The organism is Nocardia jiangxiensis NBRC 101359 (assembly GCF_000308615.1).
Taxonomy (GTDB): domain Bacteria; phylum Actinomycetota; class Actinomycetes; order Mycobacteriales; family Mycobacteriaceae; genus Nocardia; species Nocardia jiangxiensis.
The window spans coordinates 114,034-171,704 of sequence record NZ_BAGB01000173.1 but is presented as its reverse complement, the minus strand read 5'-3'; the positions used below and the strand labels follow the sequence as shown (position 1 = coordinate 171,704).

The 57,671-nt window shown below is 67.2% G+C and carries 44 protein-coding genes and 1 pseudogene (2 of these 45 only partly in view); 20 read left to right on the top strand and 25 right to left on the bottom strand.

Annotated elements, in window-relative coordinates; all coding sequences use genetic code 11:
* On the top strand, positions 1 to 478 hold the 3' portion of the coding sequence (locus ON40_RS46250) for an SDR family NAD(P)-dependent oxidoreductase (RefSeq protein ID WP_040832293.1). The gene continues 341 nt to the left of window position 1, outside the view; the window shows 478 of its 819 coding nt (coding positions 342-819); its start codon lies beyond the left edge, outside the window; the stop codon is at positions 476 to 478.
* A 14-nt stretch (positions 479 to 492) separates the two neighbouring features.
* Here ON40_RS46250 and ON40_RS46245 read toward each other — a convergent pair whose 3' ends face one another.
* The 7 genes from ON40_RS46245 to ON40_RS46215 all read right to left on the bottom strand — a co-directional run bounded on the left by ON40_RS46245 (position 493) and on the right by ON40_RS46215 (position 19,376).
* The gene (locus ON40_RS46245; protein WP_218009007.1) at positions 493 to 1,116 is read right to left on the bottom strand and encodes a response regulator; all 624 of its coding nucleotides are present in this window, start codon (positions 1,114 to 1,116) and stop codon (positions 493 to 495) included.
* 50 nt (positions 1,117 to 1,166) lie between these two features.
* Complete coding sequence (locus ON40_RS46240) at positions 1,167 to 2,495, bottom strand: sensor histidine kinase (RefSeq protein WP_040832377.1); 1,329 nt, start codon at positions 2,493 to 2,495, stop codon at positions 1,167 to 1,169.
* 85 nt (positions 2,496 to 2,580) lie between these two features.
* Positions 2,581 to 3,426, bottom strand: coding sequence for an ABC-2 transporter permease family protein (locus ON40_RS46235; RefSeq protein WP_040832289.1), 846 nt, complete (start codon positions 3,424 to 3,426; stop codon positions 2,581 to 2,583).
* Positions 3,423 to 4,358, bottom strand: a complete 936-nt coding sequence (locus ON40_RS46230; protein ID WP_040832288.1) for an ABC transporter ATP-binding protein — start codon at positions 4,356 to 4,358, stop codon at positions 3,423 to 3,425. Before ON40_RS46230 ends, ON40_RS46235 begins: the two co-directional genes overlap by 4 nt.
* Before the next feature lie 348 nt (positions 4,359 to 4,706).
* Positions 4,707 to 17,894 carry a WXG100-like domain-containing protein gene (locus ON40_RS46225; RefSeq protein WP_040832287.1) on the bottom strand — a complete coding sequence of 4,396 codons (13,188 nt, stop codon included), beginning with the start codon at positions 17,892 to 17,894 and terminating at the stop codon, positions 4,707 to 4,709.
* A 3-nt stretch (positions 17,895 to 17,897) separates the two neighbouring features.
* Positions 17,898 to 18,110: a hypothetical protein gene (locus tag ON40_RS53650; RefSeq protein ID WP_040832286.1), complete on the bottom strand. Its 213-nt coding sequence runs from the start codon at positions 18,108 to 18,110 to the stop codon at positions 17,898 to 17,900.
* Positions 18,111 to 18,428: 318 nt separating this feature from the next.
* The gene (locus ON40_RS46215; RefSeq protein ID WP_051194609.1) at positions 18,429 to 19,376 is read right to left on the bottom strand and encodes a LysR family transcriptional regulator; all 948 of its coding nucleotides are present in this window, start codon (positions 19,374 to 19,376) and stop codon (positions 18,429 to 18,431) included.
* Between the two features lie 93 nt (positions 19,377 to 19,469).
* Between ON40_RS46215 and ON40_RS46210 the strand changes: the two genes are divergently transcribed.
* The 5 genes from ON40_RS46210 (at position 19,470) to ON40_RS46190 (ending at position 23,591) form a co-directional block, all read left to right on the top strand.
* Positions 19,470 to 20,225: an amino acid ABC transporter ATP-binding protein gene (locus ON40_RS46210; RefSeq protein WP_040832284.1), complete on the top strand. Its 756-nt coding sequence runs from the start codon at positions 19,470 to 19,472 to the stop codon at positions 20,223 to 20,225.
* A gap of 87 nt (positions 20,226 to 20,312) precedes the next feature.
* Positions 20,313 to 21,260, top strand: coding sequence for a glutamate ABC transporter substrate-binding protein (locus ON40_RS46205; RefSeq protein ID WP_040832283.1), 948 nt, complete (start codon positions 20,313 to 20,315; stop codon positions 21,258 to 21,260).
* Positions 21,261 to 21,319: 59 nt separating this feature from the next.
* Entirely contained in the window at positions 21,320 to 21,949 is a 630-nt protein-coding gene (locus tag ON40_RS46200; protein ID WP_051194608.1) for an amino acid ABC transporter permease, read from the top strand.
* On the top strand, positions 21,946 to 22,782 hold the full coding sequence (locus ON40_RS46195; protein ID WP_040832282.1) for an amino acid ABC transporter permease: 837 nt from the start codon (positions 21,946 to 21,948) through the stop codon (positions 22,780 to 22,782). Before ON40_RS46200 ends, ON40_RS46195 begins: the two co-directional genes overlap by 4 nt.
* A 53-nt stretch (positions 22,783 to 22,835) precedes the next feature.
* Positions 22,836 to 23,591, top strand: a complete 756-nt coding sequence (locus ON40_RS46190) for a class II glutamine amidotransferase (protein WP_040832281.1) — start codon at positions 22,836 to 22,838, stop codon at positions 23,589 to 23,591.
* Positions 23,592 to 23,643: 52 nt separating this feature from the next.
* Here the strand turns inward: ON40_RS46190 and ON40_RS46185 are convergent, their stop codons facing one another.
* Positions 23,644 to 24,528, bottom strand: coding sequence for an alpha/beta fold hydrolase (locus ON40_RS46185; protein ID WP_040832280.1), 885 nt, complete (start codon positions 24,526 to 24,528; stop codon positions 23,644 to 23,646).
* A 118-nt stretch (positions 24,529 to 24,646) separates the two neighbouring features.
* Between ON40_RS46185 and ON40_RS51020 the strand changes: the two are divergent.
* Positions 24,647 to 24,784: pseudogene (locus ON40_RS51020) on the top strand (VOC family protein); the annotation flags it as partial.
* A 135-nt stretch (positions 24,785 to 24,919) separates the two neighbouring features.
* Here the strand turns inward: ON40_RS51020 and ON40_RS46180 are convergent.
* From ON40_RS46180 to ON40_RS46155, 6 genes are all read right to left on the bottom strand, one after another.
* Positions 24,920 to 25,654, bottom strand: coding sequence for a GntR family transcriptional regulator (locus ON40_RS46180; RefSeq protein WP_245568287.1), 735 nt, complete (start codon positions 25,652 to 25,654; stop codon positions 24,920 to 24,922).
* 168 nt (positions 25,655 to 25,822) lie between these two features.
* Positions 25,823 to 26,866: an LLM class flavin-dependent oxidoreductase gene (locus ON40_RS46175; RefSeq protein WP_040832279.1), complete on the bottom strand. Its 1,044-nt coding sequence runs from the start codon at positions 26,864 to 26,866 to the stop codon at positions 25,823 to 25,825.
* Positions 26,867 to 26,878: 12 nt separating this feature from the next.
* Positions 26,879 to 28,366 carry an aldehyde dehydrogenase gene (locus tag ON40_RS46170; RefSeq protein WP_040832278.1) on the bottom strand — a complete coding sequence of 496 codons (1,488 nt, stop codon included), beginning with the start codon at positions 28,364 to 28,366 and terminating at the stop codon, positions 26,879 to 26,881.
* Positions 28,359 to 29,090, bottom strand: a complete 732-nt coding sequence (locus ON40_RS46165) for an alpha/beta fold hydrolase (RefSeq protein ID WP_040832277.1) — start codon at positions 29,088 to 29,090, stop codon at positions 28,359 to 28,361. Before ON40_RS46165 ends, ON40_RS46170 begins: the two co-directional genes overlap by 8 nt.
* Before the next feature lie 2 nt (positions 29,091 to 29,092).
* Positions 29,093 to 29,644, bottom strand: a complete 552-nt coding sequence (locus tag ON40_RS46160) for an amino acid synthesis family protein (protein ID WP_040832276.1) — start codon at positions 29,642 to 29,644, stop codon at positions 29,093 to 29,095.
* Positions 29,641 to 30,264 carry an amino acid synthesis family protein gene (locus ON40_RS46155; RefSeq protein WP_040832275.1) on the bottom strand — a complete coding sequence of 208 codons (624 nt, stop codon included), beginning with the start codon at positions 30,262 to 30,264 and terminating at the stop codon, positions 29,641 to 29,643. The genes ON40_RS46160 and ON40_RS46155 overlap by 4 nt, the downstream gene beginning before the upstream one ends.
* Before the next feature lie 375 nt (positions 30,265 to 30,639).
* Between ON40_RS46155 and ON40_RS46150 the strand changes: the two genes are divergently transcribed.
* The 5 genes from ON40_RS46150 to ON40_RS46130 all read left to right on the top strand — a co-directional run bounded on the left by ON40_RS46150 (position 30,640) and on the right by ON40_RS46130 (position 34,744).
* Entirely contained in the window at positions 30,640 to 31,065 is a 426-nt protein-coding gene (locus tag ON40_RS46150) for an ester cyclase (RefSeq protein ID WP_040832274.1), read from the top strand.
* Between the two features lie 29 nt (positions 31,066 to 31,094).
* On the top strand, positions 31,095 to 31,601 hold the full coding sequence (locus tag ON40_RS46145; protein WP_040832273.1) for a flavin reductase family protein: 507 nt from the start codon (positions 31,095 to 31,097) through the stop codon (positions 31,599 to 31,601).
* Positions 31,602 to 31,675: 74 nt separating this feature from the next.
* Positions 31,676 to 33,148: a purine-cytosine permease family protein gene (locus tag ON40_RS46140; RefSeq protein WP_051194607.1), complete on the top strand. Its 1,473-nt coding sequence runs from the start codon at positions 31,676 to 31,678 to the stop codon at positions 33,146 to 33,148.
* Positions 33,145 to 34,410, top strand: a complete 1,266-nt coding sequence (locus tag ON40_RS46135; protein WP_245568286.1) for a bifunctional 3,4-dihydroxy-2-butanone-4-phosphate synthase/GTP cyclohydrolase II — start codon at positions 33,145 to 33,147, stop codon at positions 34,408 to 34,410. The genes ON40_RS46140 and ON40_RS46135 overlap by 4 nt, the downstream gene beginning before the upstream one ends.
* 19 nt (positions 34,411 to 34,429) lie before the next feature.
* Positions 34,430 to 34,744, top strand: coding sequence for a hypothetical protein (locus ON40_RS46130; RefSeq protein WP_040832272.1), 315 nt, complete (start codon positions 34,430 to 34,432; stop codon positions 34,742 to 34,744).
* Between the two features lie 368 nt (positions 34,745 to 35,112).
* On the opposite strand, the gene ON40_RS46125 is transcribed toward ON40_RS46130, so the two are convergent.
* Complete coding sequence (locus ON40_RS46125; protein ID WP_083896443.1) at positions 35,113 to 37,170, bottom strand: CocE/NonD family hydrolase; 2,058 nt, start codon at positions 37,168 to 37,170, stop codon at positions 35,113 to 35,115.
* Between the two features lie 283 nt (positions 37,171 to 37,453).
* Positions 37,454 to 38,368 (bottom strand): LysR family transcriptional regulator, encoded by a 915-nt coding sequence (locus tag ON40_RS46120; RefSeq protein WP_174435128.1) that lies wholly within the window; start codon positions 38,366 to 38,368, stop codon positions 37,454 to 37,456.
* A gap of 77 nt (positions 38,369 to 38,445) precedes the next feature.
* Here ON40_RS46120 and ON40_RS46115 point away from each other — a divergent pair, with 77 nt between their 5' ends.
* The gene (locus ON40_RS46115) at positions 38,446 to 39,699 is read left to right on the top strand and encodes an MFS transporter (protein ID WP_040832271.1); all 1,254 of its coding nucleotides are present in this window, start codon (positions 38,446 to 38,448) and stop codon (positions 39,697 to 39,699) included.
* 81 nt (positions 39,700 to 39,780) lie between these two features.
* Here the strand turns inward: ON40_RS46115 and ON40_RS46110 are convergent, their stop codons facing one another.
* The 3 genes from ON40_RS46110 to ON40_RS46100 all read right to left on the bottom strand — a co-directional run bounded on the left by ON40_RS46110 (position 39,781) and on the right by ON40_RS46100 (position 44,046).
* Positions 39,781 to 40,926: an alpha/beta hydrolase gene (locus ON40_RS46110; RefSeq protein ID WP_218009002.1), complete on the bottom strand. Its 1,146-nt coding sequence runs from the start codon at positions 40,924 to 40,926 to the stop codon at positions 39,781 to 39,783.
* Between the two features lie 204 nt (positions 40,927 to 41,130).
* Positions 41,131 to 42,780 carry a fucose isomerase gene (locus ON40_RS46105; RefSeq protein WP_040832270.1) on the bottom strand — a complete coding sequence of 550 codons (1,650 nt, stop codon included), beginning with the start codon at positions 42,778 to 42,780 and terminating at the stop codon, positions 41,131 to 41,133.
* 216 nt (positions 42,781 to 42,996) lie between these two features.
* The gene (locus ON40_RS46100; protein WP_218009001.1) at positions 42,997 to 44,046 is read right to left on the bottom strand and encodes an acyl-CoA dehydrogenase family protein; all 1,050 of its coding nucleotides are present in this window, start codon (positions 44,044 to 44,046) and stop codon (positions 42,997 to 42,999) included.
* A gap of 97 nt (positions 44,047 to 44,143) precedes the next feature.
* On the opposite strand from ON40_RS46100, the gene ON40_RS46095 reads away from it, so the two are divergent.
* Positions 44,144 to 45,058, top strand: coding sequence for an AraC family transcriptional regulator (locus ON40_RS46095; RefSeq protein ID WP_040832269.1), 915 nt, complete (start codon positions 44,144 to 44,146; stop codon positions 45,056 to 45,058).
* Positions 45,059 to 45,111: 53 nt separating this feature from the next.
* On the opposite strand, the gene ON40_RS46090 is transcribed toward ON40_RS46095, so the two are convergent.
* The 4 genes from ON40_RS46090 to ON40_RS46075 are packed head-to-tail and all read right to left on the bottom strand — an operon-like array spanning position 45,112 to position 49,945.
* Positions 45,112 to 46,578: a dihydroorotase gene (locus ON40_RS46090; protein ID WP_040832268.1), complete on the bottom strand. Its 1,467-nt coding sequence runs from the start codon at positions 46,576 to 46,578 to the stop codon at positions 45,112 to 45,114.
* A gap of 3 nt (positions 46,579 to 46,581) precedes the next feature.
* Positions 46,582 to 47,955: an FAD-dependent oxidoreductase gene (locus tag ON40_RS46085; protein WP_040832267.1), complete on the bottom strand. Its 1,374-nt coding sequence runs from the start codon at positions 47,953 to 47,955 to the stop codon at positions 46,582 to 46,584.
* Positions 47,952 to 48,560: a hypothetical protein gene (locus tag ON40_RS46080; RefSeq protein WP_040832266.1), complete on the bottom strand. Its 609-nt coding sequence runs from the start codon at positions 48,558 to 48,560 to the stop codon at positions 47,952 to 47,954. The genes ON40_RS46085 and ON40_RS46080 overlap by 4 nt, the downstream gene beginning before the upstream one ends.
* Positions 48,561 to 48,586: 26 nt before the next feature.
* Complete coding sequence (locus ON40_RS46075) at positions 48,587 to 49,945, bottom strand: MmgE/PrpD family protein (RefSeq protein WP_063713242.1); 1,359 nt, start codon at positions 49,943 to 49,945, stop codon at positions 48,587 to 48,589.
* Between the two features lie 213 nt (positions 49,946 to 50,158).
* On the opposite strand from ON40_RS46075, the gene ON40_RS46070 reads away from it, so the two are divergent.
* The 6 genes from ON40_RS46070 (at position 50,159) to ON40_RS46045 (ending at position 56,624) form a co-directional block, all read left to right on the top strand.
* Entirely contained in the window at positions 50,159 to 50,926 is a 768-nt protein-coding gene (locus tag ON40_RS46070; RefSeq protein WP_040832265.1) for an IclR family transcriptional regulator, read from the top strand.
* A 33-nt stretch (positions 50,927 to 50,959) separates the two neighbouring features.
* Positions 50,960 to 52,141, top strand: coding sequence for a CaiB/BaiF CoA transferase family protein (locus tag ON40_RS46065; protein ID WP_085997917.1), 1,182 nt, complete (start codon positions 50,960 to 50,962; stop codon positions 52,139 to 52,141).
* Positions 52,138 to 52,971 (top strand): HpcH/HpaI aldolase/citrate lyase family protein, encoded by an 834-nt coding sequence (locus ON40_RS46060; protein ID WP_040832263.1) that lies wholly within the window; start codon positions 52,138 to 52,140, stop codon positions 52,969 to 52,971. Before ON40_RS46065 ends, ON40_RS46060 begins: the two co-directional genes overlap by 4 nt.
* Positions 52,968 to 53,792, top strand: a complete 825-nt coding sequence (locus ON40_RS46055; protein WP_040832262.1) for a cyclase family protein — start codon at positions 52,968 to 52,970, stop codon at positions 53,790 to 53,792. Before ON40_RS46060 ends, ON40_RS46055 begins: the two co-directional genes overlap by 4 nt.
* Positions 53,789 to 55,201 carry an MmgE/PrpD family protein gene (locus ON40_RS46050; protein WP_040832261.1) on the top strand — a complete coding sequence of 471 codons (1,413 nt, stop codon included), beginning with the start codon at positions 53,789 to 53,791 and terminating at the stop codon, positions 55,199 to 55,201. The genes ON40_RS46055 and ON40_RS46050 overlap by 4 nt, the downstream gene beginning before the upstream one ends.
* Before the next feature lie 133 nt (positions 55,202 to 55,334).
* The gene (locus ON40_RS46045; protein WP_051194604.1) at positions 55,335 to 56,624 is read left to right on the top strand and encodes an MFS transporter; all 1,290 of its coding nucleotides are present in this window, start codon (positions 55,335 to 55,337) and stop codon (positions 56,622 to 56,624) included.
* Between the two features lie 21 nt (positions 56,625 to 56,645).
* On the opposite strand, the gene ON40_RS46040 is transcribed toward ON40_RS46045, so the two are convergent.
* Together ON40_RS46040 and ON40_RS46035 are read right to left on the bottom strand one after the other, a co-directional pair.
* Positions 56,646 to 57,413 carry an AraC family transcriptional regulator gene (locus ON40_RS46040; RefSeq protein WP_083896442.1) on the bottom strand — a complete coding sequence of 256 codons (768 nt, stop codon included), beginning with the start codon at positions 57,411 to 57,413 and terminating at the stop codon, positions 56,646 to 56,648.
* Positions 57,414 to 57,484: 71 nt separating this feature from the next.
* On the bottom strand, positions 57,485 to 57,671 hold the end of the coding sequence (locus ON40_RS46035) for an MFS transporter (protein WP_040832361.1). It continues 947 nt past the right edge of the window; only the last 187 of its 1,134 coding nucleotides appear in the window; its start codon lies off the right edge, out of view; the stop codon is at positions 57,485 to 57,487.

Below are 57,671 nucleotides of genomic sequence, written 5' to 3'. Positions count from 1 at the left end.
CCGCAACTGCACGGTGCCGATGCAGCTGTGCCACCATTTCGCCGCAGGTATGGTCGACCGCGGCCGCGGCGGGATCGTGCTGTTCGGCTCCGGCGCCGGATTCGCCGGCGCGCCCAACATGGTCGCCTACGGCGCGACCAAAGCCTTCGACATGGTCTTCGCCGAAGCCCTGTGGGCCGAACTGCACGACAAGGGAATCGACGTCCTCGGCCTCATCCTCGGCAAAACCGACACCCCGTCCCTGCGCCGCCTCGAACACGCTCGCGGACAACTGGATTCCGAAGACGACAGCCCATCCGACGCGGCATCGATCAGCGAGGTCATCGAGGAAGCGTTCGCCAACCTCACCAACGGCCCCACCCTCATGGTCGGCGAACAGATGCGCACCGTCTACCGGATGCTGGGCACCCTCACCCGCAACCAGACGGTCGAGATGATGGCTCAGGCCGTCCAAGCGACCATGGGTGACGATCGCTGACCACCGACATGCGCTCAGCTCGGCGAATTGGGTTGGGTCAGACCGAGATCGTAGGCGATGATGACCGCTTGAATACGGTCGCGGGCACCGAGTTTGGACAGCACCCGGCCCACATGGGTCTTGACGGTGGATTCCGACAGCACCAGACGTTCGGCGATCTCGCCGTTGGTCCAGCCGTGGCCGATGGCGACGAGGATCTCGCGCTCGCGGTCGGTGAGGGACAGCCAGCGCGGGTCGTCACCGCCGGGCGGTCCGGGCGGGCCCGCGGGCAGGTGCTGGGCGTAGGTGTCGAGCAGGCGGCGGGTGAGGGTGGGAGCGATGACCGCGTCCCCTCCGGCTACCGCGCGAATTCCGGCCAGAAGTTCCTCGGGGTGCGCATCCTTGAGCAGGAAGCCACTCGCCCCGGCACGCAGTGCGGCATAGGCGTATTCGTCGAGATCGAAGGTGGTCATCACCAGGATGCGCGAGCGTCCCCCGGCGGCCACGATGCGGCGGGTGGCCTCGATACCGTCCATACCGGGCATCCGGATGTCCATGAGTACGACGTCGGGGCGCAGTTCCGCCGCGGCGCGCACGGCCTCGGCCCCGTGCGCGGCCTCGCCGAGCACCTCGGTCTCGGGCGCGGCCTCGAGCAGCATGCGCAGGCCGTATCGCTGCAGCGGCTGGTCGTCGACGATCAGGACGGTGGTCACGGTTGTCCGCCTGCGGAATTCGGGAGCGGGGGGTTGTCGGTGAGGTCGAGAATAGCCTCCACGTCCCAGCCGCCGCCGGAGGTGGGGCCCGCGGTGACGGTGCCGCCGTACAGTGCGGCGCGCTCCCGCATCCCCGCCAGCCCGTGCCCCTCTCCGGGGGAGGCCGATACCGTGGAGCCATCGCGTCGTCCGTTGTCGCGCACGCGGATCCGCAGCTGCCCGGCGTCCGCACCGACCGTGACATCGGCCCGGCTACCGGGGCCGACGTGTTTGAGCGTATTGGTCAGAGCTTCCTGCACGATGCGGTACGCCATCAACTGCATACCCCGATCGAGGCCGTCCAATGCGCCGCCGCTGTGATAGACGACCTCCGTCCCGGCCGCTCGCACCCGGGCGAACAACGTCTCGAGGTCGGCGATGCCGGGTTGCGGTTCGAGTTCGGGGGCCTCGGCGTGTTCGGTGCCGCGCTCCCGCAGAACGCCGAGCATGCGACGCAGTTCGCCCAGCGCCTGACGCCCGGCGTCACCGATCAGCAGCAGCGCCTCCCGGCCTCGCGCCGGATCGGTCTCGGCGGCATAGGCGCCCCCGTCGGCCACGGTGATGATGACCGACAGGTTGTGCCCGATGATGTCGTGCATCTCCCGCGCCACCCGGGTGCGTTCGGTGGCGGCGGCAAGTCTGCTGCGCTGGTCGCGCTCGACTTCCAGTTGAGCGGCACGCTCACGCAACGCGACGAGTTGAGCCCGGCGCGAACGCACGACCAGTCCCAGCGCGACGGCCGCCGTCACGGCACTGAGCAGGAAGAACAGCACCTCCCAGCGCAACGCTCCACTGGCGACCCGGAACGAGAGCGGCACCATGACCGCGGCCGCCGCGACACACGCCCACAACACCCGATCCGGGCGGGCCCGCAGCGCCACGCTGTACAGCGCGATCAACAGTGCGGCATCGGCGCGCAGACCCGCACCCAGCAACCACTGCACCAGAAATACCGCGGCCATCACGCCGAACGCGAGCGTCGGCGCGCGACGTCGCCACAACAGCGGCAGCAGCAACCCGGCCTGAAGTAGCAGACTGACCGGTGCGGGCAGCTGGGTGAGCACGACCTGCGGATCGTGCGGGCCGCCGGAATGCGCGGGCCGCCACAGATCCGGTCCGCCGAACAGCAGGAAGACCACCGCGGTCACGGCGGCGTCGAATATCCACGGATGCGCCCGGTCCACGCGCAGCAGGCGCTGCCGCACTCGGGCGCACCGCTCGATCACCGGCGCGGCGAATCCCGGCAGCGACCGGGCGGCGATCCCGGCTGTCGGGTCGGTGCCCATCGATGTCACCTGCCCATCGTGTCCGATGACCACCCGAATCGCGGCACCGGGACCACGCCCGCTGCCGCGATTCGCCGAGTTGCCCTCACGCGTCGGTACGCGCCAGACGGTATGCGGCGCCGGCCAGCGCCAGGACCGTCCACCCGAGGAAGATCAGCAGTCCGGCCGTCGGCGACAACGTGCTCGCGTCGTGGTGCAGCGCGAACATCGCCTGCCCGGCATTACTGGGCAGATACGGGCTCACGTGGTTCTGCCAGCTGTGCGGCAGCAGCGAAACCAGGCTCGGAATCAGCAGCAGCGCACCGATCAGCACCGCGACACTCCCCGCCACCGACCGCATCAGCACGCCCAGCGCCGCCCCGATGACACCGACGAGTGCGAGATACAGCCCCGCACCCAGCAGGCTGCGCAGCACACCCGCATCCGTGATCGACTGCGCCGCAGGGGTTCCGGCGACGATGCTCCGGCCGATCAAGTAGGTGACGAATGCGCCGACCGTCCCGACGACCAGTGCCACCGCGCCGAAAACGGCTGCCTTGGACCACAATACGGGCAGCCGACGCGGAACCGCGGCGAGCGTGGAGCGGATCATGCCGGTCGAATACTCCCCCGCGACGACCAGCACACCGAGCACCCCCAGCGCCAGTTCCGCGAAATTGATCCCGAACAGCGACAGACTCAACGCGGTCGAACCGACCCACTGCGTATCGAGCGTCTGCCCCGAGTTCACCTTCGACTTGTACTGGACCGCGGCGATCACGCCGAAGCCCACCAGGAACAGCAGCCCCAGCGCCAGCGTGATCCAGGTGGAACGCAGCGACCAGAGTTTCGTCCACTCCGACCGCAGCACCCGCGCCGCGGTGACGCGGTAGACGGGACGGGCGGACCGCGCGGATGTCGGCGCGGGAGCCTGTGTGACGGTCGTGGTCATGCTGCCCTCCCGAGGGTTTCGATATCGGTGTTGCCGTGGTACTCGACCGAGTCCCGGGTCAGGTCCATGAACGCCTGTTCCAGCGAGACGGTCCGCGCGGTCAGTTCGTACAGTGCGATTCCGTGCTCGGCGGCCGTGGATCCGATTGCGCGCGTGGACAATCCGCTCACCTGCAGGGTCTCCGAACCGGATCGTCCGGTGATCCGCACACTCGGCCCGGCCAGCACCTCGCGCAACCGCACCGGATCCGCGCTCGCGACGGTGACCGTATCGCCACCGGCCTGGCGGACCAGATCCGCCACGGTGGTGTCCGCGAGCAGTCTGCCACGGCCGACGATGATGAGATGCTCTGCGACCAAAGCCATCTCGCTCATCAGATGCGAGGATACGAAGACCGTGCGCCCCTCGTCGGCGAGCGTGGTGAGCAGGTTGCGGATCCACAGCACACCTTCGGGATCCAGACCGTTCACCGGCTCGTCGAGCATGACGGTCTCCGGATCGCCCAGCAGCGCCGCGGCGATGCCCAACCGCTGCCCCATGCCGAGCGAGAAACCACCGGCGCGCTTACCGGCCACCGCCTCCAGCCCGGTCAGCTCGATCACCTCCGCCACGCGCCGACGAGATATTCCGTGCGTCTGCGCTTGTGCCAGTAGATGATTGAACGCCGACCGGCCCGGATGGATCGATCGAGCCTCCAGCAATGCGCCGACTTCCTGCAGTGGCGCACGATGTTCCGCGTAGCGGCGGCCGTTCACCGTGACCGTTCCCTCGCTCGGCGCGTCGAGTCCGACGATCATCCGCATCGTGGTGGATTTCCCGGCGCCGTTCGGTCCCAGAAATCCGGTCACCACCCCCGGCCGGACGGTGAAATCCAGTCCGTCCACCGCCGTCTTCTCCCCGTACCTCTTGGTGAGCCGATCTGCCTCGATCATCACTCGTCCCTGTGTTCACGCGGTCCGGCCGATCCGGCTCGCCTCCATATCCCAAGGTAGGAGCGCTGCGACTGCGATCGGTGGTACCGCGGCAGGAATTCCGGGCGGGGCGTGGTACCGCGGTACGACATGGGCTGCACGGGGCCGATGTGCGTCCGGCAGAGCGGATGGGCTCGGCGTTGCACTCGGCTGTGCGGGTATCGCAGTCGCCGATCAGCCGTGGTCGCGGGTCAGCGGATCACCGGTCGATCGTCCTCGCCGATCAGCCGTCGATGGTCGCCGGTCAACCGTGGTCGCAGGGCAATCATGATCGCCGGTCAGCCGTAGTTGCCGGTCAACCGTGGCCGATCAATCGTGATCGTCGGTCAGTCGTGATCGTCGGTCAATCGTGGCCGGGGATCGTTGTGGTCTCTGCCAGTTGTCGTCGTCGATATCGGGGCGCGCGCCGATGCGGGCGTTCCTCGGGAATTCGGGGATGGTTTCGTCGCGCAGGCGCACGGGACGGCTGATGACGCCCTCGCCTGTGTACAGGATGGCGTGGACGCTGGCGGGGGTGCGCTGGCCAGGGAGTGTGTGGGTGTGGTCGGTGGTGTCGTGGACGAAGGTGGTGCCGTTGCGGTCGAACATTCGGTATGCGTATGCGCCGACACCGTTGGCGTCGCCGGTGGGGTGCACGGCGACGACGAGAGCCTGGGCTCCGGGTCCCAGAAGCTCGAGTTGGCGGGAGATTCGGTGGTCGTCCGGGTAGCCGCGGAGTCTGCCGCCCGCGGCTCGCTCCACGTCCCGGCGCGAGCGACCGGTCAAGGGTGCGGGCTGCTTCGGCGGGCGGATGACGGTGCTTCCGGTGTCGCGCTGAATACCGCTGAGCGCGTCGGCGACGGTGTCCGAAGGTGTGCGGATCCGCCGGGTGGTCAGGCTCTCGAAGTTCGTTACCGACGTGCGCGGAGTTGCGCCGTCACCCTGCGTGGTGCCGGTGGAAGTCGTTGTGCGGCTACGGAACCGACTCAGCGGGCGACGGAAAATGTCACGCAGATGCCGGTGCGGTGCGTGCCCGACCGAACGAGGGTCCACCCCGGCGGTCGTGTCGCCGGAGGTTTCGCGGCCGTGCAGTCGGGAAACGAGGCGTCGAAGGCGCTGCAAGGGTGTGCGCGAGTTCGAGGCCCGCTTCGGCGAGCCGCTGGCGTGTAGTGCTCCGTCCGTCCGAGCTGTTGCGTGGGAGCGCAACGATGCGTCGTCAGTGTGCAGGAATCTGCCATCGGTGCCCAATGGTGCGTCGTCAGTGCGCACGGATCTGCCGTCAGCGCGCAATGGTCTACGATCGGCGCCCAACAAGCTGTCATCGGTGCGCAAGCGTGCACCTTCAATGCGCAGCGATCTACCGTAAGTGCCCAACGATCCACCATCGATGCCCAACGGCCTGCCATCAGAGCGCAGCAATCTGGCGTCGTTGCCCAAAGGTCTGCCGTCCGCGACCAACTGTGTGTCATCGGTGCGTAGGGCTGCATCGTCGGTGCGCAGCGATCTGCCATCGGTGCCCAGCGAGCTGTCCTCGATGCCCGACGGTTCATTGTCGATGCGCAAGGGTGTGCCATCTGTGTGCAGCGATCTGCCGTTGGTGCCGAATGGTCTGCCTTCCGTAGGCAACGGTGTGTCATCGGTGTGCCGCAGTGCATCATCGGTGCGGACTTCCGTACTTCCGTCGGACATGGGTCTCATGTCAGATGCGGGGATCGTCGGATCTGTGATGTCTCGGCTTTCTGGTTCGGAGGGCACCACCGTGACGTCGAGCAAGTCCGACAAACGGGGGTCCTGACCGAGCGATGTCTCGGCGGGAAGTAGCGAGAACGAGCGCAGTCCGGTGACCGGGCTCGGGGATATGTGGTCCCACCCTCGCAGAGTCCGGCGGCGCGGTAGCGGCGACATCGTATGGGTGATCGACTCGTTCGATACGGGCGAGGATCGTCTGAACGAATCCCACTGGTTCCGGCTGCCGTTCCAGTCCCGGGACAACGGGAACGCTTGAACGGCAGCACTATCAGCGGTGCGCAGTTCTTCCCGCATCCGATCTCCGGACGTCCGCGGCTCGGTGGCCGTGATCGGCTCGAATACCGGGTGCGATGGGGGCGTTTCCTGGGACAGCACCGCGGAGTCGGCCGGGACCATCGATTTTTCGTGTCCCGCATCGTCGTCATCGCTGTCGAAGCGGAGCGCGGACCGGATGTCTTCCAGAGCCAGCGGTTTGGCGGGGAGCACTGATTCCGCGCCCGGCAGCGGAGTGGACTCGGCTGCGTCCGACAGCGCGGATTCGCTCGGACGCAGAGAGAACGGCCGATCCACCACATCGGTCACCTCGGATTCGTCGTCGCGCACCGGCTCGATCCGAGGGTCGGACTTCTCCTGCATTTTGTCGGAAACGGTTATGTCGGTTCGGGTTTCGTCGTCACTCTGTTGCCGCGGCGGCGGTTCGCTGCTGATCACCGGCCGCTGCAATGCCGGGGACCGCTCAGCGCCGCCAGTCGAATTCGGGTCGGCATCGGTTCGATTCACCTCCGATGCGGTCGGCAGCTCGCTCCCCATCCGGAACGGTATGTCGAACTCATGGCCGTCTCCACCGACTGTCGAATGCAGCGGGCCGTCCGGCGGGGACGGCCGCACGCCTCGATCGTCGTTGCCGTACACCGAGCTGTCGTCGGAGAGATCCGAATCATCCTGCCGCACAGAGGCAAACCGAACAGTGCCCGTCGGCGAAGGAGGCGACATGGCGCTCGAATCGAACGACTGGGACTCGGTCCAGTCCTCTCCGCCGGATACCAACCTGTTGCCGGATTGGGCCGAATCTTCTTGCCGCACAGGTGCGAACACGGCTGTGCCGGTGGGCGAGGGAGGCGGCGTGGGACTCGGATCGAACGACTTCTCGACCGGATCGGTGTCGAGCGACCCGTCGTCCTCGAGCGACTTGCTTTCCACCACAGGGGCCGGGGCGTGCGGCGCGCTGCTGTCGGTTGCCGACGAACGGTCGGACAGCGACAGGTCCGGGTCGTGGGTTGTCGCCGGGTCCTCGGTCAGGCCGGGGGTGCGGACGACCGTGACAGCAGAGTCGGTGAGGACTTGCTCGAGGGTGAGCGATACCGGTTGGTCCGTGGCGTCGTGCATCTCACCGGGCCACGAATCGGCCGGCGGGAGCCAGATGTAGCGTGCCCCGGACTCATCACCCAGGACCACGATTCCTGTTGTCTGCGGCGACGATTCGCGGTAGGAACGCGGGGTGTGCTGCTGGACGGCGGGGCCGAGCAGATCGTCGAGTTCATCCCAGTCTCGGACCGGTGGATGCGTCGACTGCAACGTGGCGTCCGCCGCGCGGGGAGCCGAGCCGGGCGTGTGGTCTCCGGTGGGTACGGCGAGGTAGTAGTGACTGCCGTGCACGAGGGTCGTCGCATCCGGTGTGGCGGAGGTGTTTTCGCCGAGAGTCCATCCGCCTGTCGCCCGGAGCTCGTCGTTCTGGACTCGCAGCGTCAGCCCGCGACGTGCCAGGACAGCTGTGGCCGCCTGCGGGACGAGGTGACTGACCGCATTGCGCCACACCCGCCGATTCGTGATCGCCTCGATCTGCTCGTAGAAGCGATCTCGAAGCCGCACAGTGTTTCTGGCCCGCAGCAGAGCCCGAAGTTCCGTGCGTTCGAGGTCCCTGGCACCGGGCACCTCCGCGGCGGACAGGATGGTGTGGAAGGACCTGAAGTAGGTGTCGGGGTCGGCGCGCATTTCATGCGCGACCTCCGCACGCAGGCCACGGATCCGCCGGTCGAGTTCGGCCGCCGTTGCGGGCGGATCATCGTGGTAGACAACGCGTTCCATGGCATAGAAGTAGCAGTCGCCGTCCGGCGGCATCGACTCCCACACATGTCCCGCAGGCGCGGGGATTCTGCCTACCGTGCCCGACCGCAGACCTGGACGCCGTACGTCGCCCGATGCCGGAGCTGGGTGGTGGTCACCACTTTCCGTCTCGATGCCCTTGGCTCCCGACTTCGCTTCGGCGGCTTTGGTTTTGGCCTCAGCGTCACTCTTGTCTCTCGCCTCACCTTCAGCCCTGGTCCGCGCCTGAGCCTCCGACCTGGCCCGAGCCTCAGCCTCCGCCTTCGCCCTGGCTTCAGCCTCCGACTCAGCCCGCGCCTCAACTTCCGACCTAGCCTTCGCCTCGGTCTCCGACTTGGCCTCCGTCTTCGCTCTGGCATCAGCCTGTGACTTGGCCCGCGCTTCAGCTTCCGCCTTAGCCCTCAACTCGGCTTCAGTCCTGGCCTTCGCCCCAGCCTCCGATTTGGTCTCGGTCTCGGTGTCGGGTTTGGCCTCGGAGTCCGACTTTTTCGAAATGAACTCGGGGTCTTCGGGTTCCGTGCTGTCGTCGTGGTCGGATGACTTATTGGGAGGGGTATCGGTCTCCTGCTGTTCTTCGCGGGTATCCAAGTCCTCTTTGGTCAACCGGTCTTCCACGGGCGGTACCGGACGGAGTTCCAGGCCCGGCGGCGTCTCGGTGGTGCGGATCAGCGCATCACCGGAAACCCAGAGGGTGCCCTTGGGACCGCGCACTTCGATCTTCGCGAGAGCGCGCAGACGATGGCCGATAGTGCCGACGGTATCGCCGCCTTCCTCGGGAGCGGGCCCCTCCATGGGCGTGCCGAAACGCAGGAGTTCGCGACGGTTCGACGTGATGACGTTGAATTGACCGGCGCCGGCGTGCTCACCGGTGAGCGGAATCGTGAACGCGCCACGGTCGTTGCCCTCCCCGGTGTAGGGGCTGCTGAGGCTGAAATTGGCGGTGGTGTTGATCGAGTTGTCGGCCTCGGTCTCGAATCCGTCACCCGCCCACCAGATGTCGTCGATCGCGATGTCTTTGCCGGACTTCTCGATCTGGGGTGAGTAGAGCGTGATTTTGACGGAGGTGGGTCCGGCGTGGTCGCCGTCCGGTTGGGCCGGTCCGGACAGGACCGCTTCCCGCTGTGAGCGGGTGTTGAGGAAAGGTGCGGTGGCGGCGGGACCGAGGAGGGTCAGGCGGTTGCTCTCGACGAGCGTGGTCAGGCGGATGAACATGCCCTCCGAGGAACGATTCGACACCATCCGGTCATCGATGTCGAGGGAGGGGTCGACCTGGCGCAGAGCCTGCGCCAATTCCGGCACACCTTCGAATTCGTAGATCTCGATGCCGCGAGTGGGCACCCAGGTCGGCCCGGACAGCAGTTTCTGTACGGCGGGCGCGACCTCCATCTCGATGACGGCGTCGCCCTCGGTCGAGGCCGGGGGGCGGATCGAAGGATCGGATCGGTAGAGGCCGGGCTCGGGAAGTTCGGCGAGAGTGTCGGCCTCCGGAGTCTCGGAGGTGTTGAACCGGATGAGGGTGCCTGCTTTCAGGCTCTTCCGGGATTCCGTCGTCGGCGCGGCCAATCCGGCCAGGTCCGAAAGTTGCAGTGGCGGAAGGAGTCCGATTCCGCCTCCGGCCATGGCGAAGCCACTGATGCCGCGCCGCACCAGCATTGCCAGTCGCGCCTCCGCCAGAGGACGTTTGCGGATTTCCACCACGTACTCGTGCGGAACGGGGAATTCGCTGGTATTGCCGAAACTGCGCTGCCACGCGCGACGTTCCCGACTGGAGGTCTGGATTTCGGTCAGATTGCTCTGACGCTGCACGGAGAGGTCGAATTTGGGCCGGTGACCACCGTGCTGTCCGCTGAGTGTGAAGTCGATCTGGTGCCCGCGCTTGCGGGAGTCCGACATACGGGTGGCCCCCGGCACCTCCAGGGCTGCGCCGTCACCATTGGAGTGGCCGAAGATATTGTCCACGCCCGAGGTGCTGGTGACCCGCTTCCCGCGGATCGTGCTCAGATCGACGGACGGGTCTGGACGAGCCGAGAACGTGACCTCCACCAGATGCGGATCGAACGGTCGAGTGCGGTCGATCAGGTGGAAGGCGGTGCGGCCGTCGGGTCCGGCGTTGGGCAGCGTGCGCAGGGCCAGCGTGGTGGTGTGCTCGTTGATCCGGGTCTCCACCCCGGCCAGGTAGTTGGCCGAGCCGGGCTTGGTGATCCCGGGGGCGTACTTCTCCACGAGTTCGAGCGCGAGCTTCTGATAGGCGTCCCGGCCGCCTTCGACCTCGACGTTGGTCACCGCGCCGTACCCGATCCGCTTTCCCTTCACATAGGCGATCGGAAGTCCGCGGTCGGGCGGATTCGCCTCGGCGATATCGCCGTACTCCTGTCCGAACCCGGCCTCGAGGTTGGAATCGTTGACCAGGGCGAGCAGATCGGGGTTGTTCTGCAGGTCGTTGTCGACGAGCAGGAACTCCACGGCGTCGGGCATATCCACGACGCGGGTGCGGTCGATGTGCGGCCCGCCCGCGATCAGGCCGCGGGCGAGATTGCGAACGCCGACACGGACATTGACGAGGTAGTGCGCATCCGCGACGAACCAGTGGACAGGGGTGGTGTCCTCGGTGGTGACGCGGAATACGGCGGAGTTGTCGTTGACGGTGTCACTGTGCGAATAACTGGTGCTGTAATGGTATGCGGCACCGGGGATTACGTTGCGGTCGACCTTGCCGACCGATTCGGTCAGAGACGCGCCCCACTGGTGACCGAGCTGATTGGTGTCGGTGTGCCCGGCACCGTTCACGGACTGCAGCCAGCGCTCGGCGTCCATCTTCGGCGGCCGCGGCCGCACCCTGACATTCGTGAGATAACCGGTCGTCTTGACGGTGATGTCGGTGCCGGCCAACGTACCCGGCGTCGAGGCCCCTTCGACGGCGACGTAGGAGTCGCGGAAGATCCGCGGCGCATCGGCATTCATATGATACGGCGACAGCCCGGTATGGATGGCTTCGTGCGCCATCGACTCCGGATTCGTGGCGGGCTCACCGACGGCATTGCGCCAGAGCCACCGACCCACTCGATATCCCATATCACCCGCCTGCCCCACCGCCCAGTGAGTCGAACTCTGTAGGAAATCGCGCACCTGAGGCCAGGTGAGCGCCGGTTCCGATCCCTCGCCCGCCGTGTCGTCGTCGAGCGGGAAGGTGCCGGGCATCGGCCGGTTGTCGGCTTCGGCAATCTCGTGTTCCTGCGAATCGTCGTGTCCCGCATCGCGAAGATCCACCTCGTGCCCGTTATCGCTGGAGTCATCGTGCAGATCTATTTCGTGCCATTCGTCGTGCCCGTCCCGCGACTCGGGTGGGGTGAAGGTGATCCGCGGGACCTCGCGAGGGCGGAAGCTCCCGCCGAAGCCCGGAGCTGGGGCGTCGTCCTCGAAGTCGAAATCGAATGCTGGGAAGGCTCTCCCGGTGGCCGGGTCCACGAACGACAGCTCGAATTCTTCGGAATCGTCAGGGAAGGTACGGATGATCCGCGGAACGACGGCGTCCTCCTCCGGCGACGGATCATCCGGAATTGATTCCAATTCCGGAGACGTCTCCTCGGAGCGCTCCGAGGACGTGGAGGAGGCGGCTTCCTGCTCGAGCTCCAGTGCGATGTCATCGATGAGATCGAATGCGGCCCTGCGAACTTCCCTGCTCCCGCCGACCCGATCGTAGATGGTGGTGTCCGGGGGACGAAATACGTTGTCCTCGAGGCTGCGTCCCGCAGACGGGAGCGCCAGACGCCGGGCATCCTCGTCCTCGAACTCACGGAATGTCGGTACCGGCATCTCGTCGAACTTCTCGGTGTGCGTGCGGTAGGTGGGCACGGCCAGGCGAACATCGCCGTCCCGGACGAGGTCGTCCGGTGCGGAACCGTGGCTGTAGGTCAGCACGATCCGGTGCCGGACCGGCACGCCGAAGATCTGGGTGCCGTTCTCGGTGGGACTGAGCGTGTAGTACTCGTGACCTGTCCCGGAATTCGAGTCCCGGATCTCGGATTTTCCTCCCGACAGAGTGTAATCGGGCGTGAAGCCCTGAAACAAGAGCCGGGCCTTCTCGTCGAACGGACTGGTGACCGAGAAGTTGCCGCCTACATTCCACGCGGCCGGCGTCTTGGAGAACTGCTCGTCCCCGGGGATCGTGGAACCGCTGTAATTCAATGTCTGAACCTTCGGAAGCGTCCACTCGTGGGATACGCCTTCGTGGGGGTCGTCCGAGAGATAGCGCCGTTCGGTGATCAGGAATACCGAGATTCGCTTGGTACCAGTCGAAGTGGGTAGTTCGAACCAGGTGGGCGCGCCACCGTCCCAGGTGGGCTTGCCATCCTTCCCGATTCGCTCGCCGCCCTCGATCGCCTCGTCCAGCCCGCCGCGCAGCCCGAGCTGATTGCTCATCTGCTCGAATTTGCGAAGGTTGTCCAAGCGTTCGGTGTGCGTGGATTCCAGAGTGGTCTTGTCCGACAGCCAGCCCAGTTTGTTCTGCCCCCAGCTCGGCGCATCGCGATCGGGCGGGAAGAAGCCGAGGCCGGACATCCATTTCTTCACCTCGGCGAACAGCGGTTTCGCCCCGTGCACGGCGAGCGGCGTCGTGGATACACCGAGCTGGCGCAGATGAAGAATCTCGGAAGGCAGGTACAGCGGCGCGGCGGGCGCGTGCCCGAACGTCTCCAGCGAGGGCACCAGCATGTTCACCGGATAGTCGTGCCCGCCCGCCAGCGCTGTGCCCGGAGCCGGGTCGACGGCACGACTGTTGGGACGAATCAGCTTGACGTGCACGGTCATCTGGGGCGTCACGTGCAGAAGGGGCTCGCCGGTGCGCAGCGAATGTGCGATGCGCGCACTGCCGCCGTAGCTGAGGGTATGGCTGAACTTCTGGGATGCGCCGCCCTTGATGGTGAACTGCCCGCCGAGCGACTGGATTCCGGTGCTGGGATCCTTCTCTTTACCACCGAAACCGAAACCGAGCGAGGGATTGAAACCGAGCGAGTTGGCGGTCACGGAACTGCCCTGCATGCCCAGCGAGCGCAGGACGAAGGATTCGAGCACGGATTTCTCCGTGGTCGGTCCGGTGATTTCTTCCCCGCCGTGCAATACGACGCTGATCTGCAACGCGCCGATCGTCTTGCCCGAGGAGGTGTAGAAGGTCGGCGAAATGATCGTGCTCTCGTCCTTCTCCTTCTCGTCGCCCGTTGTCGCCACCTCGTCGCCCGTCTTCTCCGTCTCGTCGGCGGACGGCAGATCGTCGGGTGTGCGCGCGGCAGCGGTGATCAGACTGCGAAAATTCCCCTCGCCGAAGAATTCACGAAATTTCGCCATGGAGTTGTCCGACATACCGCTCAGATCCGCGCGAAACGACGACATGACATCGGCCATGATCCGAGAGTGATTCGGAATAGTGACCGGACCGTAGAGATGGAACTCCCCCACGGCACGGCTCATCGGAGCGGGTACCGTGCTGGCGATCTTTTCGTTCACCATCGGGATCGCACCGACCTTGAGATAATTGGGGAACCAGACCAGCATATTGTTCGGCGGATCGCCGGCCATTCCCTTCGCCGGATCGCTCACCGTGGGATACCACACCCGGTCCGACGGAGTCGGTGACAACGAATCGGCCAGGCTGTCACCGTGACTCAATTCCCAGGTCATCGCGTAATCGAACGGCCAGGAGCGGCCCTTGCTGCGGATGATGACCATCGGCTGCACGGTCGAGGTCACCGTGACGGAGGTGGATACCTGATTGTTGACCAGGTCCAATTCCCCGCCGAGGGCGACGTAGGTCAATGCACCATGGTCCGCGGGAAAGGTGTGATTGTAGGCATACGAAAAAGCTCGATAATCGCCGTTGCTGCTGGTGTCGGCAGACGACACGATACCGAAGGCCCACTGCTGAATACCCACCGGCGGCCCGTCGGACAGCGGTGCGATCTGCTCCTTCGAAGGTCCGAGCGCGCGCAGCGAAACCCGCAGCGAGATCGGATACCGACTGCCCCGATACTTCACCCGCAGCGGCATCCCCGTGGCGCTCATCAACTGCGGCCACACACTGGCGTCACTGGAGAGTAGACGTTGAGTCAGCACCCGACGCACGGATTCACGGAACTTCTCGTCCACACCCCGATCACCCTCGACCATATGGAATATCTGCTCGTGCAGCCATTCCACCGTTTCCTGCGGAATCGGAACGATATTTGTCAGGTCCTTCGCCCCATCACGCTGGGAGCCGAATTCCCGCACCGCAACGGGAAGGTCGTCACCCGAGGGCGTGATCACAATTTTGGGGATATCCCAGGGTAGCTCGGCCTCCTCTTCATGTACCGGCTCCTGTTCCAACTTCTCTTTCGGCTCCAGCTCCTTCTGCGACTCTGGTTCCTTCTCCGGTTCCGGCTTCTTCTTCGGCTCCGGCTTCTTCTGCGACTCCAGTTTCTTCTTCGGCTCCGGCTGCTCCTTCCGGTCCGGTTCCTTCTCCGACTGCTTCTTCAACTCCGGATCCTGCCGCTGCGTGCTCGTTACATCGGACTTGACCTCGGACGCGGTCGAATCCTCGGGTGGCGCTGGTGAATCCAGGTCTTCTGCAACACGAACGGCCTTGTCGGACAGGAGCGGCGACTCCTTCTCGGAATTCGATCGGCCATCCGTTTGCTGGCGATTCAGTTCCGCCGCAATGGTTTCGGGCTTCTCCTCGCCGTCGAGACGCCCGACAGTGCTGTCCTGTTCCAGCGGAGGATCTCCTGGCCTGCGCTCGGCAATATCGTCACCGTCGGTCCGCCGGTGTGTGCCGATGCGGACCGCGCCGAAACGCTCGGCACGGCTCGTGCGCTGCTCGGGCAGCAGATGCGGTACGCCGCGCTCGGTGTACAGGATCGCGTGGGTGGAGCGGATGTCCGACGACGTCCGCGAATGCCGTTGCCCGGTGGCAGGATCGACGACCCGTATCTCGCCGCCGCTGTTGTGCATCAGGTAGGCGTGCGCGCCGACACCGTACCGGTCCGTGCGACCGCGGTAAGCGTCCACGACGAGTGCGACGGAGCCTGGACCGAGGTCCAGCAGATGGTCACCGATGCTGTCGTGGTCGTCGAAGGGATGTAGTGGCGCACCGGCGGCGTGTTCGAGTTCCAGCGCGCTCATACCGCTGCGCCCGACCCTGTCCTGCGGCACCCGGGCGACGGTGCTGCCGGTCAGCTCGACGATCTTCGCCAGCGCCAGCGGTCCACAGGCGTTGAGATTCGCGGCACCGTCGTCGTCCGGTGACCGCAACTGGTGATCGGGGTCTGCCGGAAGGTGGTGCACCAGCGCAAGTTCCGGCGTCGACAACCGGTCCGCACTATCGTGAAGGCTCGATCCGACCTTCGGATCCTTTGTCTCCGAGTCGTTTCCATCACCCGCAAGACCCGCCCGTCGCGAGTTGTCGACGAAATCGGACGTGCGACTTCCACCGAGCGACGGCCCCGAATCATCGTGCTTCCCCGTCAGGGAGCGGGTGATTTCGGTGGACTCGGCAGTCTGATCCGACACCCGCACTGCCGGAGCCGATTTCAGTACGGACTCGGCCAGAGGGCTGGTCGCGCGCATCGAGTCGACCGGCTGCGGGCGTGCTTGCAAGGTAGCCACCGGCGCTCTGCGCACCGACGACCCGTCCCCACCGTTCGCGGAGGAGATATTCGCCCGCGACTCGCCCCGAAGCCTCGAAATGGCAGACTCACGTGAAGTGCTCGAAATCCCCCCGTTAGGTAGGGATTTCGCTGAGCGATCCCCCGAAGTCTCCTCGACCTCCGACGCGCGCATGGACGACGCCCGGGACAGCACATCCCCATCATCGATCGAGCGTGAGGATACTGACACCTGCGACGAGATCTCGCTGCCGGTCCCGCCGCGTGAGGAGGTTGTCTCGTCGACGTTCTCCGACCGCGCGAACCCCGGCTCCTGCGGCAACATCTCGTCAACACGCCGGCTGTCTCCGGACAACGGCGGTTGCGAACGCGCCTCATCGAGGCTCGCACGAGACCCGGAGACCCGCGACGGCTGCGGCGTCTCATCCACACTCCGACTACGTTCGGACAACGGCGGCTGCAAACGCGCCTCATCCACGCCCGCACGAGGCGCGGACACACGCGACTGCCGCGACCCCTCATCAACACTCCGGCTGCGTCCCGCCAACGGCGGCTGCGAACGCGCCTCGTCAATGCCTGTACGAGACGCGGACACCCGCGACTGTGGCAACGTCGCATCGACACTTCGGCCACGTCCGAACGGCGACGTCTGCGAGCGCGTCGCACCGATGCTCGTACGCGATCCAGAAACCGTTGTCTTCGTGGATGTTTCGTCGCTACCACCGGAGCGCCGCGGCACCGCCGCATTACGAGTACTCGTCGAAGGGGAGAATTCCGACGACTTCGGCTGCGTCGCGGAAACCCTTCCCGAGTGCGCGACCTCGGCAATACTGGCACTACTCGCCGAACGTGCGGACATCGCAGAAGCCGGTCGCGTCCGGTCGGCTCCTTCCGGCTCGAGTGTGCGCGAAAACGCCGCAGTCGCGAATCGCGACCGATCACCCGCGCCGGGACCAGGCTCGGAGTCCGGACCACCGGAGCGTCCCGCTACGAGTGCGCCACCACCCCATTTCTCTTCTCCGCCCGACAAATCCGACAGACTCCCCGCCGGATCGTCACCCTTCGGGAAACTTCCGTCCGAGAACCCACCGCCCAAAGACAGTGAGTTCAAACGGGTTTGAGTGGCATGCCCGATGACCCCGTGCACACCACCGACCAAACCACCGCCGACACCACCCAGCAGCGCTGCGGGATCGAATTCCCACTCCCCGGTGATCACACCATTGGCCACGATCCCGGCTCCGGCTCCGGCCAGCCCCGCGGGCACGGCCGAGGCCACCGCGATACCACTGGACTTCCACCAGGTCATCGAATCGCGGCCGACCCAATTCCCCAGTCCCGCACCGAGATAATGCCCCACCGGAGTCGCAACACCAGCTGAGATTCCGGCCACCGCCGCAGTGGTGATCGTCTGCTTCCAATCGATCCCGCTGCGATGCCCCTTGTTCTTCTGGTACTCCTGAATGGCCAGGTCCTGCACGAAACCGATACCGGCCTGCTCGACGACCTCGATCGCCGCCAGCTTCCACAACGGCATCTCCGCGACCCGCGCCGCATGCGCGATCAACCGGTTCGTCAGCGCACGACCGACGATCTGCAGGATCCCGGCGCCCTCGGCCTCGATCGCGGGCACCGCGAAGGCGCCCCACAGCGTCGCCAGCGCCCACGCGATCTCCGCGGCCATGATCGCCAGCGTGCTGATGACCTGCAGCTTCGTATATTCGATCTGAGTGCCGCAGTCCTGCACGCTGTCGCCGATCTGCTGCAGATTCTTCGCGATCGCATCCACCGACTGATCACCGGACAGCAACGCCTCGAACTGGGATGCCATCTGCTCGCGTCCACTGCCCGAATAGTTGTCCAGCGCGGTGTCGCATGCGGCCTGCACCGCCGAGATCAGGTTCTGCAGATCCGTTGCCGCGGTGTGCCAGTCCTGTGCCAACGCGAACAGCTTGTCCTCGTCACCTTCGGGCCACGCCGTACCGGCCAGATAACCGAGCCAGCGCAGGCCCTGGGGCATCTCCAGCGACATCGGTCACATCTCGACAGGACGTGTCCGCCACGAACCGAACCCGGCGCTCCTGCCGAGGCGCTCACCTCGGACACCGAAGCCATTGCTGCCGAACACCATCGAAAGATCACCCTCCTTCGGCCCCGGCGGTGCCCCCTGGATCGGTCGACCGGGTCGCAGCGAGTTGCGCGAGATGGTCAGCCAGTTACGCCTGGATGACCAGAAGATGATCTTCATGCAAATTATTTGGGGCGTCAGCAGTCTCGATCACCGTGAGTCGAATCCTCAACAGCGACAACGTGATGCGAGACCGACACCTCTACCACACACTCCGAACGGCGGACATGAAGAGCGAATGCGTCTGCAATGCAACTCAATTGGCGACATCAGGCAAGCGCCCCGGCCACCGAGATCGCCGACGACGCACCTTGTCGACAGCCCCTCGCGATCGATCCCGGCCACGCCCGGATGCATGAGCCGAGGCCGTGCGAAACACGCTCTACCGGTTACAACCGGACACCAACAACGTGATCGTCGCGCAAATACCTTGGAACGTCAGCAGTCTCGATCGGGCTGAGTCGAATCCCCGGAGACCTCGACAGCCGCCCCCAACCCCAACGCACTCGCCGCCGATCCGAGCGCGGACAGCATCGCGGAGACCTGCGCCGACTTCAGCAGATCCGGCCACAGCATCGCGTAGATGTGCCGAGTCGGCCACCCGCGCAGCGGCCGGGCGACGACCTGGGGGTGCGTATGCGCGGCGATGCCGAGTTCGTTCATGATCGCCAGCCCGATCCGATGCGCCACCAGGGAGTGGATCGTGAGCTGATCATCCGAGGTCGCGGCGATTCGCGGGGTGAAACCGGCCTCCCGGCACGCGGCCAGGAAGCGGGTGCGGACGGTCTCCAGAATCCAGCGCTCCCCGGCGAGTTCGTCGAGCGAGACCGAGGCCGCGTTCGCCGCGGGATGATCGGCTGGCAGCAGGACACAGCGGTGGTCGCTCAGCAGCGGAATGCGTTGCAGCCGTGGATCGGGCGGGTTCTCCGCGTCGTCCAGATCACAGACCACCGCGAGGTCCACCTCACCGCTGAGCACCAGCCGATGCGAGATCGCGCACTCGGTCTGGGTCAGCACGACCTCGAGTTCGGGATGGGTGCGCCGCAACCTGGCCAATGCCGAGGGCACCAGGCCGACACAGCCGCTCTGGAAGGCGGACATCCGCACCTGTCCCCCACCCTCCGACACCAGCGAGGCCAGTTCGTTCTGCGCGGTACGCAGTGTGGCAAGGACTGTTTCGGCGTGCCGCGCGAGTGCCGCGCCGACGGGAGTCAGCCGCACCCGCCGCCCGTACCGGCTGGTGAGTGGCGCTCCGACAGCGCGTTCCAGGGTGCGCATCTGGTAGCTGACGGCGGGCTGGGTGTAACCGAGCGCGTCCGCCGCGGCGGTGAAGGTGCCACTCCGGGCGACCTCGACCAGGACCTGAAGCTGCCGCGGGTCGTACATCGGCCCAGGCTAAGCGGATACATAAACAAATTCCACACGAAGGTGACGAAACCTTCATTGGACCTATGGATTCCGGCTCGTCATGCTTTTCCCATGCCTGCCGATTCCGCATCACACCCGCTGCTCCGCCTCGCCGGAGTCGACAAATCGTTCGGGGCGCATCAGGTGCTCCACGGCATCGATCTCGAGGTGCGCGCCGGTGAGGTGGTCGTGCTGCTCGGCGCGTCCGGGTCCGGTAAGTCGACGTTGATCCGCTGCGTGAACCGACTGGAGACGATCGACTCCGGGGAGATCCAGCTGGACGGTGTCCCGATGCCGCTGGAAGGACGCGAGCTGGCGCGGATGCGGGCGCAGGTGGGCATGGTGTTCCAGTCCTTCAACCTCTTCGGGCACAAGACGGTACTGGAGAACATCACCCTGGCCCCGGTGCGCGTGAGGGGCGTACCGGCGCGCCAGGCACTGGAGCGTGCGCACGAACTTTTGGCCCGCGTCGGCCTGGCCGACAAGGCATCTGCCTATCCCGCACAACTGTCCGGCGGCCAGCAGCAGCGGGTGGCGATCGCCCGCGCACTGGCCATGGATCCCCGGGTACTGCTGTTCGACGAGCCGACCTCCGCGCTGGACCCCGAGATGACCAACGAGGTCCTTGACGTGATGAGCGAACTGGCGACCGAAGGGATGACGATGCTCGTGGTCACCCACGAGATGGGCTTCGCCCGTCGCGTCGCAGATCGGGTGGTGTTCCTCGATGCGGGACGGATCGTGGAATCCGCGCCGCCGCAGGACTTCTTCGCCGGACCGCGCACCGACCGCGCCCGCGACTTCCTGTCCAAAATCCTCACGCACTGAAATTCTCACCCGCTGAACATATTTCGCCCGCCGAAACAGATTTCGCCTGTTTCGGCCATCCCGTCGAACCGTCGAAAGAGCACGCTCATGAGCACGTCCGTGCCGCGCCGCGCACTGCCCGCCGCGATCCTGGCCACCGCCACCGCCCTATTGATGACCGCCTGCGGATCATCCTCCCTGCCGGCGGTCAACGGCCCCGGCGGCGCCTCGGATTCGGGCGCATACCAACGCGTCCTGGACAAGGCGCCGGTCGCCGATCCCGCGGAGATCCCCGAGGGCAGCCTGATGGCGACGATCAAGGCGCGCGGGCAGCTCATCGTGGGCGGAACCGATACCGCGGCGGTGTTCTCCCTCACCGACCCGATGACCGGTAAGACGAGCGGCTTCGATGCCGGTCTGGCCGCGATGCTCGCGAAGTACATCACCGGCCGGACCAATATGAAATTGGTGCAGGTCCAGGTCGCCAATCGGGAGGCACTGCTGCAGAACGGCGCTGTGGACACGGTTTTCGCGACCTACACCATCAATGCCAAACGCGCGCAGGTGGTCGGCTTCGCCGGTCCGTACTACTCCTCGGGCGATGCGATCCTGGTGAAGAAGGCGGACAACTCGATCACGAAGGTCGCCGATCTGAACGCCAGGAAGGTCTGCACCGAGTCCAGTTCCACTGCCGCACAGGATGTCAAGGAACATGCGCCCTCGGCGGAGCTGGTGCTGTTCGACACCAATTCCGAGTGCGTGCAGGCCGTTCAACAGGGCCGCGCCGATGCGTACGTGCTGGATCAGGCGATTCTGCTGGGCGATGCGTACCGGGAGCCGGACAAGGTGAAGGTGGTCGGCCAGCCGTTCACCACCGAGCCCTACGGCATCGGCCTGTCGCTGAACCACCCCGAGATGAAGACCTTCGTGAACAACTGGCTGAAGAAGATCGAAGCCGACGGCGAGTGGGCGGCCCTGTGGCAGGCCACCGTCGGCGCGGTCCTGCCCGGCCCGGTTCCCGCGCCGCCCGCCATCGGCTCGGTCGCGGGCAGCTGACCGGCGAAATCCCTTCGAGCACAGCGCAGAACAGATCGAAGCAGGAAGGAAGACCCGAGGTGATTTGGGCGGATCTGGGCCCGGCCCTGGAACGAACGCTCGGCCTGGTCGTACTGACCTATCTGGGTGCACTCGCGCTCGGCATACTGCTGGCGATATGCCGGATCGGTCCGGTGCCGCCACTGCGCGGCGCGGCCACCGCCTATGTCACGGTATTCCGCAACGTGCCCCTGCTGGTGCTGTTGGTGCTGTTCACCTTCGGCCTGCCCACCGTGGGACTGCTCGTCCCGCTGTACTACAACGCCGCATTGGCGATGGCGCTGTACTGGGCGGCCTTCGTCTGCGAGGTGGTGCGCAGCGGCGTGCGGACCGTCCCGCGCGGCCAGGTGGAGGCCGCCCGCGCACTGGGCATGTCGCTGGGCCAGTGCCTTCGACTCGTCATCCTGCCGCAGGCACTGCGCACGATGGTCCAGCCGCTGGCCAACATATTCATCGGATCGGCCCTGGCGACCGCACTGGCGGCCGCGGCCGGGGTCTCCGAACTCACATTCTGGTATCAGCAGCAGGCCAATCAGGCCGGTAGTCCGCTGACCTCCTTCGTGGTGGTCACGGCGATCTACGTGGTGATCGCGCTGGCCGCCGGGCTCATCGCCGGTCGGATCGAAGAGAGGGTGGCGATTCACCGATGACGACACTCGTAACCGAACACACACGACCGCGCATCAGCGAATCGCGTACGGGCGACACGTTGTTCGACGCACCCGGCCCCCGGGGACGCCGCCGAATCCGGATCGCCACGGCACTCGCGACTCTTGCGCTGATCGCATTGGCGGCCTTCGTGATTCGCCAGTTCGCCGCACACGGTCAGCTGTCGGCCGATCAGTGGCGGGTGTACACGCTCGCGCCGATCTGCCGATACCTGCTGACCGGCGCCGGGAACACCCTGCTGGTCACCGCCGTGGCCGCGGCGCTGGCTTTCCCGCTGGGCGGCGCGCTGGCACTGATGCGGTCGAGCCGCAACGCAATACCGCGCGCACTCTCACGCACCTGCACCGAACTGCTGCGCGCGACGCCACTGCTCCTGCTGCTCTATCTGTTCCTGTTCGGTCTGCCGCGGCTGGGCATCGGGTTGCCGCCGTTCTGGCAGTTGGTGATTCCCATCGTGCTGACCAACGCCGCGGTGGTCGCCGAACTCGTCCGCGCGGGCGTGGCGGCGCTGGACCCGGGACAGGGCGAAGCCGCGGAGAGTCTCGGGCTCACGCGTTGGCAGTCGATGCGCTATGTCATTCTGCCGCAGGCTATTCGGCGACTCGTCCCGGCGCTGGTCAGCCAACTGGTCCGCCTGCTCAAGGACTCCACCCTCGGCTATGTGGTCAGCTTCCTGGAACTGCTGCATCGCGCACAGGTCCTGGGTGAGTACGAGCACACCCTACTGTCCGCCTATCTGGTCACCGCCGCGGCGTTCATCCTGGTCAACGCATCACTGGCGAAGTTCGCGGACTCGCTCGAACGTCATCTCTGACATCCCCCGCACCGGGTCGCGGCCCGGTGCCCCCGATCGAAAGGCTCTGGCGAATGTGTCGTCTGCTCGGCGTGGTCACCCGCGTCCCCCGACCACTGACCGAGACGCTCGGCGGTCTGCTCGAACCGTTCACCGCACTGTCGCACGAACATGCCGACGGCTGGGGTATCGCCGTCCGCAGCGGCCGTGAGCAGATCATCACGCGCGGAACCGATCCCGCCCACGCCAGCCCGGCGTACCGCGCGGCTACCCGAGGCCTCGCGGACGCGGCCCTGCTGCATCTTCGCCTGGCCTCCCCGGGCCTGCCGATCCGGCCGGGCAACACCCATCCGTTCGTCGCGGGCACACTGGCCTTCGCGCACAACGGGTTCTTCTCCCCGCGCGAGGCGCTGGACGACCTGATCGAACCCGAACTCCTGGCCGGGGCGACCGGTGACACCGATTCCGAACGCTTCTTCCTGCGCGTGCTCAGCCGACTGCGCAGCGAGAACACCGATCCGGTCGACGCCCTCGCCCACACCGCGGCCGACATCGGGTCCCGAGCCACCTTCGGCAGCCTCAACTGCCTGCTACTCACCGAGAGCGCGCTCTACGCCTACGCGCAGGAGGATCCCGAATCGGAGGTGAGCCGACGCCGCGGCCCCGAATTCTTCCGCATGCACTACCGCATCGGCGCCACCGACGCGGTGGTCACCTCGAACGGAATAGCCACCGGCGAGGAGTGGGAGACGTTGCCGTACGGGCGAATTCTGGAAATCCGGCGCAGCGACCTGCGCGTCTCCACGCACGCCGTCACCACCGCCGCCTGAGTCGACGGCCGATCCCGCTTCGCATCTGGTGTGAGGCGAGATCGGTTCGGGCTCAGCCGAATTGGTCGATGATTCCGGCCAGTTCGACCGGGCGGTCACCTTGGATGGAATGGCCCGCGTCCTCGACGGTGATCACTTGCGCGTCGGGTTGGCGGCGGCAGAATTCCGCGACGTCGGCGTCGTCGACCACCGGCGAGCGCGAACCCCGCACCAGCAGCAGCGGAATCCGCAGGGTGGACAGGTCATCCCAGAGACCGCTGAAGTCGAATCGGGCGTCGGCGCTGGGGCGCAGCCGGTCGTAGCGCCACTCCCAGCGGCCGTCCGGACGCGGGCGCGCATTGTGCAGCACACCACGCCGCAGCGACGACACCGAACGGCCCGGATTGTGAGTGACGGTCCGCTCGAGGATCTCCTCGAAGCTCGCGAAATCCTCGGGTCCGTGGACGAATGCGGTGATAGCGGCAGTCTTGCCGGGAGCGTCCCCTGCGCCGGGAGTGACGTCCACGACGATCAGCCGCGACACCTCCGCCGGATGCCGGGCCGCGAGACGCAGCGCCGTGAGACCGCCCAGCGACATGCCGACGACGGTTCGCGCGTCCGGAGCCAGCACCGCACAAGCCTCGGCGACGGCGTCGGCGAGCCGCTCCGGGGTGTAATCGTGGTCGGGCCACCAATCCGAATGACCGTGCCCGGGTAGATCCACCGCGAGCAGCGGACGATTCAGCGCCAGCGCCACGGTGTCCCAGGTGTGCGCGTTCTGGGCGCCGCCATGCAGCAGCACCAACTCGGGCTCCCCTTCTCCCCACTGCAGTGCGCTCACCTGCCGCCCCGACGCGATCTGCGCCGCCCGACGCCGCACCACGGGCGGCCCGGACCACGTCAGCCCCGCCTCGGCGGCGTTGTCCTGGAACATTCCGAATTCGTCGTACTCCGGCATGTCGCCAGTATGCCACGGCCGCTTGCAGCGAGATCATCTGCCGAATCGGCTGAGCAGCAACATATTCCGAACTCTCTATGAAACGTGAACCTGGCGGAGACCACCGATCCGCCTGGCCGCCGAACTCGAACGCCTGCTGCATCTGGGGGCGCGCCGAGCCGATATCGGCCAGACCGGCCAGGAGCCCTGGCACGTCCTCGCAGACCCCGAAGGCAACGAGTTCTGCCTACTACGAGCCCGGCTCGATCCACTGTGAGCAGATCCGCGCTCCAGCCACGCCGAAGACATCGACCACCGACTCACAGCCACGCGGTGACCTCGCAATTCGGCCCAGCAGCGCAGACGCGATCGGCACCGGCACTCGGATGAGCCAATCACCGCGGCGCGCGGATCAGGGTGTGGGCTGCGGCAGTGGCGGCGGCCAGGTTTCGAGTTGGGACATCAGGGCCTGCTGGCTGGCGTGGACGTGCCGGCGCATGCAGTTCTCCGCGCCGATGCCGTCCTTGGCGATGATCAGCTCGAGCACGGTGTGGTGTTCGTGTTCGGATTCGATGGAGCGGCCAGGTTGGCCGAGTGAGGTTTTCACCAGACGCCCGTAGGCCAGCTGGTTCATCAGCAGCCGATAGTGGGTGGCCAGTTTGCCGTTGTCGGCGCCCGCGATGAGGATCTCGTGGAACTCGTGCACCAGCTGGGCGTAGCGTTCGACGTCCCCGGCCTCGACGGCGGCGTCGGCGGCGCCGACGTTCGCCTTCATCGCGGTCAGTTCGGGAACGTCGCCGCGGGCGGCCATCAGCCGGGCGGCGCCACCCTCGAGCAGCTGTTTCATCTCGAACAGCTCGTTGATTTCGCGCCGGGACGGCACGGTGACGAAGGTGCCGATCCGCGGACGGATCTCCACCAGCCCCTCGATCTGCAACTGCTTGAGTGCTTCGCGGATAGGTGTGCGGCTGATCCCGAATATCTCGGCCAGGGTGATCTCGGACAGTGGTTGTCCGGGAGCGAGTTCGCCGGAGATGATCATCTCGCGCAGCCCGTCGGCCGCGCGTTCCTGGAAATTGCTCGTATCGATTCTTCGCGATGCGGCGACCATCATGACCCCCTCGGCGGTCTCATATGTATCTTGCATGTCAACGGTACGGTACGTGGCGGGACGGCCACAGCGGCGGACTCGGCGCGATGACGCGCCGAGTCCTGCGCGCGCACAACGTGATCACCACACACCCGGCCGCCGGCCGCGAACGGCTCGGCGTTCCGGCGACCGGATGCTTGCATGGTGCGGATCCTTCCCACGACCTCAGCGGAACGCCGGGACCACTTCGTTGATGAACAGCTCGAGCGACTTGCGCTTCTGCTCGTGCGAGAGCGTGTTGTCGGTCCAGAAGCTGAATTCGTCGATGCCGAGTTCCTGGTAGTACCGCAGCCGATCGATCACCTCTTCCGGTGTGCCGATCATCGCGGTCTTGTGCAGCGATTCGGGTGCGAATTCCGGCCTGTCGGCGAATTTCGACACCGGACTCGGCTCCAGGAAGCCGTTGTCCGGGACGGTCTTGTTCCCGAACCACGCGTCGAAGGTCCGATAGAACTTCTGGATCCCCTCCGCCGCGGGACGCCAGCCGTCCGGATCGTCGGCCGGATGCACGTAGGTGTGCCGCAGCACCATGATCTGCGGCTGGGGCACCTCGGGGTGGTTCGTCACGGCGGTGTCGAACTTGCGCTTGAGGTCCGCGACCTCCTCGTCGCCCTTCATCAGCGGCGTCACCATGACGTTGCAGCCCTGCGCGACGGCGAAGTCGTGCGAGTCCGGATCACGCGCGGCGATCCACATCGGCGGCGTCGGCTGCTGCACCGGCTTGGGCACACTGGTCGCGGTCGGGAACTGCCAGATGTCGCCGTCGTGGGCATAGTCGCCCTGCCATAGCGCGCGCACCGCGGGCACCAGCTCGCGCAGGTGCTTTCCGCCGTCGGTGGCACGCAATCCGCCTGCCAGACGGTCGAATTCGATCTGGTAGGCGCCGCGGGCGATGCCCACCTCCATCCGCCCGTTGCTGATCACGTCCAGCAGCGCGCATTCGCCCGCCGCACGGATCGGATTCCAGAACGGCGCGATGATCGTGCCCGCTCCGAGCCGGATGGTCGAGGTCTGCCCGGCCAGATAGGCCAGCAGCGGCATCGGGCTCGGCGAGATCGTGTACTCCATCGCGTGGTGCTCACCGATCCACACGGTCTCGAACCCACCGGCTTCGGCCATCAGGGCGAGCTCGGCCAGATTCTCGAAAAGCTCACGGTGCGTGACGTTCTCGTCCCAGCGCTCCATATGCGCGAACAACGAAAATCTCATGGCTGTCTCTCCTCAGCTCCGCATGGTGAACGGGTCCGCGACGGGATCCTCGCTCGTGTTGATCCAGACGCTCTTCAAGCGCGTGTACTCCTTGACCGTCTCGGTGCCGTGCTCGATGCCGACGCCGCTGCTCTTGAATCCCTGGCGCGGCGACATCGGCGACATCGCGCGGTAGGTGTTCACCCAGACGGTGCCCGCGTCCAGTCGCGCCGCCATCCGGTGCGCCCGAGCAAGATTCGCCGTCCACACGCCCGCGGCCAGGCCGTAGTCGGTGTCGTTGGCGAGCCGGACCACCTCGTCCTCGGTGTCGAACGGCATGATCGCCACGACCGGGCCGAAGATCTCCTCGCGCACCACGCGCATGTCGTTGTGCACGTCCACCAGGATCGTGGGCTCGTAGAAGTAGCCGCCGAGCCCGCCGTCGCTGGCCCGTCCGCCGGTGAGTACCCGCGCGCCCTCGCTCCGACCGAGGTCGACGTACCCGGCGACCTTGTCGCGCTGATCCTCGAAGGCCAGCGGCCCGAGTTCGGTCTCCGCGTCGAGCGGGTCGCCGATCCGAATCGTCTTCGCGCGCTCGGTGACTCGTTCGAGCAGTTCGTCGTAGACCGCGCGCTGGGCGAAGACGCGGCTGCCCGCGATGCAGGTCTGCCCGGCCGCGGCGAAGATGCCCGCGACCACGCCCATCGCGGCATTGGCCACGTTCGCGTCCTCGAACACGATATTGGGCGACTTGCCGCCGAGTTCGAGCGTGGACCCGATGAACCGCCGTGCGGTCGCCGCGGCGATCCGCGCCCCGGTGGCCGTGCTGCCGGTGAACGAGATCTTCGCCAGGTCCGGGTGATCGACCAGGGCCTGGCCGGCTTCGGCACCGAATCCGGTCACGACGTTGACCACACCTTCGGGAAAGCCCGCTTCCAGCGCGAGTTCGGCCAGGCGCAACGCGGTTCGCGAGGTGTATTCCGACGGTTTGACGACCACCGTGTTACCGACCGCGAGCGCGGGCGCCAGCTTGCTGGTGGTCAGGGTCAGCGGGGAGTTCCACGGGGTGATCGCACCCACCACGCCGAGCGGCTCGCGCAGGGTGTAGTTCAGCACTCGGCGATCCGAGGCCGGGACGACCTCGCCGTGGATCTTGTCGGCCAGACCGGCGTAGTAATAGTAGTACTCCGGAACGGTGCCGAGCTGACCTCGCATCTCGCGCAACAGTTTTCCGTTGTCGAGCACTTCCATGCGGGCGAGTTCCTCGGCGTTCTCACCGATGAGGTCGCCCAGGCGGCGCAGCAGACGACCACGCCGGGTCTGGCTCAGATCGCGCCACCGCGGGTCCTCGAACGCCGCCCGCGCCGCGGCGACGGCGCGCTGGATATCCGCCGAATTGCCGCGCGCCGCCTGGTACAGCGTCTCGCGGTTGGCCGGGTTGGTGCTCGCGAAGTACTCGCCGGATTCGGGTGCCACCGGCTCGCCGCCGATGAAGTGCTGCAATTGGTCGAGATCAGACATGTACGTGCTCTCCGATGAAAGTGGTGATGGCATCGACGAGCTCCCGCGGGCGCTCGACGGGAAGCATGTGCCGTGCGTTCGGGATGATCACCTCGCGGCAGTCGGGCAGTGCCGAGGCCAGGCGGTGCGTCATCTCCGGGGTGGAGCCGGGGTCCTGACCGCCGGTGACGGCCAATGCCGGAACGGTGATGCCGCCGAGTGCGGGGGCGAGTTCGGCGTCCGCGGTCGCGAAGACGTGGTAGCAGTGCACGAACGAAGCGATATCGTTGCCCGCCAACATCTCTCGCGTTCGCCGGACCCATTCGAGGCCGACCTCGGTGCCCTCGTACCACCGGCCGATGGATGCGGCGGTACTCGCCTCGAAGTCGGTCTGCGCGGTCTGCAACCGGGACAGCACGGCCGCACGCTCGGCCTCGGTGCGCCGGCAGACCGAACTCACCGAGGTCAGCGTGGCCGCCAGGCCGGGCCGGTGCAGTGCGAGGTACTGCGCGACGAGCGCGCCGAGCGAGAAGCCCACCAGATGCGAACCCGGCGGAATCTCGCCGACCACCCCCTCAGAGAGGTCGGCGAGTGTGGTGCCCGCAGGCGCGGGCGGACGCGCGCCGTGCCCCGGCAGGTCGGGAGTGATCACCGTGTAGCGGTCGGCGAGCAGGTCGGCGACCTGCTCCCAGACCGTGTGATCGAGCCCGACGCCGTGCAGCAGCACCATGGCTGGCTTGCTCATGACTACTGCTCGGTGGTCAGCGGCGCGAGGCGCTGCTGCGGACGTCCCTGCGCGGCGGCGGCCAGCGCGATCACGATCTCGTCCGGATGCGGCGCGTCGGCGATGCGCACCTCCAGCGTCTGATGGTGCGAACGGATGGTGGCGTCGGTGATGTGCTTGAGCGGGATGTCGAACACGATTCCGGCTGGGCCGCGCTTCTCCACCGCCGGAAGCAGGGTGGTGGCGTTGGCCGCCTTGCGGAAGTGGTCACCGAACTTCAGGGTGTGGATCAGGCCCGAACCGTGCTCGATCTCCCCGTTCAGCCCCACGATGGCGGCCTTGCCGTACGCCTGCGGCTCGGCGCCCAGCGCCTCGACGACCCGGGGCGCCAGCAGCTCGCCCAGCGGTGCGGCGTTGTCGTCGATTCCGATGCTCAGATCTTCCACGAAACCCTGTCCGGCCCAGGGGTTCTCGATGACGGCGGCGACGACGGCGACACGCGCGGCCGGTGCGACGGCCCGGCCGCCCTCGGTCAGGATCTCCTCGACGACGGTGACGATCTTGCGGACGTTCATGAACGGACTTCCTCCAATTTCTGGGCGGTGACTGCGGGGTCGGTGGTGCGGTCGCCGATGCGCGGGTGCGGGCGCGGCCCGGTCGACGCGGCGGCGATGACGACGATCTCGTCGGCACGGGGAGCGTCGGGGATCCGGGTGCTCACGGTCTGGTAGTGGCTCCGGGTCGCGGCGTGTTCCTTGTGCCAGAGCGGTACGACGAGCGTCTCGCCCGCGTCCGCGCGAGCGTCGGCGAAGCAGATGATCGACTCGCCCCGCAGGAACTCCCGGACGAGATTTCCGAAATACGGGGTGTGGATCAACGCGCCGCCGTGCTCGATCTCCCCGGCGGTGCCGACGATGGCGGCCTTGCCGAACGCCTCGATCCGATCCACCCCGCCGAGCGCCTCGATCAGCTTGTCGGTCAACACCTTCGCGAGCCGGGGCGCCATCGCGATGGCGGCCGCGGACAGGTCGGTGGTGGCCGGGGTACCCACCCACGGGTTGGACACCACGGCCGCGACGCTGGCGCGGAATGCCGGACGGACGGGCGGGCGGCCCGCCTCGGTCAGGGTCTCCTCGCGATACAGCGATAGCTTCCGGATCTCGATGTGGGCCCCGCCACCATTGGACGCTTGCATACAAGGAACAGTAGAGCGGGGTGTCGTTTTGGTCAAGAGGCCGTCATCGACAGCACCTCCAAGGTGCCGAGGCGACCACAATAGGCCACATAAACACAGGTAATGCACACTTACCCCGCCATTCCTGGCCGATCGAAGCAACTGTGTGCCACGAACCCATTGACACCGGAATGTGACGCGCCTAATAATCGCTTGCATGGCAGAGCGGCGAGAGGGTCGCTCGGCGAACCCCTCCCCCGCGTCGAGCCATCGGTTGCCACACCGCCGCCCGGCCGTGGGAACGGGCCACGTCACATCGAGCACCCGGCCAGAGCGATCGGCGCGCCGGTCCGCTCTGGCCGGTACAACACCCGGAATCCGCAGGAGCAGCACACCATGACCGACCACACCGCCCGGCGCGCGCTCATCGCGAACGCGTGGCACCACGCCTGGGACCGCGGGGACCTCGACGCGTTCGACGCGCTGCTGAGTCCGCGATACCAGCGCCACGGCGCCCACGGCCCGGCGCAGGATCGCGACACCTTCAAAGCCTCGGTCCTGACCACCCGCGCCGCATTCCCCGATCTGACCACCACGATCGACGACATCGTGCTGGAACAGGACTCCGCGGCGATCCGCTGGCACAGCACGGGCAGCCATACCGGGGAATTCCTGGGCATCCCCACCACCGGCCGACGCGTCGAGGTCAGCGGGGCGACGTTCGCCCGTTTCGAGGACGACCGCATCACCGAGGAGTTCGTGACGTGGGATCCCCGCACACTGCTGTCCGCGCTGGGCATCATCAGCCTCGGCCAGGACTGAATCCACCGCAACAACCTGGAGTTCACACCATGTCGCAGCTATCGCAGCCCACGGCCGACATCGACCTGATGAAGCAGGTCAACCGCAAGTTCGTCACCGGCGTCACCGTGATCACCGCCCTGGACGGTGGCACCCCGAAAGGCTTGGCGGTCAACGCATTCGCCAGTATCTCCCCGACCCCGCCGACCGTGATGGTCTGCGTACAGCGCACCTCGAACACGCACGACTGCCTGTTCCGCGCCGATCACCTCGCGATCAACATCCTGTCCGCGGCCCAGGGCCCGGTCGCCGCGACGTTCGCCGGCAAATCCGACGACAAGTTCCGCGACCTCGCCTGGCGGCCCGGCCCGTTCGGCAGCCCGCTGATCGACTTGAGCAGTGCGCGGATGGAGACCGAGATCCGCGAACGGCTCCAGACCCTCACCCATACGGTGTTCATCTGCCGCGTCGTACACGCCGAGGTCGGCGAACAGGCGCCGATGGTCTACAGCTCCGGCGGATTCTATGACGGCGGGGCGCTCACCCCGCTCCCTTGATCAGGCAATCCACCACCCGCCCAACAGATTTCACTCGTTCTCTGCCACATCAGGTGGCATTTCCGGAGGTTTCCATGCCCCAGACCCCGTCCTCGGACACCGAAGACCGACGGTATCGCAGCAAGGTCGCCGCGATCGAGCCGTACGGTGTCGACCACATCCCCGACGTCGAACGGCACGGCACACCGCGTTCGCAGTTCTCCATCTGGTTCGCCGCGGGCATGAACTTCCCGATCATGGTGCTCGGATTCTCGGCCGTCGGCTACGGACTGTCGCTGACCGCGGCGGTGACGGCGATCGTGCTCGGCTCCCTGCTGGGCGCTGCCGTGATGGGCATCCTGTCCCAGATGGGCGCTCGCCTGGGCGTGCCGCAGCAGATCCAGTCGCGCGGGCCGCTGGGTTTCTTCGGCAACTTCGTTCCCGTGGCATACATCAACATCTTCGCCGGGATCGGCTGGGCGGCGGTGACGATCATCCTCGGCGCGCAGGCCATCCACCGGCTCGCGCCGGCCGTCCCGTTCTGGCTCTCGGCTCTGGTGCTGGTCAGCATTCAGCTGGTGGTGGCCGTGTTCGGGTACAACATGATCCACTTCCTGCAGAAGATCCTGTCGGTCGTGCTGTTCCTCGGATTCGTCATGATCACCGTCGTCTCGATCACCCACAGCACGACGGTCGGCTTCCACGCGAATCCGCACGCGCGCTTCTACATCGGCGGAGCCGGTGGCTGGATCACCTTCGCGGGTTTCTTCCTGTCGTTCCTGATCGCCTGGTGGCCCTTCGCATCGGACTATTCGCGGTATCTGCCCGACGACGACCGCACCGCCAAGCGCGCCGGGGTCTACACGGTGGCAGGCAATTTCATCACGCTGAGCTGGCTGGGCATCGCCGGCGCCGTACTGGGCGGATCGGCGGTATCGGGTGAGCAGCCGATCGACGCACTGGCCCGGCTGACCGGATCGTGGGCCCCGGTGGCGCTGATCGTAGTCATGCTCTCCTCATTCTCGCAGAACTTCCTCAACGTCTACGGCGGCGCGATTTCCATTCAGACACTGCGGATTCCGGTGAGCCGCCGTACCGCAGTCATCGCCATCTGCGTCATCTCGTACATCATCAGCCTGTGGGCAGACGCGGGCTTCGAGGCGAAATTCAAGAACTTCCTGTTCCTGGGCGCGTATCTGATCGCACCGTTCGGTGCGGCCCTGCTGTTGGACTACTTCGCCGGCGGCCGCAAGGACAAGGCCCGCATCGGCGAACTGTACGACGAGACACGCATGCTGGAATGGGGTTTCGTCGCCTGGGTCGCCGGTGTGATCGCCTCGGTTCCGTTCTGGAATCTGTCCTTCTACCAGGGCTGGGTGAGCGTCCACCATCCCGGCTGGGGTGATCTGACCTATGTCGTCGGCTTCGCGGTGGCCTCGGTCGTCTACCTGCTCACCTATCGGCTTCCCGGTCTGCGCCGCAGCACCGGATCGACGGCCGGGAAAAGGTTCACCGAGTCCGCCGGGACGGTCGCCGCGCCGATGACGGTGAGCGAGGAGACACTGTGAGCGAGAAGGTATTTCGTCCGGTGCCGCCCGCGTCGGCGCCGTTCGCCGCCGAGGTCGAGCGCGCGCTCGCCGACATCGCCGCCGGACGCGCGGTCGTGGTCGTGGACGATCACGACCGGGAGAACGAGGGCGATCTGATCTTCGCCGCCGAATGCGCGACACCGGAACTGGTGGCCTTCACGGTGCGGCACGGATCCGGGGTGCTGTGCGTGCCGATGCCGGGTGACCGGCTCGACGCGCTGCGGCTGCCGCCCATGTGCGCGGACAACCAGGATCCCAAGGGCACCGCGTACGCGATCAGCGTAGATGCGAAAGACGGTGTGAGCACGGGGATCTCGGCCGCGGACCGCGCCCGCACGATCCGGCTGCTCGCCGCCGGCGACTCTCGTCCCGACCAGCTGACCCGCCCGGGACACGTGTTCCCGCTCCGGGCGCGGCCCGGCGGAGTCCTCGAACGCGCCGGGCACACCGAGGCGGCGACCGACCTGGTCGCGATGGCCGGTATGCGGCCTGCCGGGGCGATCTGCGAGATCGTCAACGACGACGGAACCATGGCTCGCGGCGCCGATCTCGACGAGTTCTGCACCACGCACCACCTGCACCGGCTGGCCATCGCCGATCTCGTGCGCTACCGCCGATGGCAGGCGCCGCTGACCACCGGCCCCGCCATCCGCCTGCCCACCCCGCACGGGGTGTTCGAGGCCACCGCCGTCACCGCGGACGACGGCGCCGAACATCTGGCCCTGACCCTCGGCGATCTCGCCGACCGCGACGACGTACTGGTGCGAGTGCACTCCGAATGCCTCACCGGAGACATCTTCGGCTCACACCGCTGCGACTGCGGCCCCCAGCTCGACCAGGCCCTGGCCGAGATCGCGCGAGTCGGGGCCGGTGCGGTGATCTACCTGCGCGGCCACGAGGGCCGCGGGATCGGGCTGATGCAGAAGCTGCGCGCCTACCACCTCCAGGAACACGGCTACGACACCGTCGACGCCAACACCGCCCTCGGCCTGCCCGTCGACGCACGCGACTACACCACGGCAGCGAAAGTCCTTGCCGCACTGAATATTCGCTCGATCAACCTGATGACGAACAACCCGCACAAGGAATCCGCACTCGCTTCGTTCGGCATCACCGTCCCGCGCACGACTCCGATCCACACCACCCCGACCGCGGACAATCTGCACTATCTGCGGACCAAACGCGAACGGCTCGGACATCGAGCCCCCACCACCCACCCGACCGCCGCCAGCCACGCGTGAACTCCCGGAGCGATCACCCGTGACCACCCTCATCACCCGACACCGCGTGCGCGACTTCGACATCTGGCGCGCGGTCTTCGCCGGACATCAGGACAACCGCCGCGCACACGGCGCGACCGGCCATCGCATCTACCGAATCGGCGACGACGTCACAGTGCTGACGGAATTCCCCGATAAAACCGCAGCGGAGAACTTCCTCGCCGATCCCGCCCTGCGCGAAACCATCGCTCGGGCCGGATTCATCGGCACCCCGGACACTCGGATCTGCGAACTCGCCGACAACGAGGACTATCGAACACTCCCCACCGCAGAGGCAGAATCCGTCGGTCACTAGACAATGCCACAGAGTGGTGCAGCCTTGATATCCTGAGCGCCCATCCCACCCGGAATGGAGGATCTCGTGCGTCGTGTCGTGTCGAAGGTCGTTGCCGCCGGAGCGATCGCTCTGGCGCTGGTTCTCCAACCCGCCATGGCGGCGGCCACGAGCGGAACGACAGCGAGTCCGGAACTCACCGGTCGAACCCATACGACAGCTCCCTTCGACCCCATCTGTCCCCTCTGCTTTATCCGAGAATTTCTGGAGAGCGGCTCGAGCCACTGAGCCGGTTGCTAGCGCGGTAGCGGTCCTCCGGACGACTGCGGATGCGATCGGACCTCGCTGCAGGCATGAAACATGCTGCGCCAGTTCGTAATCGATCGCTACTACGGGATCGGCGTGTTTGTGGGGAGGTTGACGAAGCTGGGGGCGGCGGGGTCCAGGTCGAGGTGTTGGGGTGCGAGTTGAGTGTTGTTGAGCAGGGGGCGTAGGGCCAGGGATTTGGGGAAGTTTCCGGCGAATACGTCGATGCGGAGGCGGTGGCCGGGCTGGAGCACCGCATCGGTGGGGATGACGGCGATATCGAGCGGGGTCGGTTGGCCCGGCACTGTGGGGCGCAGGCTGTCGAGGGTGAGCAGGTTGTAGGGCTGGGTGTGGTCGCCGTCGGGTGAGCGCAGGCTCTTGGCGTCGTCGATCGCACGCAGTGAGGCGATCAACTGGCCGGTGGTCAGGACGGTCGAGGTGCCGTCCGGGGCCACGTCGTCGACGGTGACGTCCCAGTATCCGTCGGTGGTGTCCTGCACGGTGTTGAGGTGGACGTTGATCGGGCCGGAGATCACCGTCGGGGCCGCGACCGGCGGGCTGGTGAAGGTCAGGCCGTTCGTCTCGGCGACTCGATTGTCCTTGGCGCACAGGTCGAGTACGGCGCTGATACCCATCGAACCCTGTGCGGCATCGCGCGAGCACGCATTGGTCAGGCCGGGTGCCACGGTGAGCCGGTCGCGGCCCGGCACGGTCGAGGTCAGCGAGCCGTCGTGCACGGTGGCGGGTGCGGTCCCGCTGGGTGTCGCCGACAGATACACCCGCCGATATTCCGTACCCGGCTCCGGGAACCCGCTGCTGGTCACCCAGCCGCCGCCCTGCTGGCGCATCGTGACCGGACCGTACGAGGTGATGCCGTTGTCGACGCCTTTGAGCCAGTGGTCGAACCACGCTCGCTGCAGAACATCCAATCGTGGTGGCCCACCGGGCATTCCGGTGCCCGAGCCGGGATTCATGTGGTAGGTGTCGCCCATCAGGAACTGTTTCTCGCCCGCGGGCAACGGAATGGCGTTGTAGATGTTCGCGGCGCTGTTGGCGAAGATGTCGTGCCATCCGTCGTAGACGAACGTCGGCACCGTGATTCGCTCCGGATGCCCCAGGACGCCTTGGCGGAACGGCGAATCGGAGTGCAGGAGAGTGGCCAGCGTCGGAGGCACCGCGTCGACCGTCGGCACGGTCAGCGCCGCCAGCAGTGCGTCGAACATGGTGAGTGGATCGGCCACCCGGTCCGAGAGCCATTTCCAATCGAAGGTCCCGGTCACCATGGACCGCACGTCCGGAACGAGTTTGAGCGCATCGACCAGCGACAACCACAGCGGCATGAACGTGGTCCCCAGACCGCCGCCCGGTGCGACCACGTCGCGGACCAGATCGCTGCCCGGTTCGACCGGGAAGATGGCCTTCAACGGCCCGGGTGCGTTCTCGGCGGCCTGCAACTGGTTGATGCCCGAATACGACATGCCGCTCATGCCGACCTTGCCGTTCGACCAGGGCTGGTGCGCGGACCAATCGATCACCTCGCGGGTGTCCAATTGTTCACGCGCGCAGAGGGTGTTCCAATCTCCCTGGGAGAACCCGGTTCCGCGCACATCGGCCACCACCATCGTGTAGCCGCCGCGGATGAGGTTGCGATCCACTCCGAAGATCGTGATCGCGCCGCCGCTGACGGCGTGCACCAGATCGCCGAAGCCGCTGATCGGCGTGCCGGTCAGATCGATCGACCGGGCCAGCTGGACCGCGAGCGGTTGCAGTTTCGGCACCGCCATCGCCGAATCGATCAGATTGGTCACGAGTTTCGTGTACGGCGTCAGATTCACCACGGTCGGCAACGGGTCCGACACGATGCGCCCGGCGGCGTCCATCGGGCGATAGATGTTGGCCTTCAACACCACTCCGTCGCTCATCCGAATCGGCACATCCCAGTCGATGTGCACGTCGGGGTAGCGCTGCGGCGCGTCCGCGGTGGCCGTCCACGCGGCCGGTCCCGAGCCGACCGGCGACGCGGACGCGGCCCGCAGACCCCAGGCCCCGCCCGCGACCAGGACCATCACACATGCCAGCACACCGGCTCGGCCTGCCACCCCGCGACCGGAGGCCGAGCGAATTCCCCACCGTGACACCATTGTCGCCTCATCTCCTCCCCGGCACACCGCACCGGCAGCGGGGAGTGATCGACCCGAGATTTGTTCGAACCTAACGTCAGGTCCCCCGCCCGCATCCGCATCGCTCGACAATTGACCCCATTCCCTGCCGGGTGCCGGTGGTGTTGGTGTCACTCACAACGGTCACCGGCCCGTCGTCCCGTAGAATGCGCCGTGCCACAACGCGTCCGAGGGGCAGCGGCCGAACGATCCGAGAAGCCCTGTCGCGCTGTGCATCCGCGGAGCACACGGTGCTGCAACGATCTCAGCTGCGGTCGGCCGAACCCTCGGCGTAATCGCGGAACATGCGCACCGCCGGCGGCAGCGCACGATCCGCCGACCAAACCAGGCCGATCTCCCGGAAAGCCGGTGGGTGCAGCGGTATCTCGACGGTGCCCGGGTTCGGCAGCGGCTCGGACTCCGGCAGGATCGCCACACCGAGATGCGCCGCCACCATGCCGCGCAGCGTATCCGCCTCCTCCCCTTCGAACGAGACCCGCGGTGTGCAGCCCGCCTGGACGAACAGATCATCGATGATGCGGCGCAGGCCGAAACCCGGCTTGAGCGAGACGAATTCCGATTCGGCGAGTTCGGTGAGCCCGACGCGCGCGCGGGAGGCGAGCGGATGCCCCGTCGGGACCACAGCAACCAGCGGCTGTTTCGCGATCCCGGAGGTAGCGAAACCGGGATCCTCGACCGGCAGCGGCGCGGTGAGGACCAGATCCGCCTCACCCATGCTCAACCGCTGCAACAGGTCCTCGCTCGCGCCCTGCACGAGGGTGAACCGGACGCCGGGATGCGCGGCGCGGAATCCGGCCAGCAGCTCCGGGACGCGCACACCGCCCATGGTGTGCAGGAAAGCCAGCGAGACGTGCCCCCGCTCCGGATCGGCCTCGGACAGCGCGGCCCGCAGACCCAGCCGCAGCTCGCCCGCCGCTCGTCGAGCGGATTCGGCCAACTGCTGTCCAGCGTGGGTCAGCCGGATACCCCGGCCGATCCGGCTGACCACCGGCGTGCCCAGATTCTCGGTCAGTTCGGTGAGCCAGCGGCTCGCGGTGGGCTGCGGGACGCCCACCAGCGCGGCCGCGCGGGTGAGGTTGCTCTCATCGACCAGGGCCTCCAGCAGCGCGAGGCGCGGTGCCAGGGCCACCAGGTTCGTGGTCAGTGCGTCATCCAGCAAAATAATCCACCAATGGATGATTGAAGGGATTTTTACGTATTGGACGAATAATATGCCACTGCTTACGGTCAATACACGTGAGAAGTACGCCTCCCCAGCCCACCGCGCTTCGGCATCTGCACGGCACCTCCGGTTTCCGCCGCATCACCCTGGCGCTGTTCGCGTCCGGGCTGGCGACTTTCACCACGCTCTACTGTGTGCAGGCGCTGCTGCCCGCGCTGAGCACCCAGTTCCGATTGACCCCGGCCGCGTCGAGCCTGGCCGTATCGCTGGGAACGGCCGGGCTGGCCGTGGGGGTGATCCCGCTGACGGCGCTGTCGGGAGTGGTCGGGCGGACGTCCATGATGACCGCCTCCCTGTTCGCCGCCGCGGTCCTGGGGATCGCCCAGGCATTCAGCCCGAGCTTCGCGATACTGCTGGTCCTGCGCGCCCTGCAAGGTCTGGCCCTGGCCGGACTGCAGGCCACCGCGATGTCCTATCTGGCCGAGGAGATCGACCGCCGCTCACTGGGTTTCGCGATGGGCCTGTACATCGCGGGCAACGGCATCGGCGGGATGGCGGGCCGCCTGATCGCGAGTTTCGTACTGGACCTGTCGAATTGGCGGTGGGCGCTGGCGGTGGTCGGTGTCCTCGCGCTGCTGTGCGCGGTGGTGTTCCGGATCAATATCGTGCCGTCGGCGAACTTCGTCCCGAGCCCCCCGCGCGTGCGACATCTGGCCGGGGCGGTGGGCCGCTCCTTCACCGACTCCGGTCTGATCCGCCTGTTCGCCTGCGGGTTCCTGCTGATGGGCTGCTTCGTGACGGTGTACAACTACCTGGGCTTCCGGCTGCTGAGCCCGCCGTTCGCGCTGGCGCCGGTCATCGTCGGGTTGATCTTCGTGGTGTATCTGGCCGGATCGGTGTCCTCCACCGTCGCCGGTCGCCTGGTCGACGTGCTCGGCCGACCACGCATGCTGCCTGTCACCGCGCTGATCACGCTCGCGGGCGTCGCCCTGATGTTCCCGTCGAACATCGTGTTCGTGGTGATCGGGCTCATCGTCACCACGGCCGGATTCTTCGCGGCCCACTCGGTGGCCAGCGGCTGGGTCGGCCCGCGCGCGGCGACCCTGAACGTGCAGGGTCCCGCGGTCTACCTGTTCTGCTACTATCTCGGCTCGAGCGTCGGCGGGTCCCTCGGCGGCCTGGCCTACGGCGCGCACGGCTGGTCGGGCGTGACGATCTACGTCGGCGCACTCGTGCTGGGGGTGCTGATCCTGGCATTCACCCTGCGCAAACTCCCTCAGGCCCAACCTCGGCAGTTCGCGAGTTCCGAGGCGGTACAACGCTCCTAGGGGCACCACCGATTGTCGGCGGCACTACTCGCGCGCGGTGGCCCCTGCCGCGACGGACCGAGACCGGTGCTCGGTGCTCGGTCAACGGGTACCAGGGCATTGCATACCGGTGGGACACAGATAGTTCGCGTTCTCGTGGGCGGCGTTCGTCGCCTGTTTCATGAGCGGCTCGTCGGCGGACGGCCTCAGGTGCGGGCCGAGCCAGCCGAAAACAGTGGGGTACATGGCTTGCCAGGTGCCCCAGTTGTGGCCGCCCTCGCGGAGGATGAGCGGGGCCGCGACCCGGGTGGGTGCGCGTGCGGCCTCGAACAGGGCTCGTGAGTTGTCGGGGCTGCTGGACGGATCGTTGACGCTGGTGGCCACCATGATGGATACGGCTGCGCCGCGGGCGGCCAGCTGAGTCGGATCGTTGGCCGAGCGCAGCGCCGGATCATCGATGACGGCGGGATCACCGTGAAAGTCGTCGGGGCTCAGTGCGAGTCCGGTGGCGAAGACCTTCGGGTATTGCAGCGGCAGTTTCGCCGCGCAGTAACCGCCGGTGGAGTCACCGGCCAGCGCCCAGCCCTTCGCATCGGCGCGAACCCGGAACTGCCGCTGGATCATTCGCGGCACGTCGCGCACCAGCCAGGTCGCGGTCTGCGCACCGCCGGGAACGTTGATGCAGTCGGTGTTGCTGCCCGGGTTGATGCGCGGCATGACCAGCACCGCGGGCGGCAGCGTCCCGTCCCGCATCAGCGCCCCGAGCAGTTCGGGGGCGCGGCCACCCCGGACCCATGCCAGCGGGCTGCCCGGCACGCCGTGCAGCAGCACGATCACCGGGAACCGGTGGTCTCGGTAGGCGGCCTGATCGTATTGTGGTGGCGTCCAGACCAATACCTCGCCGGTGAGCCCGGATTCGGGCCCCTGATAGTCGGTTTCGGCCACCCGGTCACCGAGAGCCCGGAAGGTCACCGGCGCTTCCTCGGTGGCATCGGCGGCCGTCACCGTGGGCATCTGTGTGCGGCCCAGCAGGTCGTTCCACGAGGTGTACAGACCGTTGGCATCGTTCACCCACACCGCGACGGAAACCACTGCGGCACACTGACAGCACACGATCATCGACAGCCGGGTCAGCCACCGCACCGCGCGGGGCCCGCGCAATCGGTTCCATCCCACCAGGGTGACGCCCACTGCCACCACAGCCGTGACGACGACCGTGTAGAGCAGCGCGTCGCTGGTCAAACTCAACACCACAAGCCTCGCATCGATGCACTCGGGCTGCCCGGCCGCAGCGGGTGATCGTCGAGAGCGGACAGCGGCCCGCATAGTACCGCCCTCGACGACCACCGCCGACCGGCGAGCCCCGTCCACACCGAACTCCGGTGACGCACAACGGCCCTCGCACCCGGGTAGGTGCGCGCGGGCGATCTGCCCGCACGGCGAAGGCCGTGCTCAGCCCGTCGTCAAAGCCGTTGTGCCACAGAGGTGCACGGCGATTCCCAGCGCGTCGAAGCACGCCGCCTTGGCCAGCAGCGCCTTGTCCGCGGTATCGGCATCGGGTGCGTAGACCACGTTCGCGTGATTCGCCTTGTGCCGCGCCATGAACTGATCCCGGGACACCCCGTGCAGCACCGCATTCATGATCGGCCACTCGGGATTGGTCGCGTTCTTGCGCCGCAGACTCTCCTCCCGCGGAAGCTCGACCACGGTCCCGCGACCGATGTCGACATTGAGCCGCCCGTCCGCGAGATACACACGCGACCAGACGATTTCACCCGGTTTGGAGATGCCGTTGATCGTGGACCCACCGGCCGGGAAGAACATCGGCCCCTGACGCCAGCCCTCGGCGTCGGCGTAACCGTTCGCGAAATGCGACGGTGGCACCGAACCGGAGATCTCCAGAACCCAGACGAACTGCCCGTCGTAATCCTCACCCCAGCGGATGTCGTGCAGAGTGGTGGCCGGGTCCAGCCCCATGGCCGTCCACACCCGGTTGGTCACCAGCGAGTCGACCGCGACTCCCTCGTCGACCTCGTTGAAATTCGGTATCGCACGGCCTTCCCACAGCACACGCTGCCCGTCACGACTGCGCACCGGCGGACGCTCGACATTGTTCATCAGCCCCTCGACCAGATCCGAGGCCGGAGCGAGATCCTTCAGCCCCTGCTGATACTGGATCCCGACCGCATCGAGACCGAAGTCGTCCGCGATCCGCAGTGCCGCAATGTACATCTTGTACTGCAGATCCAACTGATCCTGCGTCAACTCGGTGCGCGGATCGGTGCCGATCTTGAAGGTCATCCCCGCATCGAGCAGCCAACGCCCGATCCCCGCGGCCTCCTCGTCACCCACGGTGAGCATCTCGGCCCACAGCGCGCTCTGCGACAGCCGTTCCTTGTAGATGCCGATCCTGTTCAGCACCTCGTCGTCGAAGATGGCGTTGTACATGCCCATGCAGCCCTCGTCGAAGATTCCGATGATGGCCTTGTCCCGCAACAGTTGTCGCGCCAGCGCGACGCCGAGATCACGCTCGGCACTCTCAGCCAAGGCTGGCAGCGGACGGACGTGCGATGCGTCGTGCACGATCGTTCCGGTCTCGATCCAGCTGCCGATCCCGTCCCGGAACCACTCGTCGGTGCCGTCGATCGTCCAGATCGTCGAATACGGTTTGCCCATCTTGGTAAGTCCGGCATTGAGATTGAGCAATCCGACCAGCCCCGGCCACTTGCCCGCGAAGTTCGCCACCGTCAGGATCGGCCCCTCGTGCGTGCGCAGGCCCGCCAGCACATGATGGCTGTACTGCCACACGGCCTCGGCAACGATCAACGGCGCATCGGACGGAATGGTCGCGAACACGTCCAGCCCCATCCGCTGACCGCTGATGAACCCGTGTCCGGTACCCGGATCGATCTCGTTGCCGCGCACGACATTCCAGCCGAACCCACCGAACGCCTCGGTCACGATCCGCTCCAACTCGACCTGGGTGGGCCACCCCATCTCGTTCGCCGCAGGACGCAGATCACCGCTGGCGATCAGGTACGCGGTCCGAGGCGGAGCCGGGGCGAGAGTCTCGACGGCCGGGAAGGTGTAGGAACTACTCACACGAACTCCTCTGCGGATTGAACGTGCCGACGCGAACGTCGACGCCGAGAACTACAGTCGATGTGATACAAAGCACACCGTCCCAGAAATCGACTACCGCCGCAATACCGTGCCCAGGGAACCGGAGCGTGTGCGTCCTCGGCCACCAAGTGAAGCAGCCTCGCCCGGTCGCGCGGCCGAAATGCCCATCTGCGCACCAGATTCCGAAGCACCGTGTCAGACGGTCAGGGCTGTCCCGTACCGCTCGACTGCCAGATAAGGATTCAGGTGGGGATGGCGGCTGCCGACGGCGACGTCCCGCCAGTACCGCTGTAGCGCGTTCGCCGTGTCGAAGCCGCTCGCGCCGTGCAGGTCGAGCATGCGTTCCATGGCGGATCGGCAGGTGCGGGCGGCGTCGGCGAGGTCCATGTGCAGGCGAGGGCTGTCGTTCTCCGACAGTTCGGTCGTGTCGGTGTCGTGGGCGACCGCGAGCATGGTGGTCTCGGCGCGGTGCACCAGGTGAGTGGCCTCCGCCAGCCACTGCCGGGCGCCTGCTGACTCACCCATCCGGGTGTAGGTGGTCATGAACGGCTTGCGGTCCGAGGCGAACATCGCGCCGACCGCATCCAGCGCGCCCAGCGTCGCGCCCACCACCGGGCTCAGCACCGTCATCGAGTACAACATCAGGTCCGCGGTCGTGAAGGGCGCGGCCGTCGCGACCCGCTCGGCCGGCACGAGGAGATCGTCGGCGACCACGGTCTGGCTGCCCGTGCCGCACATGCCGGCCATGTGCCAGGTTCGCTCGACGGCGAGATCGGCCACGGGGACGACGGCGAAGGAGAACACGCCGTCCACGACCACGCCGAGCAACGCCCAGACGGCGTCCTCGCAGCCGGACACGTTCGGCCAGCGGCCGCTGATCCGTACCCCGCCAACCCCCCGTTCACCCTGTCCCCCTGGAATTCCCGATCCACACCACAATGCATCCGGGTCTGCGAAGAGGTCCCCCTCCAGGTGGTTCCGCACGGCGATGTTCTTGGCGGTCAGGCAGGTCCCGGCCACCCACGCGCTGGACGGACACGCTCGGCCCAGCCGGGTCAGGCACCGGGCGACTGTTTCCACGCTCGCCCACCCACCGCCGTATTCGCTCGGTGTCCGCAGCCCGAACAAGCCGCCGCCACGCAGCGCTTCCAGGCTTTCCGCCGCGGGCCGCCCGCCCTGCTCGGTCTTGTCGGCGTTGGTCCGCAGGACCGCACCGATTTCATCCCCTGTCGCGTCATCGATCACGGTTTCAACCCAACCAGCCACTAGCCAGGCAGGCCATACGCGAGCGACCTCGGTACATACGCGGCTGTGCGCGGCGGGGCTGGCTAAAATCGGCCGTATGGACCTGATGAGCGAGGTCATCCGCATGGTTCGGGTCGGCAGCGTGGGTAGTCGCGTGATCAGGCATTCGGACCCTCGGGGACTCAGGTTCCCCGCCTTCGCGGGCAGTGGGTTCCACATCATGTTGCGGGGCACCTGCTGGCTGATCACCGAGGACCGGCCGCCCGTTCCGCTGCGGCCGGGCGACATCGTGCTCACCTCGTCCGGCGCCCAGCACGGATTCGCCCGGACCCGACGAGCGCTGGCCGACCTGCCGCCCTCGGCGATGGGTCCGATCCCGCCCGCGCCGGGGCCGTGCGACTTCGAGTTCCTGTGCGGCGCTTACCGACTGGAGCACGGTTACGCGCCTCAGTACCTGCGCGCGCTACCCGACCTCATCGCGGTGTCACCGGATTACGATCGGTACCCCGAGATGCGGGCGCTGGTCGCGATACTCGAGGCGGAGGTGGGCCGAGCACGGCCGGGTAGCGGGGCGACGCTGCGATCGCTGCTGGACCTGATCCTGGTCCTGGTGCTGCGGCAGTGGCACGAGCAGCACGGCAGTGCGCCGGGCACGGACGATCCCGCAATCGCCGCCGCGCTGCGGCAGATCCACGAGCACCCGCAGCACCAGTGGACTGTCGGCAGGCTCAGCGATGTCGCGGGGCTGCCCCGCACCGCGTTCAGCCGACGGTTCACCGCACTTGTCGGCCAGCCGCCGATGAGTTACCTGATCAGCTGGCGGCTCGGGTGCGGTGCCCGGTTGCTCCGGGAGACCGACGCTTCGCTGGCCACGATCGCACGTGAGGTCGGATACTCGACCGAATTCTCCTTCTCCAATGCGTTCCGCCGCGAGTACGGTGTTGCCCCAGGCCATTTCCGCCGTGCTGCGTTCGCCATGCCGATGGCCGAGGTGTCCGCGACCGCCGAATGACGCCCGGGGCCGGACATCCCCTCACGAACGTCCGGACCCGGGACATCACAGCGTCAGCGGGTGGCCGGACGACGCACGTAGCGGCCCGTGGGCTGACCGATCACCTTGCCGTCGGCGAAGATTCGCGCACCGCGCAGGAAGGTGTCGGTCACCGTGGAGCCGACCTCGAGGCCGCGGAACGGGCTGTATTCCTGGGTGGATTCGGAGTCCTCGGGCCGAACGGTCCACGAACGGTCCGGATCGACCAGGGCGATGTCGGCATCGAAACCGGGCGCGATATCGCCCTTGGTGTGCAGGCCGTAGCGTTGCGCGGGGTTCCACGCGGTCAGCTCCGCGACCTGTCGCATCGACAGACCGCGCTTGCGGCCCTCACCGACCAGACCGGCGAGCAGATATTCGGTGCCGCCGAATCCGGACTTGGCGGCGAAGATGTCCGCCGGATCGTCGCCGAACTTGGTGGCCTCCTTGCAGCACGCGTGGTCCGAGACCACCCAGCTGATGTCACCGGCGAGCAGATGCTCCCACAGCGCCTCGACATCGGCCCGCGGGCGCAGCGGCGGATTGACCTTCCCGCCGATGCCGTCCGCGGTGGTGATGTCGGTGAGCAGGTGCCCGATCGTGACCTCGCGCCGGAAGTCCACGTGCGGAAAGGTTTTCGCCATCAGCATGGCCGCCTCGAGCGCCTTGGCCGAAGACAGGTGCAGCAGGTTGATATTCGGCAGCTGCGTCTCGTGCGCGAGATAGGAGGCGATGGTGACCGCGAGGCCCTCCGAATGCGGCGGCCGCGACGCGCTGTACGCCTCGAGCCCGGACAGCTTGCCTTCCTGCTGCACGATCTTCGTGTACGCGGTCATGATCTCGGCCGTCTCACAGTGCAGCGACAGCGAGATCGAGTCGGCGATCTCCGGGAAACGCTCGCGCGCCGCCTGCACCCCGCGCATGACGAATTCGAAGTGGGCGATGTCGTAGCGCTCGCCCTCGGGAATCATCAGGAACGAGTTCTGGTCGTTGGATGCGCCGTGCAGACCGTGGCTGCCGTAGAACATGAAGATCTTGAACGAGCTCACGCCGTGCTCGCTGATCAGCTCCGGGATCTCCGCGATATGCGAGGACTGCATGGGAGCGAGGTGAAACGCATAGTCCACGAAGGACTTTCCCTCGGACGCGGCGAGCACCTCGGGGAACACCTCCGAGTAGTCGCCACCCCGGTTGAGGTAGTACTGCCCGGTGCGCATGTACGTCAGCGAGGTGGTGACCCCGCCCTGCGCGCAGGCGCGGCTCTCGGTGCGGGTGTCCTCGTCGAGCGGGTTGTAGATGCCCCAGTGCTGGTGCGCGTCGACCACGCCGGGAAAGGCCAGCTTGCCGCCACCGTCCACGACCTCACGGGCCGAAGAGACATCCAGGTCCGGACCGACTTCGGTGACCTTCCCGTCGCTCACCGCGATATCCGCGAGCGGGGTGTCTTCCACCCCGGGACGGACTACGCGCACATTGCGGATGATCAGGTCGTGGTTGGTCATGGATTACCTTTCACTTCTAGGGAATTCGGCCGCCGAGTGCGTGGCCGCGAGGTAGGCGAGGCCCAGCGCGGGCAGCAGCCCGTTACCGGCCAGATATCCGGCCGCGCCGTGACCGGAGATGCCGACGGCCGCGCCGCCGGAGGCATATAGACCCGGAATCGGATCGGAATTCGCATCCAGCACGCGAGCGTGCCGGTCGACCACGAGTCCGCCCTGGGTGTGGAACAGCGCTGGCAGGATTCGCACCGCGTACAGCGGGCCGCTCAGCGGCTGCTCGAATCTGGTGCGGCCGAACCGATCTCGCGATTCGTCGCCGCGGGCGACCGCGGACGCCTCGACCAGTTCGGCGGCCAGGGCTTCCACGGGAACGCCGATGCTGTCCGCGAGTTCCGCGACCGACTCTCCGTGCCGCACCGCGCCACTGTTCACGACATCGACGTAGTCTCCGAAAGCCATTGTGGCACTGTGGATTCGCTCGTCGTAGATCAGCCAGCCGGATGCGCCCGGCTGTCCGGCGAGCACTGCAGCGTACTCGGAGTAACCGGTCGATTCGTCACCGAATCGGCGGCCGTCGGCCGTGACCACGAAACCGCCGTGCATCACCACGGTCCAGGTGACCAGTGTGCGCGCCTCCGCCGAGAGTCCGGCGTGACCCTGGTAGGCGTCCAGATAGGAGGCTGCCGCGCCGAAATCCGCGCCGATGCGCAGAGCGTCGCCGGTGGAGTACTCGCTGCCGTGGTATTCGGCATCGGCGATCTCGGGCAGATGTTCGGTGACCAGCTCCCGATTCGCGCCATAACCGTTGGTGGCCAACAGAAGTGCGCCGGTGGAGATCTCCTCCTCGCGACCGTCCGGATAGGACACCGTGACGAGGAGATCTTCCTCGGTGCGTCGTGCCGCGGCGACCCGGCCGGGAATCAGCGTGTCGATCAACGACTCCTGGGCCACCGCGTCGGCGAGGTGGTGCAGCAGCCGCGAACCGTGCCGCCCGGGGATGGAGTGCACCCTTTGTGCGCTGTGGCCCGGATAGTCGAAATCCGTCGGCAGTTCGATCGGGAGCCCGACGTGGTCCCCCAGCCATTCGACGAGTTCGGCACTCATACCGGCGAGCGCCTCGGCGACTGGTTCCGCGAAATCGCCGTGCGTCTTGGCGGCGATGTCGCCGAGGAACTTCTCCGGCGAATCCTCGATTCCGGCGGCGCGCTGCCAGCGCGACCCCGCGCCCGGAATCATCGCGGTGGACATCGAGGTGTTGTTACCGCGCAGGTAGTGCTCGTTGGCCTCCACGACGAGCACCCGCGCGCCCAACTGCGCCGCCCGCAATGCCCCGGCCAGGCCGCCGCCCGCCCCGGCCACCACGAGATCGACGTCGCTCATGCGGTTTCCGCCAGGAGCCGCAGGGCATCGGCGACCGGATCGACGACGAGCGGGCCGCCCTCGGTGTGCTCGACCTCGACTGCGGAACAGCCATTGATCACGGCTGTCGCACCCCGGGCCGACAGATCGTCCAGCGCGGATCGCATCGCGACGTTCCAGCGTGCGCCGTCGGCAACCGCGCCGAGATCCAGATCCAGCACCGCGACGCCGAGAAACGATTCGCCGCAACCGTATTCGCGTACCTTGCGGGCCAGCTCGTCGGCGATCACCTGGTTGCGGGTGACCGCGGCGACCCGGTGCCCGTCGGCGACGAGCCGCTCCACGACGACCTGCAACATGCCGCGCTCCCCGGCGGGCACGCCCGGATCCAGTACGCAGTCCGGCATCCGGAAGTCGTAGCCTTCGGCGGTGGCGAACGCGGCCGCGACGGCTTGTTCGGAGGCGTGCAGATCGGCGGCGCTGGCCAGTTGGGCGGGCGCCTGCGGTCCGGCGTCCACGAGTTCCACGGTGATTCCGTCCGGCGCGAGCTCGTTGTAGCGGCGGCGTCGGCGGTCCAGTTCCTCCGGGTCGACGTGGATCGGCGTCACCGAGAAGATACGGCGCATCAGGACTCCTTCGTGCGATGGGACGGTCATGCGGCGAGCGGGGCGAGCAGTGCGCGGGCGCCGGGGGCGGCGATCATCCCGTCCACCACCGCGCCGATCGCGCGCACTGCGGTCTGGTCGAGCAGCCCGGTGAAGAGCGCGGCCAGGCGGTCGCGGTCGAAGGGCTGGAAGTCGGTGTCGCCGATCGGATTTCCGACCTCGGCGGTATGTGTGCGCCCGTCGGCGAGGCGCACCGAGATGCGGGCGGCACGGTTGTCGGGGAGTTTGGCGGTCAGCTCGGGATCCTCGCTGATCCTCACTCCGGCAGCGACTTTCGCGATCTCGGGGGCGTTGTCCGGGAGCAGTGCGGTGTAGCGGGGCGTGACTTCTCCATACAACAGCGCGGTGGCCGCGACGAACGGCACCGAGAACATCGCGGACAACTGGTTGTGCCAGGTCGTCCGATCGAGTCCGGCGGCGAGTGCGTGGGTCTGCACGTCGATTCCCACTGTCGCAGTTGCTATTTCGGCAGCATCGGCTTGCCTGCCGAACAGCGCGGCGCGCGCGTCGATCAGCAGGTCCGCCACGGGATGGGTGTACGAGCACGACGAATGCCGCTTGAAGTAGTTGCCGGTGATGTCGAAGCGGGTGCCCAACTCCCGGCTCAGTTCCTCCGGCGCGAAACTTCCGAGCAATTCACCCAGTGAGCGGGCGGCGGTCCCGGTGTTGCGTGCCGAACCGGCCAGGGCGAGGCGCGCGGCGGCGATCCCGGACGCGTTCGCCGCACCCAACCACGCGTCGCGCACCGGATTGCCGTCCAGCGCCGAATCGAAATGCCCGGCCACCGGCAACCCGGAACCGGCGTCGATCGCCGCCGCGGTGCGTTCGGCGTCCAGGCCCAGTAGTCGGGCGCAACCCGCCGCGGCACCGGCCACACCCCAGTTGCCGTGCGGGTGCGCACCGCGACGCAGTGACGTCGCGCGGCCGAATCGCGCGGCCACTTCGTAACCGGCCAGCAGCGCCGCGGCCAGATCCGGGCCGGGCACATCGAGTTCAGCGGCCAGTGCGAGAACGGCCGGAAACACGTGCGCCGCCGGATGCCCCTTGGCGTACTTGTTGCCCTCGTCCAACTCCAGGCACACCGTCGCGGGGCCGTTGAGCCAGGCCGCGGTCACCGGATCGGTCGAGCAGCCACCGCCGACGACCGGGCTGTGTCCCGGCGGCGCGGGCCACGCGGCACGCAACGCCCGCTGACCTTCGGTGCGCGCGCCCACCGCGTTCGCGGCCAGGACGTCGAACAGCACTGTGCCCAGCCGCTCGGCCACGGATTCGGGCACGGCGTCCCAGCGCAGTCCGGACACCCAGGTTCCCAGTGCCGTAACGGATTCGGTAACCGAAGAGGTCATCTGCGACCTTCACCGCCTTCCAGAATTTCAGCCGTACCGCTGAGCGGACCGCTCGATATGTCTTCGATCCTGACACTTAGCCGGACTAAACGTCAACCGTTAGCTGCGAAATCCAAAAGAGCCACTTGACAGCAGGGGCCTACCTGATGCTTTCCTGGAAATCGACAACATCCGAGCCGTTCCGCTGAACGGTACGATCTTCCCGGGAGAGTCATGACCGAGCCCACGCCGGGCACCGAGGCCGCCGCACGCGTCGCCGACGTGCTGCTGCTGTTCACCGACGGACCGTCCCGGCTCGGGGTCAGTGCGATCGCCCGCGAGCTGGGCCTGAGCAAGGCCGTGGTGCACCGCATCCTGCAGTCCCTGGCGACCCGCGGGATGGTCGTGCTGGATCCGGACAGCAGGCAGTACCGGCTCGGCGCGGCCGCCACGGCACTGGGAGCGCGCGCGTTCCGCGACTCGGACCTGCGCGCCAGCGCACTGGACCTGCTCCGGGCGTTGCGCGACGAAACCGGCGAGACCGCGACCCTGACCGCGCTGGTCCCCGACGGCCGGATCTACCTCGACCAGGTCGAGGGCACCCACGAGATCAAGATGACCGTCGAGCTGGGCCGCCGTTTCCCGCTGCACGCGGGCAGTTCCGGCAAGTGCATGCTCGCCTTCCTGCCCGAGGACGCGCGCCAACGAGCCCTGGCCGGACCACTGGCCGCGCTCACGACCAGCACCGTGACCGATCCCGATTCACTCGCCGCCGAACTCGACGATGTGCGCGCACGCGGTTTCGCACAATCGGGCGGCGAGCGGCAGGCCGATGCGGGTTCGGTGGCCGCGCCGGTCTTCGGCATCACCGGCGAGGTGATCGGCTCGATCTCGGTGTGCGGTCCGCGCTACCGGGTCACCGAGGAATTCGTGGAGAAGATCGCGCCGCGCGTGGTGGACACCGCCGAGCGCATCTCCCGCCGAATGGGTCATCGCGGCTGAAAATGCCGCTGTACGAGAGGAATTCAGTTGACTGTGCAAGCGTTGGCCGGGATCAAGGTGCTCGATGTGGCCACCCTGTTCGCCGGGCCGATGGCCGCCACCCTGCTGGGCGACCACGGTGCGGAGGTGATCAAGGTCGAGCATCCGCGCGGCGATCCGTCCCGCACCCACGGTGCCAGTAAGGACGGGGTCGGGCTGTGGTGGAAGATGTTGGGGCGCAACAAGAAATCGCTCACCCTCTATCTGGGCTCGCCCGAGGGGCAGCGACTGTTCCGTGAGCTGGCCGCCGACGCGGACGTCATCATCGAGAACTTCCGGCCCGGCACCCTCGAGCGCTGGGGCCTGGGCTATGACGTACTCGCCCAGGACAATCCGGGACTGGTGCTGGCCCGGGTCACCGGATTCGGCCAGTTCGGTCCCTACTCCGCGCGTCCCGGTTTCGGCACGCTCGCCGAGGCGATGAGCGGATTCGCCGCGCTGACCGGTGAGCCCGACGGCCCGCCCACCCTGCCACCGTTCGGTCTCGCCGACGGCGTCGCGGCGCTGACCACCGCGTTCGGCATCATGACCGCCCTGCACGCCCGGCAGGCCACCGGCCGCGGACAGGTCCTGGACATGGCGATCATCGAACCGCTGCTGACCGTGCTCGGCCCGCAGATCACCGCATACGACCAGCTCGGCGTGCTGCAACCGCGAACCGGCAACCGATCCACCAACAACGCGCCGCGCAACACCTACCAGTGCAACGACGGCAGCTGGGTCGCGGTGTCCACCAGCGCACAGTCCATCGCCGAACGGGTGATGCGACTGGTCGGCCGCGCGGAACTGATCGAAGAGCCGTGGTTCGCGGCCGGTCGCACCCGCGCCGAACACGCCGATGAACTGGACGAGGCGGTGGGTTCGTGGATCGCCGCACGCGGGCGGGACGAGGTGGTCACCGCCTTCGAGGAAGCGCAGGCCGCGGTCGCCCCGATCTACACCGCCGCAGACATCATGGCCGATCCGCAGTACGCCGCGCTGGGCAGTGTGCTGCGGATCGACGATCCGGAACTGGGCCCGCTGAAAATGCCCAACATCCCGTTCCGGCTCAGCGACACCCCGGGCGAAATCCGCACCACCGGACCGAAACTCGGCGAACACACCGCCGAGATCCTGGCCCGCTTCGGTGTCGACGAGCAGCACCTGAGCGAGCTGCGTGAGCAGGGTGTGGCGTGATCGGCAAGGCACGCAGCTGGCTGTACGTCCCGGCACATCGTCCCGAACTGCTCGCCAAGGCGATGGCCGGTCCGGCCGACGCGGTGGTGTACGACCTCGAGGACGCGATCGCCGCACCGGACAAGGCCGCCGCCCGCGCGAACGCCGTCGCCGCGGCGGCGCAGACCTGGCCCAAACCCCTGTGGATCCGGATCAATTCACCGCAAACCCCTTGGGGCCAAAGCGATGTCGCCGAACTAGCCGGGCGCGGAGTGGCCGGATTCCGGGTGCCCAAATGCGATGATCCCGATGCCGTGGCACGGATCGCCGACCGCCTCGCGGCTCCCCTGCACCTGCTCGTGGAATCCGCGCTGGGTGTGGAGAACGCGTTCGGGCTCGCCGCATGCCATCCGCTGGTCGCCTCGGTCTCCCTCGGCGAGGCCGACCTGCTCGCCGATCTGCGCGTGCGCGATAACACGGCGCTGGAATGGGCGCGCCAGCGCGTGGTCACCGCCAACCGCGCGGCCGGGCTGCCCAGCCCGCCGCATGCGGTCTGGACCGACGTCGCGGACCTGCACGGACTGGTCACCGACAGCGCGACCGCCCGCGACCGCGGCTTCTTCGGCCGCTCGGTGGTGCATCCGAAACAGATCGAACCGGTCAACGCCGTGTTCACCCCGAGCCACACCGAGGTCGACGACGCTCGGCAACTCCTGAACTCCTTACACGGCAAGGATTCTGCAGCCTGGCTGGACGAGCAGGGCCGGTTCGTCGACCCGGCGGTCGTCGCCCGCAGCCGATGGGTGCTCGACCTCGCCGAGCATTTCGAAACAGAAGGGACCACATCATGACCGACGCCGTAACCGGCACCCTGCTCGAGGCCGTCGCGCAAGGACTCCGCACAATCGAGCTGGGCCAGCCGCTGTTCACCGGTATGCCGTGCTCGCCCAACCACCCCGGCTTCCGGATGACGCTGGCCCGCCGGCACGGCGACATGATGCGCCCCGACGGCGGTTCGGCGAGCAACGAGGTGATCATCACCGGCGGGCACGTCGGCACCCACATCGACTCGCTCTCGCACGTGAGCCACAACGGAAAACTGCACGGCGACATCGACGCCGACGCCGCGCAGCGCGGCGGGAAGTTCAGCGAGCACGGCGCCGAGAAGATCCCGCCGATGATCACCCGCGGCGTGCTGCTGGACGTCGCCGGAACCAAGGGCGTGGACACCCTCGAACCCGGCTACGGGGTGACCGAGGCCGACCTGATCGCCGCGGCCGAGCGCGCCGGCGTGCGCCCCGAGGCCGGTGACGTCGCGCTGGTGCGCACCGGGTGGGCGCGCAATTTCGACGATGCCGCAACGTATCTGGGCCACAACACCGGCGTCCCGGGGTTGACCGTGGATGCCGCGTCGTGGCTGGCCGCCCGCGGCGTCGTCGCCACCGGCGCGGACACCACCGCCTACGAGCAGATCCCCGCCGGCGCCGGACACCGCGAACTGCCGGTGCATCGAGTTCTGTTGGTGGAGAACGGAATCTACATCATGGAGCATCTGAACCTGGAGCAGGTCGCCGCCGCGGGTCTGGCCGAATTCCTGTTCGTGGTCGCGCCGCTGCGCATCGTCGGCGGCACCGGTTCCCCGATCCGGCCGGTCGCGGTGGTGGGCGCGTGACACCCACTCCCGCACAGCAACTCGGCGCACTCGCCGCCCGCGTCCACACCGACGGCCTGTCCGCCGACCTGCGCACCGACCTGGCCGGACGCGTGCTGGACCTGCTGGGCAACTGCCTGGCCGCGCTAGGCGAGAAACCGGCGGAGATCGTCCGCGCGGTGGTCGCCGAGTGGGGCGGCCGACCGGCTGCCACCGCGCTCGGCATCGAGGGCGGGCTGCCCGCCCCGTCGGCCGCGCTGGTCAACGGAACCCTCGCGCACAGCCTGGATTTCGACGACACCCACCTGCCCTCGGTGCTGCACCCGTCCTCGGCGGTGATTCCGGCTGCGCTCGCGGTCGCCGAACGGACCGGCGCGAGCGGTCCGGCCTTCCTGGACGCCGCGACCGTCGGCATCGAGGTGACCTGCCGGCTCGGCATGGCCGGTTACGACGAGGAGAATGCCAATTCGGTGTTCTTCGATCGCGGCCAGCACGCGACCGCGATCTGCGGGGCGGTCGGGGCCGCGGTCGCCGCGGGCATGCTGCTGGGCCTGGACGCGGACGAGCTGACCTCGGCCATCGGGATCGCGTGCAGTATGGGTTCGGGTGTCATCGAGGCGAATCGCACCGGCGGCACCGTCAAACGCGTGCACTGCGGATGGGCCGCGCACGCCGGTGTGGTCGCGGCACAGATGGCGCAGCACGGGCTCACCGGACCGCCCACGGTGCTGGAGGGCCGGTTCGGCTTCCTGCAGGCGTTCTGCGGCGACCGGTTCGACATCGAGCAGGTCACCCGAGGTCTCGGCGAGCACTGGGAGACGCCCGGAATCTTCTTCAAGCCCTACCCCTGCAACCATTTCACCCACGCGGGCGTGGACGCCGCGTTGCGACTGCGCCGCGCGGGTATCGATCCGGCCCGGATCACCGAGCTGACACTCGGTGTGCCCGAACCGGTTCTGCGCACCATCGGCGAGCCGATCGAGGAGAAGCGTCGCCCGCGTTCGGGGTACCACGGGGCGTTCAGCGGCCCGTACACCGTCGCTGCGGCCCTGCTCGGCGGCGGCGGACTGGGCGTATTCCACGAGGATTTCACCGACAGCGCCGTGCGGGATCCAGCTCGACTGGCGATCGCGGACAAGGTGAACGTAGTCGCCGACGCGGAGTGCACCCGGATCTTCCCCCGCCAGTTCCCCGCCGTGCTCACGGTCCGTCTGGACGACGGAACCACCCGCACGGAACGGGTCTCGCAGAATCGGGGCGGTCCGGCGAACCCGTTGTCACCCGAGGAGCTCACGCTCAAGTTCACCTCGAATGCCACGCGGTCGGTTCCGCCCGAGACGGCCGATCGCCTCGCCGAGGCGATCTGGCGGCTGCCCGCGGGCGGTCCGGTGAACGATATTTTCCAGAACGTTCCTATCAGCGGAACATAACCCGCGCAATTTCCCGAATTCATCGGGTAGTTACGCGAAAACCCTGTGCCGAAACAATTCATGACGCATAGTTTCAGCACCTTTTATTCAATATGTTCCGCCAAGCGGAACGGTGGACAATGAGGTAACCACCATGCGCCAACATTTCCGTTGGGCGACGGTCTCGATGATCGTCGTCCTCGTCATCATCAATTACATCGACCGCAGTGCGGTCTCGTATGCGGTCAAACCGCTCGAGGCCGAATTCGGCATCGACTCCGCCGATTACGGCGTCATCAGTTCCGCGTTCTCCATCGGGTACATGGTGTTCGCATTCCTCGCCGGTCCACTGGTCGACAAATTCGGTCCACGCCGAATTCTGTTGGTGGGCATGGTGTTCTGGTCGGTCGCCACGGCGATCACGCCGATCTCCGGTGGTTTCACCGGTCTGCTGCTGATCCGCGTCGTGCTCGGCGCGGGCGAGGCCCCCGGTTTCCCCGCGGCAACCCGCGTGATCAGCCGCTGGCTGCCGAGTGTGGAGCGCGGTTTCGCACTGGCTCTGGTCGGCGGCGTCGCGGTGTCGGGCAGCCTGCTGATCGGCGGGCCGATCGTGACCCAGCTGATCGCGAGCCTGGGCTGGCGCGGCATGTTCTGGGTGCTGGCCGCACTCGGTGTGCTGTGGGCGCTGATCGCGGTCGGACTGCTCGCCAACACCCCGGCCGCCTCTCCCCGGGTCTCCGAGGCCGAACGCACGTACATCGAGTCGGGGCAGTTGGCCGAGGAAACCTCCGAACGCCAGGAGAAGGTGAACTGGCGGCGGATCTTCACCAACCGCAACCTGTGGATCGTCGGCGTCGGCTACTTCGCCTGGGGCTACATCTTCTGGGCGTTCATGTACTGGCTGCCGGAGTACCTGTCCACCTCATACCACCTGAGCGTCAAGCAGGTCGGCGCGTTCACCGTCGCACCGTGGGCCGCGGGTGTGGTCGGCGCGCTCATCGGCGGTGTGCTGGTCGACAAGGTGTACGCCCGCACCGGACGCATTCGCAGTCGCTTCACCATCATGGGTATCGCACTGCTGCTGGCCGGCGCCGCGCTGATCCCGATCGTGAGCGCGCCCTCGCTGGTCACGGCCGTGGTGTTCATCTCGATCGGGGTCGGCTGCGGTTTCGTCACCGGCGGAATCTGGTGGGTGGCCGCGATCGACGCCGAACCGAGTCAGCCCGGCACCGCCGCCGGATTCGCCGACGCATGCTTCGCGCTCTCCGGCGTGGCCGCTCCGCTGGTGATGGGCTTCATCGTGCAGAGCACCGGGACGTTCGCCAGCGGATTCGTGGTCATGGTGGTGCTGGCGCTGCTGGGCGCGGGGCTGATGCTGTTCGGCACCCGCGAACCGGAGCGGGAGCCGGAAACGACCGAGGCGCAGGCCACCACGATTTCCTGACGAGGCCGACTCCGGGTGCGTTCAGTCGCCGTGCCGGGCATGGATGCCCGCGCGGTACGCACCCGGAGTCGTTCCCATCGTCTGGGCGAAGGTGTGCACGAACGCGCTCGTGGTCGCCCAACCGCAGGCGTGCGCGGTCTCGGTGACCGCCGCACCTTCGGCGAGCATCACCATCGCGGCGAAAACCCTTGTGCGAGTGCGCCATTGCGGGTAGGTCATGGCGAACTCGGTGCGGAACAGCCGGGACAGCGTCCGTTCGCCGGTGTGCACTCGGCGAGCGAGATCCGCGAGCGTGCACGGTCGTCGCAGATCGGACTCCACCAGACGACACGCGTTGGCGAGCCGGCGATCCCGCGGCGCGGGCAGCGTGAACGGCTGTTCCGCGACGCAGCGCAGCCGATCCCGCAACACCGCCCGCAGGTGCCGGGTCTCCGCGGCAGTGAGCGTCGGGTCGGTGAGGGCGATGAGCAGTTCACGCACCAGTGCGTCGACGGCGATGATCGTCGGCGTCCGGACGTCGAGCAGCGCAGCGGTCCCCCGGGCCGGGAAGCCGACCGTGTGGAATCGGCTGCGGCCGTAGAACCGATGTTCGTGCCAGGTGTTCGCCGGAATCCACAGCGCCCGGTCGTTCGGGGCGATCCAGGATCCGCGTTCGGTGTGGATCGCCAGGACGCCCGAACTGACATAGATCAGCTGATGATCGTCGTGCCGGTGCCGATCGATGACATCGCCGCCCGCGCGGGCCTCGGAGATCGTCGGCGCAACCGGCGTATAGCGGATCGCAGTCATCATCGGTCAGAATACGGCGAATCCGCCACCGGCGAATCCGCCTCGGGACGCCTGATCCGAACACGGGTCGCTCATGCCACGGACTCGTCACCAGGCGATACCGGTTCACGCAGAACCGTGGAGATCGCGATCGCCAGCACCGGCACCGTGGCCAGCACCACCAGCGCGCCGCGCGGACCATAATGTCCGGCGACCAGCCCCAGCAGCGGCATGAACAACCCTCCCGCGCTCACCGCGAGCCCGAGCGTGACACCGGCC

Excerpts from the sequence above, each read along its gene's own strand:
- ON40_RS46245 (WP_218009007.1), bottom strand. The coding sequence starts at position 1,116 with ATGCTGCTCGAGGCCGCGCCCGAGACCGAGGTGCTCGGCGAGGCCGCG.
- ON40_RS46240 (WP_040832377.1), bottom strand. The coding sequence starts at position 2,495 with ATGGGCACCGACCCGACAGCCGGGATCGCCGCCCGGTCGCTGCCGGGA.
- ON40_RS46235 (WP_040832289.1), bottom strand. The coding sequence starts at position 3,426 with ATGACCACGACCGTCACACAGGCTCCCGCGCCGACATCCGCGCGGTCC.
- ON40_RS46230 (WP_040832288.1), bottom strand. The coding sequence starts at position 4,358 with ATGATCGAGGCAGATCGGCTCACCAAGAGGTACGGGGAGAAGACGGCG.
- ON40_RS46225 (WP_040832287.1), bottom strand. The coding sequence starts at position 17,894 with ATGTCGCTGGAGATGCCCCAGGGCCTGCGCTGGCTCGGTTATCTGGCC.
- ON40_RS53650 (WP_040832286.1), bottom strand. The coding sequence starts at position 18,110 with ATGAAGATCATCTTCTGGTCATCCAGGCGTAACTGGCTGACCATCTCG.
- ON40_RS46215 (WP_051194609.1), bottom strand. The coding sequence starts at position 19,376 with ATGTACGACCCGCGGCAGCTTCAGGTCCTGGTCGAGGTCGCCCGGAGT.
- ON40_RS46210 (WP_040832284.1), top strand. The coding sequence starts at position 19,470 with ATGCCTGCCGATTCCGCATCACACCCGCTGCTCCGCCTCGCCGGAGTC.
- ON40_RS46205 (WP_040832283.1), top strand. The coding sequence starts at position 20,313 with ATGAGCACGTCCGTGCCGCGCCGCGCACTGCCCGCCGCGATCCTGGCC.
- ON40_RS46195 (WP_040832282.1), top strand. The coding sequence starts at position 21,946 with ATGACGACACTCGTAACCGAACACACACGACCGCGCATCAGCGAATCG.
- ON40_RS46190 (WP_040832281.1), top strand. The coding sequence starts at position 22,836 with ATGTGTCGTCTGCTCGGCGTGGTCACCCGCGTCCCCCGACCACTGACC.
- ON40_RS46185 (WP_040832280.1), bottom strand. The coding sequence starts at position 24,528 with ATGCCGGAGTACGACGAATTCGGAATGTTCCAGGACAACGCCGCCGAG.
- ON40_RS46180 (WP_245568287.1), bottom strand. The coding sequence starts at position 25,654 with ATGCAAGATACATATGAGACCGCCGAGGGGGTCATGATGGTCGCCGCA.
- ON40_RS46175 (WP_040832279.1), bottom strand. The coding sequence starts at position 26,866 with ATGAGATTTTCGTTGTTCGCGCATATGGAGCGCTGGGACGAGAACGTC.
- ON40_RS46170 (WP_040832278.1), bottom strand. The coding sequence starts at position 28,366 with ATGTCTGATCTCGACCAATTGCAGCACTTCATCGGCGGCGAGCCGGTG.
- ON40_RS46165 (WP_040832277.1), bottom strand. The coding sequence starts at position 29,090 with ATGAGCAAGCCAGCCATGGTGCTGCTGCACGGCGTCGGGCTCGATCAC.
- ON40_RS46160 (WP_040832276.1), bottom strand. The coding sequence starts at position 29,644 with ATGAACGTCCGCAAGATCGTCACCGTCGTCGAGGAGATCCTGACCGAG.
- ON40_RS46155 (WP_040832275.1), bottom strand. The coding sequence starts at position 30,264 with ATGCAAGCGTCCAATGGTGGCGGGGCCCACATCGAGATCCGGAAGCTA.
- ON40_RS46150 (WP_040832274.1), top strand. The coding sequence starts at position 30,640 with ATGACCGACCACACCGCCCGGCGCGCGCTCATCGCGAACGCGTGGCAC.
- ON40_RS46145 (WP_040832273.1), top strand. The coding sequence starts at position 31,095 with ATGTCGCAGCTATCGCAGCCCACGGCCGACATCGACCTGATGAAGCAG.
- ON40_RS46140 (WP_051194607.1), top strand. The coding sequence starts at position 31,676 with ATGCCCCAGACCCCGTCCTCGGACACCGAAGACCGACGGTATCGCAGC.
- ON40_RS46125 (WP_083896443.1), bottom strand. The coding sequence starts at position 37,170 with ATGGTGTCACGGTGGGGAATTCGCTCGGCCTCCGGTCGCGGGGTGGCA.
- ON40_RS46095 (WP_040832269.1), top strand. The coding sequence starts at position 44,144 with ATGGACCTGATGAGCGAGGTCATCCGCATGGTTCGGGTCGGCAGCGTG.
- ON40_RS46090 (WP_040832268.1), bottom strand. The coding sequence starts at position 46,578 with ATGACCAACCACGACCTGATCATCCGCAATGTGCGCGTAGTCCGTCCC.
- ON40_RS46085 (WP_040832267.1), bottom strand. The coding sequence starts at position 47,955 with ATGAGCGACGTCGATCTCGTGGTGGCCGGGGCGGGCGGCGGCCTGGCC.
- ON40_RS46080 (WP_040832266.1), bottom strand. The coding sequence starts at position 48,560 with ATGCGCCGTATCTTCTCGGTGACGCCGATCCACGTCGACCCGGAGGAA.
- ON40_RS46075 (WP_063713242.1), bottom strand. The coding sequence starts at position 49,945 with ATGACCTCTTCGGTTACCGAATCCGTTACGGCACTGGGAACCTGGGTG.
- ON40_RS46070 (WP_040832265.1), top strand. The coding sequence starts at position 50,159 with ATGACCGAGCCCACGCCGGGCACCGAGGCCGCCGCACGCGTCGCCGAC.
- ON40_RS46055 (WP_040832262.1), top strand. The coding sequence starts at position 52,968 with ATGACCGACGCCGTAACCGGCACCCTGCTCGAGGCCGTCGCGCAAGGA.
- ON40_RS46045 (WP_051194604.1), top strand. The coding sequence starts at position 55,335 with ATGCGCCAACATTTCCGTTGGGCGACGGTCTCGATGATCGTCGTCCTC.
- ON40_RS46040 (WP_083896442.1), bottom strand. The coding sequence starts at position 57,413 with ATGACTGCGATCCGCTATACGCCGGTTGCGCCGACGATCTCCGAGGCC.